This window comes from Acinetobacter sp. YH01005, from assembly GCF_013420465.1.
In the GTDB taxonomy this organism is placed as follows: domain Bacteria; phylum Pseudomonadota; class Gammaproteobacteria; order Pseudomonadales; family Moraxellaceae; genus Acinetobacter; species Acinetobacter amyesii.
Genome location: NZ_VOYA01000007.1, coordinates 173,014 through 215,650, shown reverse-complemented (window position 1 = coordinate 215,650; position 42,637 = coordinate 173,014). Strand labels below are relative to the sequence as shown.

General features: G+C 41.0%; 42 protein-coding genes and 1 pseudogene (1 of these 43 cut by a window edge). 25 read left to right on the top strand and 18 right to left on the bottom strand.

Going from position 1 to position 42,637, the window contains the following annotated elements; genetic code table 11:
- Positions 1 to 163: 163 nt before the first annotated feature.
- Positions 164 to 1,537 carry an oxygen-independent coproporphyrinogen III oxidase gene (gene hemN, locus FTT72_RS07200; protein ID WP_180062851.1) on the bottom strand — a complete coding sequence of 458 codons (1,374 nt, stop codon included), beginning with the start codon at positions 1,535 to 1,537 and terminating at the stop codon, positions 164 to 166.
- Between the two features lie 277 nt (positions 1,538 to 1,814).
- Between hemN and hemF the strand changes: the two genes are divergently transcribed.
- The 3 genes from hemF to aroE all read left to right on the top strand — a co-directional run bounded on the left by hemF (position 1,815) and on the right by aroE (position 4,098).
- Complete coding sequence (gene hemF / locus FTT72_RS07195; RefSeq protein WP_180026069.1) at positions 1,815 to 2,756, top strand: oxygen-dependent coproporphyrinogen oxidase; 942 nt, start codon at positions 1,815 to 1,817, stop codon at positions 2,754 to 2,756.
- Positions 2,757 to 2,985: 229 nt separating this feature from the next.
- Complete coding sequence (locus FTT72_RS07190; RefSeq protein WP_078189308.1) at positions 2,986 to 3,207, top strand: hypothetical protein; 222 nt, start codon at positions 2,986 to 2,988, stop codon at positions 3,205 to 3,207.
- A gap of 102 nt (positions 3,208 to 3,309) precedes the next feature.
- Positions 3,310 to 4,098: a shikimate dehydrogenase gene (gene aroE, locus FTT72_RS07185; RefSeq protein WP_180178101.1), complete on the top strand. Its 789-nt coding sequence runs from the start codon at positions 3,310 to 3,312 to the stop codon at positions 4,096 to 4,098.
- An 86-nt stretch (positions 4,099 to 4,184) separates the two neighbouring features.
- On the opposite strand, the gene FTT72_RS07180 is transcribed toward aroE, so the two are convergent.
- Positions 4,185 to 6,695 carry a hypothetical protein gene (locus tag FTT72_RS07180; RefSeq protein ID WP_180178100.1) on the bottom strand — a complete coding sequence of 837 codons (2,511 nt, stop codon included), beginning with the start codon at positions 6,693 to 6,695 and terminating at the stop codon, positions 4,185 to 4,187.
- A 230-nt stretch (positions 6,696 to 6,925) separates the two neighbouring features.
- Here FTT72_RS07180 and FTT72_RS07175 point away from each other — a divergent pair, with 230 nt between their 5' ends.
- Together FTT72_RS07175 and FTT72_RS07170 are read left to right on the top strand one after the other, a co-directional pair.
- On the top strand, positions 6,926 to 8,749 hold the full coding sequence (locus tag FTT72_RS07175) for an acyl-CoA dehydrogenase C-terminal domain-containing protein (protein ID WP_180178099.1): 1,824 nt from the start codon (positions 6,926 to 6,928) through the stop codon (positions 8,747 to 8,749).
- Between the two features lie 342 nt (positions 8,750 to 9,091).
- Positions 9,092 to 9,394: a hypothetical protein gene (locus FTT72_RS07170; RefSeq protein WP_180105610.1), complete on the top strand. Its 303-nt coding sequence runs from the start codon at positions 9,092 to 9,094 to the stop codon at positions 9,392 to 9,394.
- A 42-nt stretch (positions 9,395 to 9,436) separates the two neighbouring features.
- On the opposite strand, the gene FTT72_RS07165 is transcribed toward FTT72_RS07170, so the two are convergent.
- Together FTT72_RS07165 and hemW are read right to left on the bottom strand one after the other, a co-directional pair.
- Positions 9,437 to 9,844, bottom strand: coding sequence for a hypothetical protein (locus FTT72_RS07165; protein ID WP_180026073.1), 408 nt, complete (start codon positions 9,842 to 9,844; stop codon positions 9,437 to 9,439).
- A 133-nt stretch (positions 9,845 to 9,977) separates the two neighbouring features.
- Entirely contained in the window at positions 9,978 to 11,132 is a 1,155-nt protein-coding gene (hemW, locus tag FTT72_RS07160; RefSeq protein ID WP_180178098.1) for a radical SAM family heme chaperone HemW, read from the bottom strand.
- Positions 11,133 to 11,257: 125 nt separating this feature from the next.
- On the opposite strand from hemW, the gene FTT72_RS07155 reads away from it, so the two are divergent.
- From FTT72_RS07155 to FTT72_RS07145, 3 genes are all read left to right on the top strand, one after another.
- Positions 11,258 to 11,716, top strand: coding sequence for a DMT family transporter (locus FTT72_RS07155; RefSeq protein WP_111884189.1), 459 nt, complete (start codon positions 11,258 to 11,260; stop codon positions 11,714 to 11,716).
- A gap of 41 nt (positions 11,717 to 11,757) precedes the next feature.
- Positions 11,758 to 13,116 carry an MATE family efflux transporter gene (locus tag FTT72_RS07150; RefSeq protein WP_373685866.1) on the top strand — a complete coding sequence of 453 codons (1,359 nt, stop codon included), beginning with the start codon at positions 11,758 to 11,760 and terminating at the stop codon, positions 13,114 to 13,116.
- A 124-nt stretch (positions 13,117 to 13,240) separates the two neighbouring features.
- Positions 13,241 to 13,666, top strand: a complete 426-nt coding sequence (locus FTT72_RS07145; protein WP_180059161.1) for a hypothetical protein — start codon at positions 13,241 to 13,243, stop codon at positions 13,664 to 13,666.
- A 359-nt stretch (positions 13,667 to 14,025) separates the two neighbouring features.
- Here the strand turns inward: FTT72_RS07145 and FTT72_RS07140 are convergent, their stop codons facing one another.
- The gene (locus FTT72_RS07140) at positions 14,026 to 14,238 is read right to left on the bottom strand and encodes a DUF1737 domain-containing protein (RefSeq protein ID WP_078189319.1); all 213 of its coding nucleotides are present in this window, start codon (positions 14,236 to 14,238) and stop codon (positions 14,026 to 14,028) included.
- Between the two features lie 201 nt (positions 14,239 to 14,439).
- Between FTT72_RS07140 and FTT72_RS07135 the strand changes: the two genes are divergently transcribed.
- Together FTT72_RS07135 and FTT72_RS07130 are read left to right on the top strand one after the other, a co-directional pair.
- Positions 14,440 to 15,738, top strand: coding sequence for an AarF/ABC1/UbiB kinase family protein (locus FTT72_RS07135; RefSeq protein WP_180178097.1), 1,299 nt, complete (start codon positions 14,440 to 14,442; stop codon positions 15,736 to 15,738).
- A gap of 104 nt (positions 15,739 to 15,842) precedes the next feature.
- Positions 15,843 to 16,097, top strand: coding sequence for a type B 50S ribosomal protein L31 (locus FTT72_RS07130; protein WP_078189321.1), 255 nt, complete (start codon positions 15,843 to 15,845; stop codon positions 16,095 to 16,097).
- A 121-nt stretch (positions 16,098 to 16,218) separates the two neighbouring features.
- Here FTT72_RS07130 and crcB read toward each other — a convergent pair whose 3' ends face one another.
- The gene (crcB, locus tag FTT72_RS07125) at positions 16,219 to 16,602 is read right to left on the bottom strand and encodes a fluoride efflux transporter CrcB (RefSeq protein WP_078189322.1); all 384 of its coding nucleotides are present in this window, start codon (positions 16,600 to 16,602) and stop codon (positions 16,219 to 16,221) included.
- Positions 16,603 to 16,770: 168 nt separating this feature from the next.
- On the opposite strand from crcB, the gene FTT72_RS07120 reads away from it, so the two are divergent.
- Positions 16,771 to 17,103: a HopJ type III effector protein gene (locus FTT72_RS07120; RefSeq protein ID WP_078189323.1), complete on the top strand. Its 333-nt coding sequence runs from the start codon at positions 16,771 to 16,773 to the stop codon at positions 17,101 to 17,103.
- Positions 17,104 to 17,192: 89 nt separating this feature from the next.
- On the opposite strand, the gene FTT72_RS07115 is transcribed toward FTT72_RS07120, so the two are convergent.
- Complete coding sequence (locus tag FTT72_RS07115) at positions 17,193 to 17,618, bottom strand: protease inhibitor I42 family protein (protein ID WP_257223022.1); 426 nt, start codon at positions 17,616 to 17,618, stop codon at positions 17,193 to 17,195.
- A 73-nt stretch (positions 17,619 to 17,691) separates the two neighbouring features.
- Positions 17,692 to 18,252 (bottom strand): hypothetical protein, encoded by a 561-nt coding sequence (locus FTT72_RS07110; protein WP_078189325.1) that lies wholly within the window; start codon positions 18,250 to 18,252, stop codon positions 17,692 to 17,694.
- Positions 18,253 to 18,535: 283 nt separating this feature from the next.
- Here FTT72_RS07110 and FTT72_RS07105 point away from each other — a divergent pair, with 283 nt between their 5' ends.
- Positions 18,536 to 19,162, top strand: coding sequence for a class I SAM-dependent methyltransferase (locus FTT72_RS07105; protein WP_168378146.1), 627 nt, complete (start codon positions 18,536 to 18,538; stop codon positions 19,160 to 19,162).
- A gap of 47 nt (positions 19,163 to 19,209) precedes the next feature.
- On the opposite strand, the gene FTT72_RS07100 is transcribed toward FTT72_RS07105, so the two are convergent.
- Together FTT72_RS07100 and FTT72_RS07095 are read right to left on the bottom strand one after the other, a co-directional pair.
- Entirely contained in the window at positions 19,210 to 19,803 is a 594-nt protein-coding gene (locus FTT72_RS07100) for a hypothetical protein (protein WP_168378147.1), read from the bottom strand.
- 55 nt (positions 19,804 to 19,858) lie between these two features.
- Complete coding sequence (locus tag FTT72_RS07095) at positions 19,859 to 20,329, bottom strand: Holliday junction resolvase-like protein (RefSeq protein WP_078192492.1); 471 nt, start codon at positions 20,327 to 20,329, stop codon at positions 19,859 to 19,861.
- Positions 20,330 to 20,461: 132 nt separating this feature from the next.
- Here FTT72_RS07095 and FTT72_RS07090 point away from each other — a divergent pair, with 132 nt between their 5' ends.
- From FTT72_RS07090 to FTT72_RS07065, 6 genes are all read left to right on the top strand, one after another.
- Entirely contained in the window at positions 20,462 to 21,106 is a 645-nt protein-coding gene (locus FTT72_RS07090; RefSeq protein WP_078192493.1) for a ParA family protein, read from the top strand.
- 150 nt (positions 21,107 to 21,256) lie between these two features.
- On the top strand, positions 21,257 to 22,378 hold the full coding sequence (locus FTT72_RS07085) for an AI-2E family transporter (protein WP_180178107.1): 1,122 nt from the start codon (positions 21,257 to 21,259) through the stop codon (positions 22,376 to 22,378).
- 116 nt (positions 22,379 to 22,494) lie between these two features.
- Positions 22,495 to 23,043: a superoxide dismutase family protein gene (gene sodC, locus FTT72_RS07080; RefSeq protein ID WP_180178096.1), complete on the top strand. Its 549-nt coding sequence runs from the start codon at positions 22,495 to 22,497 to the stop codon at positions 23,041 to 23,043.
- Between the two features lie 124 nt (positions 23,044 to 23,167).
- Positions 23,168 to 25,318 (top strand): YccS family putative transporter, encoded by a 2,151-nt coding sequence (gene yccS / locus FTT72_RS07075; protein ID WP_373686901.1) that lies wholly within the window; start codon positions 23,168 to 23,170, stop codon positions 25,316 to 25,318.
- Between the two features lie 18 nt (positions 25,319 to 25,336).
- Complete coding sequence (locus FTT72_RS07070; RefSeq protein ID WP_180178095.1) at positions 25,337 to 25,903, top strand: hypothetical protein; 567 nt, start codon at positions 25,337 to 25,339, stop codon at positions 25,901 to 25,903.
- A 142-nt stretch (positions 25,904 to 26,045) separates the two neighbouring features.
- Positions 26,046 to 26,345, top strand: coding sequence for a DUF3817 domain-containing protein (locus FTT72_RS07065; RefSeq protein WP_180092516.1), 300 nt, complete (start codon positions 26,046 to 26,048; stop codon positions 26,343 to 26,345).
- A gap of 79 nt (positions 26,346 to 26,424) precedes the next feature.
- On the opposite strand, the gene FTT72_RS07060 is transcribed toward FTT72_RS07065, so the two are convergent.
- The 5 genes and pseudogenes from FTT72_RS07060 to FTT72_RS07040 all read right to left on the bottom strand — a co-directional run bounded on the left by FTT72_RS07060 (position 26,425) and on the right by FTT72_RS07040 (position 32,676).
- Positions 26,425 to 27,654, bottom strand: coding sequence for an MFS transporter (locus FTT72_RS07060; RefSeq protein ID WP_180077089.1), 1,230 nt, complete (start codon positions 27,652 to 27,654; stop codon positions 26,425 to 26,427).
- A gap of 250 nt (positions 27,655 to 27,904) precedes the next feature.
- A pseudogene (locus FTT72_RS07055) lies at positions 27,905 to 28,786 on the bottom strand (pirin family protein).
- A 2-nt stretch (positions 28,787 to 28,788) separates the two neighbouring features.
- The gene (locus tag FTT72_RS07050) at positions 28,789 to 30,609 is read right to left on the bottom strand and encodes an NACHT domain-containing NTPase (protein WP_257233409.1); all 1,821 of its coding nucleotides are present in this window, start codon (positions 30,607 to 30,609) and stop codon (positions 28,789 to 28,791) included.
- 93 nt (positions 30,610 to 30,702) lie between these two features.
- Positions 30,703 to 31,074 carry a hypothetical protein gene (locus FTT72_RS07045; RefSeq protein ID WP_180004761.1) on the bottom strand — a complete coding sequence of 124 codons (372 nt, stop codon included), beginning with the start codon at positions 31,072 to 31,074 and terminating at the stop codon, positions 30,703 to 30,705.
- Positions 31,075 to 31,266: 192 nt separating this feature from the next.
- Complete coding sequence (locus FTT72_RS07040) at positions 31,267 to 32,676, bottom strand: FAD-binding oxidoreductase (protein WP_180026080.1); 1,410 nt, start codon at positions 32,674 to 32,676, stop codon at positions 31,267 to 31,269.
- 372 nt (positions 32,677 to 33,048) lie between these two features.
- On the opposite strand from FTT72_RS07040, the gene serA reads away from it, so the two are divergent.
- The 3 genes from serA to FTT72_RS07025 all read left to right on the top strand — a co-directional run bounded on the left by serA (position 33,049) and on the right by FTT72_RS07025 (position 36,368).
- Positions 33,049 to 34,281, top strand: a complete 1,233-nt coding sequence (gene serA / locus FTT72_RS07035) for a phosphoglycerate dehydrogenase (protein WP_180178094.1) — start codon at positions 33,049 to 33,051, stop codon at positions 34,279 to 34,281.
- Positions 34,282 to 34,398: 117 nt separating this feature from the next.
- The gene (locus tag FTT72_RS07030) at positions 34,399 to 35,268 is read left to right on the top strand and encodes an EamA family transporter (RefSeq protein WP_180178093.1); all 870 of its coding nucleotides are present in this window, start codon (positions 34,399 to 34,401) and stop codon (positions 35,266 to 35,268) included.
- Between the two features lie 221 nt (positions 35,269 to 35,489).
- Positions 35,490 to 36,368 carry a DMT family transporter gene (locus tag FTT72_RS07025; RefSeq protein ID WP_180093053.1) on the top strand — a complete coding sequence of 293 codons (879 nt, stop codon included), beginning with the start codon at positions 35,490 to 35,492 and terminating at the stop codon, positions 36,366 to 36,368.
- An 83-nt stretch (positions 36,369 to 36,451) separates the two neighbouring features.
- On the opposite strand, the gene FTT72_RS07020 is transcribed toward FTT72_RS07025, so the two are convergent.
- The 3 genes from FTT72_RS07020 to truB form a co-directional block, all read right to left on the bottom strand.
- Positions 36,452 to 36,913, bottom strand: coding sequence for a hemerythrin domain-containing protein (locus FTT72_RS07020; protein ID WP_078192502.1), 462 nt, complete (start codon positions 36,911 to 36,913; stop codon positions 36,452 to 36,454).
- Between the two features lie 135 nt (positions 36,914 to 37,048).
- Complete coding sequence (locus tag FTT72_RS07015) at positions 37,049 to 37,822, bottom strand: TSUP family transporter (protein ID WP_180111790.1); 774 nt, start codon at positions 37,820 to 37,822, stop codon at positions 37,049 to 37,051.
- Positions 37,823 to 37,848: 26 nt separating this feature from the next.
- Positions 37,849 to 38,757: a tRNA pseudouridine(55) synthase TruB gene (truB, locus tag FTT72_RS07010; RefSeq protein WP_180021670.1), complete on the bottom strand. Its 909-nt coding sequence runs from the start codon at positions 38,755 to 38,757 to the stop codon at positions 37,849 to 37,851.
- A 153-nt stretch (positions 38,758 to 38,910) separates the two neighbouring features.
- Between truB and FTT72_RS07005 the strand changes: the two genes are divergently transcribed.
- From FTT72_RS07005 to FTT72_RS06990, 4 genes are all read left to right on the top strand, one after another.
- The gene (locus tag FTT72_RS07005) at positions 38,911 to 39,939 is read left to right on the top strand and encodes a lipase secretion chaperone (protein WP_180178092.1); all 1,029 of its coding nucleotides are present in this window, start codon (positions 38,911 to 38,913) and stop codon (positions 39,937 to 39,939) included.
- Between the two features lie 42 nt (positions 39,940 to 39,981).
- The gene (locus FTT72_RS07000) at positions 39,982 to 40,962 is read left to right on the top strand and encodes a lipase family alpha/beta hydrolase (RefSeq protein WP_373686899.1); all 981 of its coding nucleotides are present in this window, start codon (positions 39,982 to 39,984) and stop codon (positions 40,960 to 40,962) included.
- 367 nt (positions 40,963 to 41,329) lie between these two features.
- The gene (locus tag FTT72_RS06995; protein WP_180178090.1) at positions 41,330 to 42,340 is read left to right on the top strand and encodes a triacylglycerol lipase; all 1,011 of its coding nucleotides are present in this window, start codon (positions 41,330 to 41,332) and stop codon (positions 42,338 to 42,340) included.
- Between the two features lie 202 nt (positions 42,341 to 42,542).
- On the top strand, positions 42,543 to 42,637 hold the 5' end (the start) of the coding sequence (locus FTT72_RS06990) for a triacylglycerol lipase (protein WP_078189349.1). 871 nt of this gene lie beyond the right edge of the window; the window shows 95 of its 966 coding nt (coding positions 1-95); it begins with the start codon at positions 42,543 to 42,545; the stop codon falls past the right edge of the window.

Below are 42,637 nucleotides of genomic sequence, written 5' to 3'. Positions count from 1 at the left end.
ATAATTCAAGTGAATTTGTTTGAAAGAAGAACTTTAAAAGCTTTATTTTCACCCGATAAAATACCCATAAAACAAGAGGAAGCTCAAATGAGCTTCCTCTTGTGAAAAATTGTGGGACAGCAGTGGGCTTCCCCCTCTTTATTAAAGAGGGGTTAGGGGAGATTCAAATCGTCATCGAAAAAATACGATTTTCCGGCACACGGCGTTTTAACCTTAAGTCAAAAGCCATACAGATATTACGTACAAAAGGCTTGCCTGCATCACTCACCTGAATGTACTGATCAAAAATTTCGAGCAAGCCATCTTCTTGCATTTCAGCCAATTGCGCTAATACTTCATCAAGCTCAGGAAATTGCATTTCTGGACCTGCCCAAGAGGTTTGGAAACTACACATCAAATTGAGAATATGCTTACGGATGATTAAGTCCTCATTTGTCAGCACATGCCCCCGATAGACTGGAATTTCATTCGCTTCTAAACGTGCATAATAGTCTTCAATTTTCTTTTCATTTTGCGCAAAGCTGTACCAACTATCACTGATCGAGGATAAGCCGAGTCCAATCATTACTTGGGTTTTCGATGCGGTATAGCCCATAAAATTACGGTGCAAACTGCCCTGCTGAAAAGCTTGATACATCGGATCTTGGGTTAATGCAAAATGATCCATCCCAATTTCATGATAGCCCTGCGCTAGTAGCTGTTTTTTACCTTCCTCATAGCATTGACGCTTTAAATCATCTTTCGGGACATCAACATCTTTAAAACCACGCTGACCATTGCCCTTAATCCACGGCACATGTGCATAGCTATAAAAGGCTAAACGATCTGGCATCAAACGATTGGTCTGTTCAATGGTATGCAACACGTCGTTTAAATCCTGAAATGGCAAACCAAAAACCAAGTCATGCGAAATAGAGGTATAGCCAATATCACGTGCCCACTGTGTCACTTGTTCAACATGTGCAAAGGGCTGAATACGGTGGATGGCTTTTTGCACCTTCTCATTATAATCCTGCACTCCATAACTTACGCGTCGAAAACCAACATCATACAAAGCTTGTAAATGCTCACGTGTGGTATTGTTCGGATGCCCTTCAAAGCTAAATTCATGTGTATCGGCAATATCAGCATGCACTAGAATGCCTTGAATCAACTGGGTGAGATGCTCAGGAGAAAAGAAAGTAGGCGTTCCCCCGCCCAAATGAATTTCTTTAATCATCGGTCGATCGACCAAGAGCTGACAATATAAGTCCCATTCTTTCAGCACCGCCTGAATATAAGGCAGCTCCATCTCATGTTTTTTTGTGACTTTTTTATGGCAACCACAAAACGTACATAAGCTTTCACAAAATGGCAGATGAATGTACAGACTGATGCCTTCGCTGTGATTGGTCTCATCAAATGAACGCTTTAATCCCTGTTTCCACTGTTGTAATGAAAACTCAGCTTCCTCCCAATACGGTACGGTTGGATAACTGGTATAGCGTGGACCCGGTACATTATATTTTTGAATTAAAGAACTCGCTTGCTGAGACATCGATGCACCATTTCAATCAATGAGATTCAATTTAAATCTACTTAATGATTATTGTGCTGGGCTTCAGAAGTGAATTCAACCTAGCAAATTTGTCGGAATAGTCCCAATTTCAGTCTGAGCAATTGCTGCTAACTTTGCATGATCTTTTGGTTTAATCACTAGATTTCCAGATTTAAAGCATAGATCCGATGCTGAGTATCGGGAAAAATGCCTTAAGTTTTTACCTAATTTATGCTTTGATGACACTTATCTTTAAATTATTTTAATAAAGGTCACCATGCAGAATCCAACTTCAGCCGATATTCAACGTGTAGATGAATTCCTTCGCGATTTACAGGCACGGATTTGTGCCGCATTGGAACAGCAAGAACGTGCTGGTGGCGGAAGTGCCGAATTTGCGATCGATGACTGGGAGCGCCCTGAAGGTGGTGGTGGTCGCTCACGTGTTCTACAAAATGGGACGGTGATTGAAAAAGGTGGTGTGATGTTCTCGCACATCAACATTTCAAAATTACCTGCCTCAGCGACTGAACGCCATCCCGCTATTGCAGGTGCAAAAGCGCAAGCCATGGGCGTGTCATTGGTAATTCACCCGAAAAACCCCAACGTCCCAACCTCACATGCCAATGTGCGTTTATTTGTTGCCGAAAAAGAAGGCCAAGATCCGATTTGGTGGTTTGGCGGTGGTTTTGACCTCACTCCATTTTATCCAAATGATGAAGATGTCTTGTCTTGGCATCAAACTGCCCATGATCTCTGTGCCCCATTTAGCGATACGCTCTATGATGAACATAAAAAATGGTGTGATGACTATTTCTATCTAAAACACCGTGATGAACAACGTGGTGTGGGTGGTTTATTCTTTGACGACCTCAACCAATGGGACTTTGAAACCTGTTTCAAATATATGCAGGCCGTGGGTAATGGTTATTTAGAGGCGATTTTACCGATCTTCCAAAGAAACCAAGACAAAGCCTATACCGAAGCACAACGAGACTTCCAACTTTACCGTCGTGGTCGTTACGTTGAATATAACCTTGTCTATGACCGCGGCACCTTATTTGGCTTGCAAACTGGTGGACGTATTGAGTCGATTTTAGTGAGTATGCCACCTTTGGCGGGCTGGTCGTATCGTCCTGAATGGGAAGAACATTCTGCCGAGAAAAAGCTCACCGACTTTTATTTAAAACCGCAAGATTGGCTTAATACGCTGAAATAAACTGATAAACATGTATTCACCCCCTGTCCGTCAGGGGCTTTTTATTGCCTGATGATTAGAGTATTCATTTGTATGTAATATCTTGATGCATAAATAATTTTTTTAAGCATTTACTTTGTAATCATATTGCTCAACAATGACACATCTTTTAAACAGCTTTACGCTATGTCATTGCACAATGTGTCAATAAACTCATGGCTGTAACTTTCTTGTACGGAGTACAACGCACATGACACATCAAACACTCAATAAAAAAGCAGTCAGTCTTACTGCCTTGGTGTTTTGGAGCTTTGCTGTTGTGCTGATCAGCGCTATCAGTACTAATATTTTTTCCGAAACGTCTTTGAATGATAATTTGGCCATTGGCTTCATGGTCGTGGCCCTCATTGGTTTAGTCATTAGTGCTGCCAGCATCTTGATTCAAAGCGTCTTAGATATTTGTAATCCTTAATTTTCCCCCTTTATTTCACGATTTTAAGACTGCCCGAACTTTAGCCATCATCAGATTTGGCGTATATTGTCTGCTCTTTCACATCTACATGGACGCTGTGCAATGAGCAAACAATTTGCCGTGATTGGCAACCCGATTGAACAATCACGCTCACCTGAACTTCATCATGCCTTCGCTGAAAAAACAGGCCTCGACATTCAGTACAGCAAACGACTTGCGCCACTCGATGGTTTTCAGCACAGCGTCGAATCCTTCTTTGCCGAAGGTGGCATCGGTATGAATGTCACTGTTCCGTTTAAAGAACAAGCCTATGCACAATGTGCCGTCCTTACTGAACGTGCCAAAATTGCAGGTGCGGTCAATACATTATGGATGCAAGATGGCACACTCCATGGCGATAATACCGATGGACAAGGCCTAGTCGATGCCATCCGTGCCTTAGATTGGAATCTAGAACAAAGCGATATATTGATCATTGGTGCAGGCGGTGCGACACGTGGCGTGATTTACCCACTGGTACAAGCTGGGGCCAAAAAAATCGTGATTGCCAACCGGACTTTAGCGCGTGCTGAACAATTGGTCGCTGACTTAAAAACTGCTGTCCCCAATGCCGAACTTGTAGCCATTGCCCTCACTGACTTAGCAGGTCAATTTGATCTGGTGATTAATGCCACATCGGCAAGCTTAACGGGTGATGCACTGATTTTGCCTGAAGCATTACAATTCACGCACGCCTATGAAATGGCCTATGGCAAGCCGTCGACATTTTTGGATCAAGCCAAAGCACGCCATGTTCCAACCTCAGAAGGTTTTGGCATGTTGGTTGGTCAAGCAATCGAATCTTTTTCCATTTGGAATGGCATTAAACCTGATCTAAAAGACTTTCTATAATTCAAAATGATTTGCTCAATTCACTTTCTGAGCAGGCTAAACACCTAAAAAAAGAACCTCAATTGAGGTTCTTTTTTTGATCCAACTTAGTTCTTGTGTTTTTGAATGGCCTTATAGGTTTCATAATAAGCCGATTGGCTGAACAACTCTTCGTGTTCTGCTGTTAGGCCTTGTAATGACGCTTCTGATAATTTTCCTTTGATATCATCAGCAAAGGCTTGCGCATAGATTTTTGATGCTTTCACCAAATGTGCTTTTTCAGTTCCTTCCAGTTCATAACTGGCTAAAAAGTTTTGTTGATATAAATGTGCAAAAATCGCCTGATCAGTCTTATAGGTTTTTTGCAATTGTTTCCACTCAACCTGAGCTTTGTACTCACCAATCCCCGACTGTACATAATGATTGACCGAAGAACCTAAGTCATCAAAGTCTTGATAGCGATGTAAAGCATGCTTATCACGTAATTGATTTAAACGTTTCAGCGCATTGCCTGTTGGTTCTTTTAACCCATCAACAAATCGATATGCATAAACTTCAGCAATTTCATTCAAATCATTGACTGAGTAATAACGCACATACTGAGCGCGATAGTTAGCAAATGCCACGACAAATGCCGCTTGATAGGCTTTCACTTCAGATTGATGGCGCTTATAACTTTGCAAAGCTACAATACTTAGATATTCAGGAAGTTCGATTTCTTCATTTGCAGCACGGACATCATCGACCGATGCAGTTTCTGCTTCAACAAGCAGAGGATCATTTCCCGTGATTGGTGCAAGCAGACCTTTCAACATATTTTCAAAGAGTGAATCTTTACTGACTTCCTCAATGGATTTTGCCTGTTTCATGGCTTGACGATCAATTTTAGTCGCATTGCCATAATTCAAGATTTGGTTGCTACTTTTCAGCTTTAATTGACCTAAACGTGGCTCATTAAAGGCCAATTGATAGTCCATTACTTGGACGCGGCCTTTGTGATCTAAGCCTACATCCATCACAACATTCGAAGATGATTTATCCTGTGCATTCAGCACCTGCGCAATTTCAGCTTGATGCTTTTGCCATAATTGCTGAAATTGTTTTACATCGATAAGTTGTTCACTTTGATATTGCTGGAATACTGGTTTTAACTGCTCAACAGCATCCGAAATCTCTGAATCTGTATTGGATGCGTCCGCAGCAGAAGCCGATGGTACAGAATCTGTTTGCAGCGGTATCACCCGAACATCTTGATAATCCTGACACAGTGTGACTTTACCAATCGGCACCTGTTTGGTGTTCATCAAGGCCTGACAGACTTCCTCAGATAAGTTCGCTGTTTCATCATCTTCTTCGGAAGCCGCATAAACTTCGGTTACTTCAGTATCCGAACTATAGGCTTCTTCGTCATCACCCGCGGTTGCCTCCGCATATGCACTTGCAGTATCAATCGCCTCTTCAGCAGATTCAGCGGCAGAAGACGTTTGTTCGTCTTCCGTTTCGTGTTGGTGATACATCAGGCCATGCATTTTCGCATTGAGCAGCTCATTCACACGTTCTACAGATGCATAAGCCGCATCATAGTCTTCATCCTCAGCTGCTGCCGCTACTGCAGTCCCTCCCGCCGCTTCAGCCGCAGCCATCGCCTCTTCGGAAGCACTGAGATGCGCAGCAGCGTCCACAGATTCATCTTGCTCAGCGTCACTATTGCGCTGACCTTTGATTTGCGTGGTGTAATAGTTGGCGTTCACAAAATCAAAAAGTTCAAGCTGGGTGTAAAGCGCATCGAGATCACCCACATAGCGGATTTTTTTAGTCAGCCCTGCATTTTTTTCATCACGTGTTAAAGCAATATTTTGCACTTGATTCGGCTCTGCCAAGACATAGGGCAAAGCATTCATCTGTTTTAAATAGTCAGCAAATTTTTTCAAATCGTACTGAGCAATCGTCTCTTTATGTTTTGAAAAATCCACATAAGCCAAGCTGCTTTGGCTTTCGCGATTCACCATAAACGGCATGAACGCAAAGTAGTTGGTATAAAATTTATGTTGATTAAAATCAATGATCATCGGCAACTGTGCATTCACCTGCAAGGTCGGTTTTTGATAACTCAATTGCAAGGTTAAGGCAGCAAGTTTTTCTCTAAAATGTACTGAACCGCTATAGCTAAACTGTAAATCATTCAACACATTCAGTAGTGATTGTGCAATTTTGGATTGCGGAGAAACGCCATCATCTTCATCGCTATAGCGCGCTGATGGTGGGATCGATTCATTGGCAATCGCTTGATAGAGCTGTTTCTTTTCTTTTTGGCTAAATGGAATATTTTGGGTTTTAATCAACTGATCCAGTTGTTTTGTAAGTTTAGGATCCAGCTCTGGCTGTGTGCTTATCGCAGGTTTTGACTTGGTTTCAGGCTTTTTTTCATCGAACTGAATATCTGTCTGAATTGAAAATTGCCCTTTCATGTCATAACTGGCATTTTCAAACATTGCGTTTAAGCCTTGAGTGGCTTGTTGCCCGAGAGACTGATCCGTTGAATTGGTTTTTATGACATGTTGAGCACACCCAGTAATACTCAAACCCAGTAAACAAAGTGTTATATATTTTAATCGCATAATTGTACGAAAGACCTAAGTTCTTTATGATTTATTAAAAGAAAAAAATGATCAAAAGATCAACATCAAGTCTATCAGAAGTTTATTTTTCACATGTTGGTTAAATATTACAATTCGCCTTTCTGACATTTTTTAAGGGCGTATTCATCAATGTTTTTTAGATGAAATTATGAATAATCAAATCATCAATACAGATAATCCAAAAAAATTTAGATATTAGGATTAAGACTATGCCTGCATATAAAGCGCCTTTACACGATATTCGTTTCTTAATGAATGAAGTACTCGATTACCCAGCACATTACAAAACTTTGTCTAATGGTGAAGCTGCTGATGCAGACACTGTCGACATGATTTTAGAAGGTGCAGCGGATTTTTGTGAAAACATCCTTTCGCCTTTGAACCAAACGGGTGATGAAGAAGGCTGTCATTTTGAAAATGGTGATGTGAAAACACCAAAAGGGTTTAAAGAAGCCTATGACCAATTTGTACAGGGTGGCTGGCAAGGTCTGTCTTTCCCTGAAGAATTTGGCGGTCAAAACTTGCCACAGTCGTTGAATCTCATCAAATCTGAAATGATGGGTACAGCAAACTGGTCATTCCAAATGTATCCGGGTCTCAGCGTAGGTTGTATCAACACCATTCTACAATTTGGTTCAGAAGAACAGAAAAACCAATATTTACCGAACCTTGTTGCTGGAACTTGGTCAGGCACCATGTGCTTAACTGAACCTCAATGCGGTACCGACTTAGGTCAGGTAAAAACCAAAGCGGAACCTCAAGCTGACGGTAGCTATGCAATTTCTGGTACAAAAATCTTCATCTCTGCGGGTGAGCATGATTTAACAGATAACATCGTGCATATCGTACTTGCTCGTCTTCCAGATGCTCCTGCAGGTACTAAAGGGATTTCATTGTTCATCGTTCCAAAATTCCTTGTGAATGCAGATGGTACTGTGGGCGAACGCAATCCTGTAACGTGTGGTTCGATTGAACACAAAATGGGGATCCGTGCTTCGGCAACAGCTGTGCTGAACTTTGATAATGCCATTGGCTACTTGATCGGTGAAAAACACAAAGGCCTACACGCAATGTTCACCTTTATGAACACTGCACGTATTGGTACAGCGATCCAAGGCATTGCACATGCTGAATTGGCATTCCAAGGCGCTCTTCCATATGCCAAAGAACGTATGTCTATGCGCGCACTTTCAGGTAAAAAAGATCCTGAAAAGGTAGCCGATGCGATTATTCACCATGCAGACGTACGTCGTATGCTTTTAACTCAAAAAGCGATCGCTGAAGGCGGCCGTTCAATGATTTACTATGCAGCTCAAATTGCGGACAAAATGACTGATGCTTTAACCCGCGGTGATACAGCAGCGTTTGAAGCACATGATGACCACTTAGGCTTCTACACACCGATTCTCAAAGGTTTCCTAACCGAAATGGGTTATGAAGCTGCAAACCATGGTATGCAAGTATACGGCGGTCATGGTTATATTAAAGAATGGGGCATGGAACAAATTGTTCGTGACTCACGTATCTCTACTCTCTACGAAGGCACAACAGGCGTTCAAGCACTAGACTTGATTGGTCGTAAAGTTCTGTTGACCTCTAAAGGTAAAGTGATTCGTGACTACACAGCTGAAATCTTGAAGTTCTGTGGTCAACATGCACGTAACAAATACATGCGTCGTTTTGCGTGGGACTTAACGAAGCTTTGCGCACAGTGGAATGCATTAACGGTTCGTATCATGCTTGCAGCACGTAAAGACCGTGACATCGTATCTTCTGCTTCTGTCGATTTCTTGATGTTCTCTGGCTACGTGATGATGGCTTATTTCTGGGCACAACAAGCTGCCGTAGCTTCTGAAAAATTAGCAGAAGGCAATGGTGCAGAAGTTCCTGAGTTCTATAAAGCAAAAATCAAAGTGGCTGACTTCTACTTTGAACGTCTATTACCACGCTCACAAGGTCACGCTGAAGCAATGGTTAACCCATCGAAGACCATGACTTCTTTGGCTCCTGAACACTTTAGCTTTGACTACTAAGCTTTAAACCGAGTTAAATGACTCTATAAAAAGACCGCTTCGGCGGTCTTTTTTGTCTTCTCTTTTAATTTTGATCTATAGGAATTACGAGTAGTATTCTTAATTTCTTCATGAGGTAATAACAATGTATAAAGATGAACTTTATATGGAGAAATTTTGTTGTATTTTTCAACAAAAATAGAACACCTTATCGCTAAAAAATAATTTTATTTAATAAATATTAAATACTTAAAGTAAATTTAACTCCATAATTTTAGCTTTACATTTGTATCTCATACAACTTCATATCTTCTGCATAGCCTCCCCCTATGATGACTTCATTGATTCATAGAGAGCGTAACCATGAAAAAATTGATGTCTTCATTGATGATTGGTCTGATTGCAACAACTGCGACAATGTCTGCAATGGCAGCGCCTGCATTCGATCATAAAAATCCGCTACCTGCTGCACACTTCGATAAAAAACCTGTACCGCCTAAAGCAACACATCACAAACCTGCTGGGCCGCAAATGGTGAAAAAAGAGCATCAACAAGCTCATGCAAAATTTGCCAAACAAAATCATAAGGCAGTAGCTTTTAAAGGCAATCAACACAAACCTGTTTCGCAGCATAAATTACCGCCAATGCCACCGAAACATCGTTAAGCTAAATTAAAAAAAGACCGCTCATGCGGTCTTTTTTAATCTTTACTTTGCTTTATCAGCAATAAATTCTTTGATCTCTATGGGTTTATCTTTCACCAACTCAACTGTCCCTTCATTCACACCATTAAAGTTCTTAAAGTGAATTGAAACACCTTGGTCGTTGGCAAGTCGTACACCACTTCCTGAAACTGCTCGTTTCAATTCATACACACGATCAGAATTATCAGTCAATTGTGCGGTTTCAAAATTATCTTTGGTTTTTAACTCAAGGCTTAGATCTTGTGGCCCTGTAAAGTGAATCACTTGCTCATCTTGAGCTACTGCAACATCGTTTGTTTGTGTAGTTGCGATCGTTGCCTCTGTTGCAACATTTTGTTCTGATGGTGCTTTTTTATCGGTGCAACCCACCAAAGCTATAGTTAATAACGTCGTAGTTAAAATATATTTCATTTTCTGAAGTTCCTTTATGCCATGTAAATTCAATTATCAACTGAATAATTTCATACACATTCTGCAAATTACATTCGAAATATGAAAAATTACTTGTCGCTCAAATTTTAAAACAAGTTTGACATAGCTTTCATTACAGGAATTCTTCCAACACTGAGTTTAAAAAGATATGTCCCTGCTCGGTACAAAACAAACGTGTTGGATCACTGACCATCAATTTACGTTCACGTAATGAGTTCAATAACTCGGCAATCGGCTCTAAACTTTCCCCTGTACGCTCACTATATAGCTTGGCTTCCACCCCATGATTTAAACGAAGTGCATTCATCATAAATTCAAAAGGCATATCGGCTGCTTCGATGCGCTTAAACTGAAGATGTTCAGCAGGTACTTTGGCTAAATAGTCTTTCGGCAATCGGGTTTTTTGGAAACGATACACCCCGTCTGGCATGGTCACTTTACCATGTGCGCCTGCGCCAATCGCCAAATAATCGCCAAACTGCCAATAATTTAAATTATGTGCCGACGGCTTTTCTTTACGCCATGCCGATACTTCATAATTGATAAAGCCTTGCGCTGTTAAATAGGCTTCGCCCTGTTCTTGAATATCCTCAAGCACATCATCGACAGGTAAAATCGGTTTTGTGCGGAAGAAAACCGTATTGGGTTCAATGGTCAACTGATACCACGACACATGCGTTGCGCCATTTTCCACAGCCAATTTCAAATCCAAAAGCGCTTGCTCAAGCGTTTGTTCAGGCAGGCCATGCATCAAGTCGACATTTACCCGTTCAAAACCTGCTTCCCGTGCATGCTGAATGGCAGAAATCGCATCATCATTCGAATGAATCCGCCCCAGCTTTTTCAGCTGGTCGGTATTAAAACTTTGCACACCAATTGAAAGTCGGTTAATGCCTGCGTCTAAATAACCCGCAAAAGGATCGTGCTCAACCGTGCCCGGATTGGCTTCCAAGGTAATTTCACAGTCCGCTTCAAATGGCACTAACGCTTTGAGTTGAGCAAATAACCATTGATAGCCTTTGGATGAAATGAGCGATGGTGTACCCCCACCAATAAATACACTATGAATCAGGCGACCCTGAGCAAAATCGACTTGGGTTTTAAAGTCTTCAACCAACGCCTGTAAATATTCTTGTTCTAAGTCTACAGACAATTCACCATTCGGCACCGCATGCGAATTAAAATCACAGTATGGACATTTGCGCACACACCACGGCATGTGAATGTATAAAGATAACGGAACAACTGCAGGATTTAATTCAGCCAAGGAAAATGCTCAAAAGGAACAAAAGAAGTAAGCGCATTTTAACATGACTGCATCAGAGCGCTTATGAAAACTCATCCACAATACAGTAGACTAATAAAAGTAAAGAAGAATTAGATGATTAGAAGATGAAAATAAGCAGCCATTTATTGTACTTACTGCCGCTCGCGATGGGTGTTGGTATCGCTATGACCATTCAAACAGCGATCAACAGCCAATTGCGTGAATATTTATATTCACCGCTGCAAGCTGCCCTTTTTTCTTTTTTGGTTGGTACAATAGTCCTCGCCTTTATGGTGTTTTTTCAATCGGCCGAAAAACCGGACTTTGCAAGTTTTGCTCAAATCCCTTGGTATTTATGGTTGGGGGGATTTTTGGGTGTTTATGCCATCAGTATCAGTATTTATACCGCACCGAAACTGGGTTTTTTATCCCTCTCCGGTCTGATTATTTTTGGACAGATCTTAATGTCGATGGTATTTGACCATTTTGGCTTGCTCGGCACTGAAAAAACCCCGATTAACTGGCAACGCTTATTGGGTGGCGTGGTGATTTTTATTGGTGTGCTTCTCACTTTCCAACGCTAAGACCTCATTCCTAAGCACCTCACAAGAAATGAGTACATTCTGTGTCTACTGTCACGGCTGTAACAAGCAGCAAGTATGAATTAAAACAACTGTTTCATTTAATGATCCCGATATTGATCACGCAGTTTGCGCAAGCGGGATTTGGTCTCATTGATACCATCATGGCTGGACACATGTCCGCCAATGACCTTGCAGCCATTGCGGTCGGGGTCGGTTTATGGATACCGGTCATGCTGCTGTTCAGCGGCATTATGATTGCAACCACCCCATTAGTGGCAGAAGCCAATGGTGCTCGCACGCCTGAAAAAATTGCCACCATCGCCCGTCAGTCTTTGTGGGTCGCATTATTTTTAGGGATCATTGCCGCATTAGTCTTACAAGCTATGCCGCTGCTTTTACCGTTATTGGGTGTCCCTGAAGTATTACTTCCGAAGGCGAGCTTATTCTTACACGCCATTAGTTTAGGTATGCCTGCTGTCACCATGTACGCAGCTTTACGTGGTTACTCAGAAGCATTGGGGCATCCACGTCCAGTCACTGTGCTGAGTCTGCTGGCCTTATTGGTGTTAATTCCACTGAACTTTATTTTTATGTATGGTTTAGGCCCAGTCCCTGAACTGGGTTCAGCAGGATGTGGTTTTGCCACCGCGATTTTGCAATGGTTAATGTTCTTTGCTTTGGCGATGTACGTTTTCAAAGGATCGGCCTATCAAAAAACCCAACCTTTCGCTGCTTTTGAAAAAATGAACAGTGAATGGATCAAACGTATTTTAAAACTCGGCTTTCCTATTGGCTTAGCCATTTTCTTTGAAGTCAGTATTTTTAGTACAGCCGCTATTGTGTTGAGTCCCTTGGGCGAAGTCACCATTGCAGCGCATCAAGTCGCCATTTCGATTACCTCGCAATTGTTTATGATTCCAATGTCACTAGCGATTGCGCTGACCATTCGGGTCGGTACCTATTATGGGGAAAAAAACTGGCTAGCTATGCGAAAAGTCCAGAAAGTCGGTATGTTGACAGGGACGGTATTTGCCCTAATTACCATGCTGCTGCTTTGGCTTTTACGTAATGAAATTGTGTCACTCTATACCAATGACTATGATGTGACTCAGCTTGCCGTGTACTTGGTCTTGTTCGCTATTGCCTATCAGTTGATGGATGCATGGCAAGTCAGTGCCGCAGGGTGCTTACGCGGTATGCAAGACACCAAAGGACCGATGTGGATCACTATGATCGCGTATTGGATCATTGCCTTCCCTGTCGGGATCTATCTTGCACGCTTCACTACGACTGGTGCTGCAGGCGTTTGGATTGGCCTGATTGTGGGTCTGACTGTCGCATGTATACTGCTACTTACACGTTTATTTATGATGAATAAACGTTTAGCACATGCGGGATAAGCCCTAAAAAATCATCTAAAAAGTTACTTAAAAATACGGCTACGCTATGCAGAAGATTAATGCAAATTAACACCCTGTATAGCAACGCCATAAATAAAAAAGCACGAAGAAGAGGAAAATAAACATGTCCCATGTATTTCGCTCGATCAGTCTCTGTCTGAGCTTGAGCTTTTCCATGTCACTACAAGCTGAACAAACGATCAACCGACATGAATTTCCTTTGTATCACGCACCCATCAAAGTCCAATCACAACCCGAATTTGATTACATCAATCAAGCACTTTGGACAGCCTTTCGCTTTTATCATGAACAACAAGCGGACTCATATACCACACGTTTAAAATTAAGTTGTCAGCAGACTGGTATGGCATACACCTATCAGGACTTCATCAAGGCCAATCAAAAGTTTGTCTCTGCGGATGATCAGGATTTTATCGTGACGCAAAACCTTATCACCTTGAATGAAAATTTACACCATAACCAATGCAGTAAATATCTCAGTCCACATTTAGAACTCGAAAAAACTGAAGCAACTGATATTACGGAATAACATCAGTTGCTCAATTTGATTCAAAAAAAGAACGATACACGAAAATGTCATCTGCAATTGTTTGAGACAGGACTAGTTCTAATCAAAAATGTTTTTGCGATACTTAAATAATTAGACGCTAGTGAACGAGTTTTGTCGGTGAGGTGATTGCACCGCAAGATGGTTTCCTTGCGAGGCACGCTTCTCATTTTGCCGAATGAGAAACAACGTTTCGTAAGAATACCTCCAGCTGAAGGCTAATCCCTTTATTCAATCCCTAGATGAAAGACTCTAAAGAATAGAATTGAAAATCTTTTTTTTAATGCGTAAATACTTTTACATGCATAACATCAGTGAAGCAAGCAAAGCACCAAAACCAACTAATTAAGCGCCTCGATGGCATTTTTTAAACCTTGTGGCACTTGGCTGTCGTCTTCTACGTCTTTCACGATCGCCTGCCCGACAATCACATCTGTCCCATTAAAACTCATGGTTGGTGAGCCATACAATTCATAGCCTTCATTTAAAGCTTTGGTCACACGGGCACAGAAATTGACATCATCTTTACCGGTTAAATAGCGATACACTTTCATCGTTCAGTTCTCTTCTAGCGACGCGATATTTTAAACCATTCAGCACGTGGCTTAAATTTGCCTGAATTATTTTCAGTATTTACATTTTTGCCCATCATTTTATCAATAGAAATAAAGTCTTAACAATTTAAAGTAGGCAGTTTGTGTTTTGTCGCCTATGATCGGTAATAGATAATAAATGATGATCTTGAGGAACATCACATGGCAAAAACGGCTAGCACACCGGGTCGTCGCTTTATGAAACTTGCCAGTATGACGGCAAGCATTGCTACTAAAACCGTTTCCAATTCCATCCGCAATATCACTGCCGATGAAGAACAGAAAAATGCATCTCGCAGTAAACTTTTTCAGGACATCGGTCTGCAAATTGCAGACACTTTGGGTGAAATGAAAGGTGCGGTGATGAAAGTCGGACAAATTGCCTCGCAGTACAAAGACATTTTTCCACCTGAAGTCGCAAAGGCCATCAGTAAATTACAACGCCAAGCGCCAGCCATGCCCTTTGCTGAAATTAAGGCCCAAGTAGAACAAGAACTCGGCAAGCCCCTCGCGCAGATTTTTAAAAGTTTTGAAGAACAACCTTTTGCCGCTGCATCCATTGGGCAGGTGCATAAAGCCGTGTTACCTAATGGTCAGCAAGTGGTGGTGAAAGTGCAATATCCGGGTGTGGAAGAAGCCTGTGACAGTGACTTAAAACAAGTTCGGCTTGCACTTCGTCTGATGGGCGTATTGAAAATTGATCGGAAGTTACAAGACAAGCTATTTCGTGAAATTCAGGACAGTTTGGACAACGAACTGAACTATGAAATCGAAGCGCAAAACTTAGATGTGGCCCGTGCTTTTCATAGTGCGTTGGATGATAAAATCATCATTCCACAGGTCTATAAAGATTATTCTTCACGTCATATTTTGACTTTAAGTCTAGAGCTTGGCGACAGTATAGAAACTGCCAGCACATGGTCACAAGAAACACGAAATGCCTTGGGAAGGCGCTTATTCCGTGCCATTGGCCGTGAAATTTTCTTCCTTAAACGTTTCCACTGTGACCCGCATCCGGGTAACTTCGCCTTTCGTGAAGATGGTTCAGTCATCGTATATGACTACGGTGGTGTGAAAACCCTGTCTCCTGAAATCGTGTCGCACTTTAAGCAATTGATTAATGCTGCACGCAAGCACGATATTCCACTGATGGAACAGCAACTCGATGCCCTACATTCCCTCAATGAACTCGGTAAATTCCCTGCGGACTTGTATGAACAATGGCTTGAAGTACTGATGCGTCCACTGACCACACAATACGACTTTGCTGAAAACTCAGCGCACCATGACGGGGTAGAATTAATTAAGCCTTCTCTTAAATACTGGGATGTGTTTAAACCGTCACCGGATACCTTGATGGTGAACCGGACTGTTTCAGGACATTATTGGAATTTGATTCATTTGAAAGTGCATGACAATCTCAATGATCTTTTTGATGAGTTGGTCCCACCTAGCGCTTAAGTGAATATGACGCGCTGATTGCCTGATGAATTTCGGGCAATATTTGCATTTTATATTGTTATGTTATAACATTTCTTTAATCAATAAATTTAAGGAACAGAAGAATGCGTGCCAACATCCATCCCGAATACCGTGAAGTGCTCTTTCATGACACCAATGCCAATGCCTTTTTTGTGATTGGCAGTACTTTAAGCACCAATCAAACCAAAGAGTTTGAAGGCAAAACTTATCCATATGTGACGCTCGATATCTCAAGTGCATCACATCCTTTTTATACAGGTGAACAACGCCAAGTGAATAACGAAGGACGTATTGCGAACTTTAATAAACGCTTTGCGCGTTTCAAACGCTCACAATAAGTTCAGTTTCGATTAAGTTTTTTCTTTTAAAATTAAAACATTAAAGAAGTTCAGGGTTACCCTCCTCCAGCCTGAGCTTCTTTTTTTTATGTCTGAAATTTTGTGGATTTCAAGCGTTGTTTTAAACATCTATTTTTAAAATCGACTGAAATAAGTAATATCCCAGTCCCAATACGATGACGCCAATCACCACACTGGAAATGGCATAACTAAATGCCAGCCCACTTTGCCCTTGTCTAAGCAGTTGGAAGGTTTCTAAGCCGAAACTTGAAAATGTGGTAAAGCCACCTAAGATCCCGACCATAAGCAATAAGCGTGCTTCATTTTGTAGAACGGGATATTTTTGGCTAAATGCAAAAAACACACCTGCACAAAAGCAACCTAAAATATTCACCCACCATGTTGCCCACGGAAAGAGCACGGTTGGCTTGGCCAATAACAGTCCTGCTGCATAGCGAAGTGTTGCCCCAATTGCGCCGCCACATGCGACCAAAAGCCAGTTCATAGTTGTCCTACTTCAACATCATTGGTATCTACAATTTAGGCAACAGACTGCCTAAGGTCTCCCTTCAATATACACGCATTTAATTTACGCAAATAGTGTTAAATGTTTGGGCCAAAGCTTGCTATAGTCTGCAACACTTTGCGGTATTTTTTATTGAAAGAGGACATTATGGCTCAGGAATTATTAGATCAACTTCAAGCAGGGACTGCGAAATTTTCAGATGTGATTGCATTTATTGAAGCGCGTTATAACCACACAGCAACCGCTTTTACCAATGGCAAACAAGCCAATGCAGCAACTGAAAACCAAGGCAGTGCCAAAGTATTTTCTTTTGCCCAATTGAATGGTCTAAACCAAGCTGAAACCTTAAGTCTTTTTGCTGAACATTATGCTGCTGTATTGGCAACACCAGACGCAACTGACCACCAAAACATTCGCCAATTTATGCAAAATGGTTGGGAAGGTATTCAATTTGACGGTCAAGCGCTCAGCGCGAAATAATGCCTAGGTAGACGTTCTAAATCAGTTCGTCTGCAATAAAAAAGCCAGTACAAATACTGGCTTTTTTTATCGTTCATCATCTGTTCACATCAGGACACTCGAACTCTGCAAGTCCATTCAGCCATCGCGGTTTTTTCCCAAGCTCGTGCATGCTTCAAATGTAGTAATTCTTCACCCGCAGTCGTTGCGGTAAAACGATAAGTTTTTTGACCGCCTCCGCCTAGTACTGGTGTCGTATCCGCAGCATCTTGTTGTTGAGCTGACTGAAACACTTCTTCAACTTTAAAAAGTTTCGGTTGCTCAGCCAAAGACCATACATATCCGGTACTTGGATTTTCGTTTAACAGTACTTCTAAAGTTTGTCCACGATCCATCTCAAGCAAAGTCGGACAACTTTGCTGTTCAGTAAATACATGGGTTTTCCCATCTACAGTTGAACTCATACTGGTACATCCACCAAGTGCCAAACCACTCGCCATCATTAGACTCAAAATAAACTTTTTCTTTATCGTCATTTTCATCATCAAATTATTTTACCTTGAATCTAATGCACACCGATTTCAAATACGATCTCGATGCAATCGAAGTTTAGCCTTTAACTTTTTCAATCCACTGAATCGAACTGACACGAAAAACTTCACAAGCCCCATCACCCGTGTCTGTTGGGGTCAAAGATGAAGTCCAAACCAAATCTTTGTCTTTCACCTCAACCAAATCCCCTTTTAAACGCACAAGATCGCCACGTTTTACTTGAGTAATTTGTTTCGCAATTTGCGGGTTTGCAGGAATGATGTGCATATTCGACACCATCATCATCGCTTGCTTTTGCGGTACAGGAACACGATCCATTTTCCAGTTTAAGAAACGGTCATATTGATTGACTGAAATCGTACGAGCAATTTCTGGCTCTGCAAATAAGCCCCAACTGACTGCATAATCGATCGGAGAAAATTTTGCTTGTTCATCTGTTTGATAGGTTTTTGAACCTAAAATTCGGAAATCACCTTTAAATTCTTTCAAGGTAGAAATCGACTGGCCTTTGGCAGCAGGTGCTAAGCCTTTGGCAATATTATAATCTGAAGACGCTTGGACACCGACATTCAATAAAAAGCCTGCAAGCACAGTACTTAATGCAATTCGCTTGATCATCGCGTTATCCTCTTACCCTGTAATACTTCACATTACTCAATTTTAATTCTGCAATTGAGCCGACTTCATCTATTCATAATGCCCCAACCTGAACATGAGCTTAAAATCGCGTAGGTTGAGCCTGATGAATGTCGTTTTCACTAGTTGTAACTCTATATTACGCACACAGTCTGCATAAACCTTATGAACTTGGTAACAAAATGCTGTTATTCAGTCAATTGGCCCATATTCATGCTCCACGACATGATTTACACTTTAAAAAAAGCCAACAATAATGCCCGCTATGATTTATAAATTTTATCAACAACACATTTTTCCGCATCTTTTAAATCAAGTCATGCAAGTACCAAGCTTGATGGATAAACGACGCGAACTCCTGTTAGCCGTATCTGGTGAGGTGCTCGAAATTGGCTTTGGTACAGGTTTGAATTTAGCGTTTTATCAAAATGTCGATACGGTTTTTGCCCTTGAGCCCAATCCCGATATTTTTCATTTAGCTGCTGAACGTGTACATGCAGCACCTTTTGAGGTACAGCATATTTTAGCTGGTGCTGAAAAATTACCCTTTGCAGATGAAAGTCTAGATCATGTCGTGAGTACATGGACCTTATGCAGCATTGCCGATATTGAAACTGCGCTTGAAGAAATCTACCGTGTCCTTAAACCAACAGGGACATTTCATTTGGTTGAGCATGTACAACACAATGAAAATCGAAAAATTAAGCAGTTACAGCATTTACTCACGCCCATTCAAAAGAAAGTCGCGGATGGCTGTCATTTGGATCGTCATATGCAAAAGTTGCTTGAAGATGCCCAGTTTGAATGTTTTGAAACGCAGTATTTTGATGCTGAAGGCATTCCAAAAATTGGACAGCGCATGTTGCTCGCCCGCGCACGGAAGTTGAGTTAAAGCGTCCAAGGCCATGTTTAAGCAAAATCAAATCTAGATAAAAGTACCTAGTCTTTGATTAGTCGAATGGCATTAATTTTTAGGATATGACAGGGCTTTTTATTCAACACATTATAGGTGTTATACGACTTCCCTGTTTTGATGGAATGCACATCCACCCATTCACCCAAAATCTCCACGCGATCACCTGATTTTAAACGCCGAATACGATTTGCGACATCTTCGGATTGAGCAATCACACTAACATTTTGCAATTCGGACTTGAGCTGTTCAATTTGTGTCGAGGGCGCGTCTTTCGCTTGCACACTAAAACAGCGGTTCTGCTGAGACCATTCAAGATGGTATTTTAAAGATTGGATATCATTTGCGCCTGAACTCAGTAGCAGATCAATATTGCTGACATAGGCCAAGTCTTGAAAGCCACCCACCACGGTCGGTGCTGCCGGATGTAATGTACGACTACTCGCACTGTAGTAGCGTTTATCCAACAGCAAATATTCACCGGAAAATGCCTGAGTCGCTGTGACCTGAAAATTTTTCAGCACACCTGTCTGCTCTAAATGTGGAATGGCACGAAAATATTCAGACCATATCCACAGCATGAGCGCAAAAACGGCTGCAGTCGCTAAGAGTTTTTCCATGTGAATATTCTGTCCTTATTACTTTTCGACGGTTCTGAGCCTGAATCACGCGAGCTTAAATATGCTCAAAATCAATTCGGATGGTTTCAAAACGCACTCGCCCTTCGGCAATGGCTTGAGCAATCGCTTGTTGCCCTTTGGTCAAACGTGCGCCACCACTTTTAATATCAATCAGCACCACTTCGATGTCTTCAGCGAGGCCATCGCCATCACGAAAGTCGGTATAGCCATCAAAAACCACATAATCGATCGGGTCACCGAGAAACTTTGCATCGCTAGGTAAATACTGAAATTCAGGCATGATCGGCGCCATTTGTTCGGCCATTTTGCCTTTTAAAACAGCACGACTGGTATTTACACTGCGTTTTTGTGCATGGGCCAAGGCCTGCTGATGTTCCAATTCTAGTTCTGCAATATATTGCTCGTATTCTGCCTTAATCCTTCCATTGCGACTGCCACTTAAAATTAAGGTGGTCAGTACAATCCCAATACACGCGCCAATGAGCATGGCCATCCAGACAGACATTTAAAATTCCTAATCTTTTTAAGATATTACAGCGAAACGTATAGAAAAAACTTAGACTTTGGTTCTTTGTCATATTCCCCGCATTAAACAATGATATGCTAGGGATGAGCAGAATAAAATCTATTTAGGTCGATGAAAACGATATTAATTGCCAATCAAAAAGGTGGTTGTGGCAAAACCATCACAGCAATCAGTTTAGCCTCTGCACTTGCGCAAAAAGGTTATAAAGTGGCCTTGGCAGATGCTGACAATCAAAAGTCTGCACGTCAATGGCTCAAACAGCGCCCAGAGACTGCCGCCCCAATTCAGAGCCTAGATTGGCGTCATGAAAAGTCGATTGGTGATGTACCGAAAGGGATTGAATATCTAATTATCGATGCACCGGGTGCGTTATCGGGTGAACATGCAGATCAGTTGGTCAGTGAAGCCCATGCCATCATTACCCCGCTACAACCATCTTTCTTTGACATCGACTCGACCCGTCGTTTTTTAAAGCATTTGCAAGAAATTAAACGGATTCGTAAAGGTAAAGTCCAAATCTTATTACTGGCCAATCGTGTTAAACCCAATTCTGCTCATTCCAAAGAAATTCAAGATTTTTTCAATAAAGTTGAACAACAGCCCGTTGCTTGGATTTCTGAACGTACCGCTTATGGTCAACTTGCCATGCAAGGTCTTTCAGTTTTTGACAAAACGCAAAAATTGTACCTCGGTATGCAACAACAATGGCAACCTGTGCTCAATGCCATTATTGAAGACGAAGCCGAGTGGTTTTAACCCATCATTCCACATTTCGCTGATATAAAGGCCAATCTTGCAAGGATCTAGCCTGAAAGATATTCACCATAAGTTAACAAGCTCTCGTTTTCGGGAGCTTTTTTTTCGGTTAAGATTGAACACAACATGATGAAAAAATCAGAGCACGCATTGCCAACGTTCGCACCTACATTACAAAAAGTCTTATTGTTCGGATTATTTTTTATCCTGATTTTTTTGAGCTTTAGCGTACTCAAATACTTTATTGTGCCCGTCGTTTGGGCTGCGATTATTGCTTATATGACATGGCCGCTGTATCAATCAGTACATCGTTTTTGTGGCAATCGTGCAAATCTAAGTGCGGCGCTGATGATCTTATTGGTGGTACTCGTGGTGGGTCTGCCGGTGATTTTTGCAATCTTCTTGTTACAACATGAAGGTCGTAACTTGTATTTTGAATTACAAAAGCAAGTTTTCTCTGGTCATGTCAATGTGCCTGATTTTATTCGCCAACTGCCGTTTATTGGTAAAGAAGTCAGTCGTACCCTGCATGAACTGAACAATGATCCAAACAGTATTATTCAATCGGTACAAATTTGGATTCAGGGGCATTTGAACTACGGTAAAGTTCTGGTCGGCGAAGTCAGTAAAAATATCTTTAAGCTGTGTTTTGCCGTGATGTCTTTATTTTTCTTCTATCGTGATGGTCAAACCATTTTAAGTCAGGTCAGTAAAGCCCTCGAAATGGTCATTGGGCCACGTATTCATCATTATCTTGCCACTATTTCGGATACTACACGTGCCGTCGTGTATGGCATCGGTCTCACCGCCATTGCCCAAGCTTTACTTGCCGGTGTTAGCTATTTTGTCGCCGATGTGCCTAACCCAATGTTATTAACCATCATTACCTTCATGTTGGCACTGATTCCGTTTGGTCCACCGATTTCATATACCGCTGTGTCGTTGTGGTTATTTTCACAAGGTCAAACCATCGAAGCCATTGGCGTCATGGCTTGGGGTGTTTGTGTGGTGAGTACGGCCGATAACGTGATTCGCCCTTTAGTGATTTCAGGGGCAACGCAGATTCCATTCTTATTAATCATGTTTGGTGTTTTGGGTGGGATCGCCAGTTTCGGTCTTGTCGGTTTATTTATCGGGCCAGTGATCTTGGCGGTACTCTTGGCGATTTGGCGTGAATGGTTACATGAAACCCAAATTGAAGCCGTCATGATGCCCAAAGCAACATTGGCACATAACTTAGACAATATGGATGATAAGCCTGAACAACCTTAATTCAGGCTTGAATTCATTAAACAAATATTACAATCAAATACTTAAATTATCTGTCATCCTGTATCCGCATCTGTTTCAATGGTTGAAATTCCATAAAAACAGACAGGATGCCAAACATGTATTCACTATTTAAATTCGGCGCGCTTGCTGCGGTCAGTGCCCTGATGTTTACAGGCTGTGCGAGTACCTCGACTTCAACAGGTCTGAATGCAAAAACCGTGACGGTCAATGCCGTGACTGCTCAAGGTATTGGTCAAAGCATCGGTCAAATTAACTTGGTTGATAGCCCTGCTGGCTTGGTTATTCATACCAATTTAACCCAGCTTCCTCCGGGTCCACACGGTTTCCATATTCATGAAAAAGGTTCTTGTGCCCCAGCTGAAAAAGATGGAAAAGTGGGTGCTGCACTCGCTGCGGGTGGTCACTTTAACCCTAAAGCGGCACCTCACCACGGTACACCGTTAACCGGTCACATGGGTGACTTACCGATCCTTCAAGTTCAAACGGATGGCACAGCAAAAGTGAATTTAATTGCACCGCGTTTGAAATTAGCGGATGTACAAGGCTTAGCCATCATGGTCCATGCCGGTGGTGATAATTACTCTGACGACCCTAAACCTCTAGGCGGTGGCGGTGACCGTATTGCCTGTGGTGTGATTCAATAATCGACCTTGCATATAGATTTGAACAAGCGGACTTTAAGTCCGCTTTTCTATTGAATAAAAATTGACAGTTCACAGAAAAAAGCTCAGTCTAATTTACAAAATCATTCGAATACTTCATAACTCTGTGAACACGCGACTCTCTTGGTTTCAACAGTTTCAATCCAGTGCAATCATTATGTATTGCCTGCAAATTTGTATTGTTTTGAGTGGCACCACGCTCGGATTATATTTTCTCGGTTTTCATAGTTTTATTGTGCCCGTCACCTTAGGTGCGATTGCTACCGCGCTCACGGACTTTGATGACCGACTCAGCATCCGACTGCGTAATTTGTTCTATGTCTGCGTACTCTTCTTTAGTGTCAGTAGTATTTTAGATTTTCTCTATCCCTATAAGCTGCTGTTTATCTTATATCTTTCACTGTCCAGTGCAGGATTTATTTTATTAGGAGCTTTGGGGCAACGCTATGCCACGATTTCTTTTGGCACGATTTTACTATCGATTTATACCATGTTCGGCTTGGGCGAATATGACACCTGGTATTTTCAACCCAGTTGCTTTGTTCTAGGGGCAATATGGTATGGCTTCACCTCAATTCTTTTTTACCTGATTAAACCCACCCTACCCGTACAGGACAATCTCTCGCGTTGTTTTTTACAAATCGCCGAAGTACTGAATGCAAAAGCACGCTTATTTGACCCAGATAATGTCAACAATGTGGAACATTTACTGTATGAATTATCACTCAAAAACAGTGATGTCATCCCGAGTTTAAACACCACCAAAGCTTCTTTACTCACCCGTTTAAAAGCCTCAAGAGCCAATAAAAACACCATCTACTGGCTGAATTTATATTTCTTGGCACAAGATATTCACGAACAGGCCAATGCGAATTATTTACACTATGAACAAATTCATCAAAATTTTAGCCGTACCGATTTAATTTTCCGTTTTCAAAAAAATATTCGATTACAAGCGCAGGCTTGCCAACAGTTGGCCTACTGTATTTTGCATCGACAGCCCTATCAGCCTGATCCCATTACCGCACAAGCACTGGCACATTTGCATGCTTCTTTGCAGGAGTGGATGGCCAATAATCCGCAAAACATAGAAGTGAAAAACCTACAGCTGATCTTGAGTAATTTGGACAGTGTGCAAGAACGTTTTTCGCATGTGCAGGATTTAGATCATTCACAGCAACAAGCTTATCAGCAGCATATTGATAACCTCAATTTACTCGATGAGGACATTCACGGCTGGCATGATTTATGGCTCAAACTGAAACAGCATTTAAGTCCCGAGTCTGCCTTGTTTCGCCATGCCGTTCGCATCGCCTTTGTCTTTGCTATGGGCTATGCCATTTCGCTACTGCCCTTTGCCAAAAATGGCTACTGGATTTTATTGACCAGTTTATTTGTCTGTCAGATGCGTTATTTTGCGACCAAAAGTCGTTTAAAAATGCGGACTTTGGGCACCATATTAGGGGTCTTACTTGGCATTCCTATTTTGTATTTTGTGCCGAGTGTCGAAGGTCAATTGCTACTGACGATTATTTTTGGCGTGTGCTTTTTCTATCTGAGTGCCAAAAAATATGCCATGGCGACCCTCATGGCAACCTTAATGGTCTTGCTGATTTTTAATTTAAAAGGCGCAGGTTATGCGGTCATTTTACCGCGTATTGTTGATACCCTACTCGGCTGTTTTATTGCATGGTTCGCGGTCAATGTCATCTGGCCAGATTGGGACTTTCGCAATATTTCCAAGACCATTCAAAAAAGCTCTGCTGCGACCTTGCATTATTTTGATGCCGTAGTTGAGCAATATCTCCATGGGAAAACCAATAGCATTGCTTATCGGCGTGCTCGTCGTTCAGCCCATAATGCTCAAACTGAATTGTCGAGCATGATTTCAAGTTTAAGTACCGAGCCTGAACCCGACCAAACTTTGATTCAACATGCTTTTCGCTATTTGGTCTATAGCCATAGTCAGCTCAGTTATATTTCTGCACTGGGGAGCCACCGTGAACAGGTACAAGACCAACAAGTCGTTGAACTGCTGCAATGGTGTCAAAGCACCTTAGACGAGGTCTTAATTCAGCAAAAACCGCTCAACCCTGAGAAAATTCAGCAAAAACTTTTCGAAATTCAAACACTCAGCACTGAAGAAATGCGGTCTAATCACCTACAACTGGTGCTCAAGCAGATCAGTTTATTATTAGAAACATTAGCCGAACTGATTCAGCTCAGAACACAGCTAATTCAGGCGGAAATTAAATAAAATCATTTGAGACTTATAATGAAAATGCTTAGTTTAGATTTTAGACGCCTCATATTACCTATGATTGTGGCGACCTCATGTTTAGCTGCGTCTTCTGTTTTTGCAGCACCGACAGCACAAGATTTAAAGCGTATTCTGGAATGTCAGGCCGATTACGACACCTACCATGACACTTTACTCGACTATGAAAAGGTTCTAGGGCAATTGGGTTGGAAACGCCATGATGACCCACATCAACCGTTTATTTATATCTATAAAAATAAGCAGGCTGTAGAGTTTTTTGGCATGCCGACCCAAGAAATTGGCCTGTCTTCCAATGCAGTATTCGCAATCTATCGCCAAGCCGATGTGAAAAAACTTGCCCAAAAGTATGGCATTGAGCAGCATCCAATGTTTGCCAATATGCCGTTTTTCCGTGGTGAAAAAATCCTACGCACGGAAGCTGAAACGGATGATCTGCATGCGATCAATCACAAACTAAGCCTGTCTGAAATGACCGGAAAAAGCCCAATGATTTTACTCGGCTGTAACTATGAATTTGATCAGGGTTCGATTGAAGACGCCTTAGCGGATCTTGAGGATTAATCCGAGTAGATGACTCAGAATTAACTTTAAAAACATTTACTTAGATTCAATATGCGGATCAATTATTTCAACAGGAACGCTTCGTTCCTGCTGTGCTTTCAGGTACACTCAAGGCTGAAATCACTTTGAATTTAGACTTCGCATGAATATCAAGACCTTACGCTTTGTGGGCCTACTCGAAGGCATCTCCTTTTTATTATTGTTGTTCATTGCTATGCCAATGAAGTACCTGATGGATAATCCAATATTGGTCAAATACGTCGGTATGGGACATGGCGTCTTGTTTATCGCCTTTTTGGTGGTGCTATTTGTGGTCTGTGAAAAACAAAAATGGTCGCTCAGCGTATTTCTAATGGGCTTGATTGCATCGATTTTGCCTTTTGGCCCGTTCATTTTCGATCGCAAATTAAAAAATGCAGAACAACCCGCAGCATCAAATTAAGACGGTATACAGCAAATAAAAAAGCCCAATGTTGTTCTACACAGCATTGGGCTTTTTCTATGATGGCATGAACTCGAATTTAAAATTCACCCGTCAATTTACGTTGTCGCATAATATCTCGCACCACCAAGCGTGGTAGGCTGAACCACAAGATAATGAGGGTAAATCCTGCCAAACTATAGGCCCAAAGGCCAAAGTTTTCATACAGCACGCGCACGATTTCGATCACGGCAAAGAACGTCAGCATCATAATCACAGACACTGCCGCAGCCACAGTGCCCTTCGACATTTCAGACGACATTAAGGCAAATCGATAGAGCACAGAAAAGCTAATCCCTTCACCAAAACTGACCAAACTCATGCCAAGAATGAGCAATGTCAGAAAATAACTTTCAGTCATCGTCCCAATCACCACGAGGCTCGTTCCGAGTAACATCAGCGGTAGCCCGATCATCACAGACTGACCTAGAGGCAATTTGTCGATGATTTTAATCAGGACAATATTACCGATGATCAGCCCGCCCAAAACAGGAAACTGTGCCATGCCATATTGCATGCTACTCAGTCCTAGCTGCTCCACCAATATGACTGGAGATAGCGCTATCCAGAGCATCAGTGGCATTGCCACCATCGGTAGACCCAGTGTCAACGCCAAAAAGCGTTTGTTTTTTAACACCTGTTTGAAGTCATCGATAATATAACCCACCGGTTGCTTTGGGATGCTGATGTGCTGAGTCGGCATCTTGGCTTTTAAACCAAACCAACTCAGAAAAGATAGAAATGCGATTCCTATAAAACCCCAATGCCATGACACGTGATCAATCATAAAGGCACCTAGGACGGGTCCGATCAGTGGCGCCAGTAGTGAAATATTCGCCATGATCGCCATGACTTTGATGGCATCTCGCTCTTCAAAGGTCTCCTGAACAGCAGCATAGCCCACGGCAGAAATGACCGATAAACCAAAACCTTGTAAAAAACGCAACGTTAAAAAGCTTTCGATATTATGCGTGAGCAATATCGCTAAACAGCATAAGCTAAAGAATGCCACACCACCTAACAGGACTTTTTTACGGCCTAATCGATCTGACAAAGGCCCTAATATCGCAGCGACACAAGCACCTCCCAATAAGTAAAATGACATCGACGAGGGTGCCCATGCACTACTCACGCCAAACTCTTGGGTAATCGCAAGCATGGCGGGTTGGACTAAGTCGTTTCCGATATAGACAGAAAATTCAAATAAAACCAGTGCCAAGGGAAACATTAAGGTGGCACGACTTAATTTTGTGGTTTGTACGTTTTGCATTGTTATCTACATATCAAATGTGTGCTGTCGAGCTTGAAATGACAAATAGGGAGAGACACTTCAGCCCAATGACGAGCACTGTAATATTAATTTTAAAAATGAATTTGCGGCGTATCCGCCATATGTGCGTCGTATTCACAAGACGCTAGATAGAGATAAAATGAACTTCAACGAACCGATCTGTCGGTTTGAGTCCGACTATTTTAACAGTGTTTACTGGCGTTGTATTGGTCTTTTTAAACTACCGCTTTTATGATTTTTCATTGTCTGCTTTTTGGATAAAGCGACCTTGTTTTAGGTCCTCATAGGCTTGCATGACTTCTGCAAAATGATTCATCACAAAATAGCCTCGCCCATAGATGGGTTCATTTAAAGGCTGCGCTGATAAATACAACATGTGGCTATCTTCAACTGCCGTTAATTCGACATTTTCACCTCGGCTCGACATGACTGCCATATGCTGTGCATTTAACGGTTCATCTGTTTCAGTAAATTTTAGTTTGCCCGAACGTAAATACACAAGTGTGGTATCCCCTTCCTGTGCAGGTAGTATGATGCTTTGATTGGCTCTGACAAAGACATCAAATACTTGCATAGGTGTATGTGTTTCTGCGGGGCCGTGGGCTGTTAAATATTGGCCCGCAATCACCCGTACATAACCTGCATCTTGGGCTAAATCGACCTTTGGAATATTGGCTTTGGCCAAGCTCTGATAGCGTGCTGGATTCATTTTATCTTTGGCAGGCAGATTGACCCAAAGTTGCAAAATTTCAAATGCTCCGCCCCGCTGTGCAAAGGCTTGGCTAAAGACTTCTTCGTGTTGTATGCCTGAAGCAGCAGTCATCCACTGCACATCGCCCTCACCAATGACGCCACCGCCGCCAGTCGTATCATGATGTTCAAGTTCACCCTTAAACACCAAGGTGACGGTTTCAAACCCTCGATGTGGGTGTTCCAACACGCCTTTTTTCAGTTTGGTTGGTTGCAGTACTCCAGGCCCTAAATGGTCGAGCAATAAAACGGCGAAACGGTATTACCCCAATTCATAATGGAAAAAAACTGAAGTCACTGGAGCAAAGTCACCGACAGGAGAGCCTGAGTCATTGACGTGGATAAAAGCGAGGGTTTTCATAACTAGAAACTATAATCATCAACAGAGTGAATTTTAATGATTTTTTGTATTTGTACATTTTGCTTTTCTAATTCAGCAACATAACTATTTAAGAATCTTAAAGTATTTGAAAACTTATTAGACATAATGACAGATTGAACTTTTTTAAATGAATATTTTTCAAGCTCTTCCTTTATTGAGTCCTCATCAATTTTTTCCTTAACAGATGTATCACTAAAACTTGAAAAGTAATCATTATATACTCCATCTTGATTAACTGCTTCATAATCTTCATCTTTTTTAGATTTAGATATAACTGAAACACTAAACCTTCTAATTGAAGGATAATTTTTTTGTATATCTTTAACTAGGTAATCTGAAGTCTTACTTCTTAAATAATTACAAAAATAATCATGAACGTAATCCATAAAAATTATTCTTAAATTTGGTGCTTCTGTATTAAAACTAAAATAAGTAGTTGATATAAAATTCTTAGTTCTAATAACATCTAAACTTTCATCAAATATTTTTTTTAACAAATTATTATTATAATTAAATTCATCTATGATTTTTAAAAAATTAGCCACTTTTTCGAATTTATCATATTTATCATATATTTCTTTATATAAATCAACTGAATTTCCACTATCTCTAATAAATTCTGCAGCAAAATATTCGGGTATGCTTTTATGAATAAAAGCATATAAATAACCTTCTTTGACTATAAAACAAAGTACACCTGTAAGATCATAGATTAGATCCTCGATAGTGCAACTTAAACTATTAATCTTTATAGCTTTATCTACAAGCCTTCTTAATACAGATTCATCAAATGCAAAGACTTCCTGCTTGCAACACATAAAAGAAATTAATTGCAAAACCTTTCTTAGCTGCTCATTATTTAATCCCGTTGCTCTTTCTCTCCTAAAATCAATCTTAGTGTTGTCGTGCTTTCTAAGTACTAAATCAAATAACCTGTCATAAAAATCTCTAACATGTTCAGGAATTACCTGTTCATGCTTATATATAAACACAAATAAATTAACCATTAATGGTGTTATTAAGGCATCTCTTACTTCTACTTTAGAATTAGAAATTCCTGCAATAACAGCTTTTTGCATTTTTTCATCTTTAATTAATGCATTAATTATATTTTTCTGAGCATTAATATCTAATTTCTGAATTTGATAATTTTGAAAAACAGTTGATGACTCAATAATATTTTCAGGTCGGCTTGATACAATAAAATTCAATTTAGGGTATTTTTTAACTAATTTATCAAAGCCTAATACTATTTTAGGCATATCATCAATATGTAACTCATCAAAACCATCTAAAAATATTGTTACCTCACCATTTGAAAGAATTTTCTCAATGACCTTTGTACTTTTTATTTCTAGCCAGTCATTAAATATATTTTTAATTAAATGATCTAAATTTTGACCCTTTTGTAAATATCTCAATTCGTAAAACAATGGTAATCTGTTGTGATTAATTACTTCTGAAATTGCCAAGTGCCTCATCAGAACAGATTTTCCTTGGCCAACAATACCAGATATTAAAATTTTTCGATAAGCCTTAATGTCATCTAATGTATTAACTTGAAATATCTTCTTATCTTTAATATTCGCTAGATGAGGAGGTACATAGAAATCATACAAACTTACGGATTCCTCAAACTCATTTAAGGTTCTTACATATTTTAAATGAGAAATTTTTTCTAAATAATTTTTCTTTGCTGCACTAAATTTATAAGTATCACCCAAATAAAGTGAAACATTAATAATGCCATTCAATAATTTATCTATAACACTATCTGAAAGAGTAGGTAAATTTTCTAACATGATCTTAAAGCCCCCAAAAATATAAAAGCGCATCAATCGATACGCTTTTATGAGGTATTTTTGTCTAAATTTCAACCATAAATCAAAGATTTATTAAGGACATTTCGCCGATTGGAAAGTCTTAGTATTTTTACCACGTTGGCACTGATATTCCTTTTGCGTATTTACACGCTGCCAGTCACCATCCACCAATCTAAAACTATAAATAGTACGAACCGATTTCACCGAATCATCCATCAAACCCGTTTCAGTCACTTTCACCTGCCCCGCATTTGGCGACTCAACACGGTTAAAGTACTGACGAATTTCCACAGTCGACAGCTCTTTACGCAAATCAGGACGTTCTTTTAATACCTGATCGAGTGGCGTAGCAGAAGAACCGACTTTAGACACAATTTTCTGCGTTGTCGCACAGCCCGCCAACATCCCCACACACAATGCAGACACAGCAATTAAACGATACATAGAAGCAACTCAAATTTATTATTCAGTCCTATCATGCCGAACATTTGTCCAAAACACTATTTAAGCAATGTAAAAGAAGTAGTCTAGTCCACAAAATCACCGTGCTGTTTCTTATCCATGCACGGCAAAAAAGGCGTTTTATAGCCATAAAAAAACGCATCCGAAGATGCGTTCTAGTACGTCTTTAAAAAATTAAAGATCGAACAATTTACCTGGGTTCATAATCGCATTTGGATCGAATACTTTTTTCAATGCTTTCATATATTCGATTTCTTCTGCTGAACGTGTGTAATCGAGGTAAGGCTTTTTGGTCATACCCACGCCATGTTCTGCTGAAATTGAACCGTCATATTTTTTCACAGTTTCAAATACGTATTTGTTTACCACTTGGCATTTTGCAAAGAATTCATCTTTACTTAAATCCGCAGGTTTCAAAATATTTAAGTGCAAGTTACCGTCACCAATATGACCGAACCAGCAAATTTCAAAGTCTGGGTAATTCGCTTCCACAATTGCATCAATTTCTTTAATAAATGCAGGCACATGTGTAATCAGAACAGAGATGTCATTTTTGTATGGTGTGAACGGTGCGATTGACTCTGAAATGTCTTCACGTAAACGCCATAAGCTGTGTACTTGGTCTAAGCTTTGGCTCATCACGCCATCCAGTACCCAACCTTGTTCCATGCAATGTTCAAAGATTTCCATTGCCGCATCCATGATCGGTTCAAATGGTGCTTCAAACTCAAGTAATACATAGAACGGACATGGTGTTTCAAACGGACGTTGCACATGACCATTGTCCAATACTTTTTGCATCGCAAGCTCACCAAAGAACTCAAATGCAGTCAGGTCGATTTTCTTTTGGAAGGCATGTAGAACAGGCATAATCGCATCAAAATCAGGCACACCGAGAACCAACACTTGTAAGTCATGGGGTTGACGTTCAAGTTTGATTTCAGCTTCAGTCACTAAACCTAGTGTACCTTCACCACCAATAAATAAGTGTTGAAGTGCATAACCAGTCGCGTTTTTGATCATGCCTTTGTTCAAGCGCAGAACGTCACCTTTACCTGTGACCACAGTCATGCCCAACACCCAGTTACGTGTCATACCGTATTTGATGACTTTAATACCACCGGCATTGGTACCAATGTTACCGCCAATTTGAGATGAACCTGAAGATGCAAAATCAACTGGGTAGTACATGCCTTGTTCTTCAGCATAGTTCTGAAGTTGTTCAGTCACCACGCCTGCTTGTACGCGTACCATCCGGTCAGCTGGGAAGAATTCCAAGATTTGGTTCATCTTGTCCATGCTCACCACGATTTCACCGTTGGCAGCCACAGCACCCGCAGATAAACCTGTACGACCGCCACTTGGTGTGATCGCTACATTAAATTGGTTGGCAAGTTTTACAATCTGTTGAACTTGTTCTGTGCTTGAAGGGAAAACGACGACCGACGGGTTTGGATCGAAGTGCTTAGTATGGTCACGACCCCAATTTTGGAGACTATCCGCATCGGTTTTAATTCGGCTTTCGCCAACAATAGCGGTCAATTGGGTCAATAACTCTGGGGTTAAAGCGACTGGAGCATTCATCGTTTTCAGACCTTGCAAGAAGTAAACAAGTTTTTTAAAGGTCCAGACTTCATTCAGTCAAAACTGCGGTAACGCATATTTCAAGGGAAAAAGCCTGAAACAGAGCGCATCAAAATGTCAGGGAATTGGTCATGATGATTTTGAGCGGCACCATTATAAGCTATAACTGGGCTTTTTTTGACAAAACCCAAAGAAAAACGTGGTTTCAAAATGTCACGAGGAATATGACCAAGTTAATTAGACCAAATCTAAAAAATATTGACTCATCATTCGCCAAAATAGCCATGACGTCGGTCATAAAGGAAATGTATATCGGGCGACTTCCTATGCTATTATATGCGCACTAAATTTGGCCTTTGTAGCGGAGCCGTAATGAGCCAACATCTTTCTTTACCTAAAGATAAAATTCGTTTCTTGTTGTTAGAAGGCGTTCACCAAAACGCAATCGACACTCTAAATGCTGCTGGATACACCAACATTGACTACCGTAAAACTGCGCTTGAGGGTGAAGCGTTGAAAGAAGCGGTTAAAGATGCTCACTTCATTGGTATTCGTTCACGTACTCAATTAACTGAAGAAGTTTTTGAAGCGGCGAACAAACTGATTGCTGTGGGTTGTTTCTGTATCGGTACAAACCAAGTGAACTTAAATGCTGCAATGATTCGCGGTATTCCAGTATTTAACGCACCATACTCAAATACTCGTTCAGTTGCTGAACTAGTACTTGCAGAAGCGATTTTATTGCTTCGTGGTGTTCCTGCAAAATCTGCTTCAACTCACCGTGGTGGTTGGAACAAGTCTGCAGTCGGTTCATTTGAAACTCGTGGTAAAACTTTAGGTATTGTTGGTTACGGTTCGATTGGCTCGCAACTTTCTGTACTTGCTGAAGGTTTAGGTATGCACGTAATTTATTACGATGCTGTAACTAAACTTCCAATGGGTAATGCACGTCAAGTCAGTTCTATGGGTGAACTTCTTGCCAATGCAGACGTCGTATCTCTACACGTTCCAGACGTTCCATCAACTCGCAACTTCTTCGGTAAAGAGCAATTTGCTCAAATGAAAGAAGGTGCAATCTTCCTCAATGCTGCACGTGGTACATGTGTCATCATTGAAGATCTTGCTGATGCAATCAAATCTGGTCATATTGCTGGTGCAGCTGTAGACGTATTCCCGAAAGAACCTAAAGCAAACGGTGAAGAATTTGTTTCTCCACTTCGTGGCTTAGACAACGTGATTTTGACTCCTCACGTGGGTGGTTCAACGATGGAAGCGCAAGCGAACATCGGTCTAGAAGTAGCTGAAAAATTCGTTGCTTACTCTGATAAAGGTATGACTTTATCTGCAGTGAACTTCCCAGAAATCGCGTTACCGTTGACTGAAGGTAAACACCGTTTACTTCACATCCACAAAAACGTGCCGGGCGTTCTTTCAAAAATCAACAACTTGTTTGCTGAACACGGTATTAACATCTCTGGTCAGTCTTTAATGACTAAAGGTGATGTGGGTTACTTAGTGATGGACGTTGACGCAACTGCTTCTAAAGAAGCATTGGATACACTTCACGAAGTTGAAGGTACAATCCGAGTTCGCGTATTGTTCTAATCGCATTAGACACTGAAGCCACAGCCTTCGGGCTGTGGTTTTTTTATTGTTATAAACTTTTAAAATCTGGCTAGTGCCACTCTCCCGCTCTTCGAGTCATCGAAACAAATTTAGTTTATGCCAAATTTTAAAGTTGCACCGGCTGTCCAAGCACCGCTGATCTTGCTTATTGCCATGATCAGCATGCAAAGCAGCGGTTCCTTTGCCAAATATCTTTTCAGTCAATTTCCCATACTGACCGTTTCGGCCATGCGATTAATGCTAGGCGCTTTGATTTTGGCGATTATTTTTAAAGTTTGGCAGATCAATTTTAAACAAGTGAAATGGTCGTCGATCCTCAGCTATGGCTGTGCCTTAGCAGGGATGAATGTATTATTTTACTTGTCGATTGATCGTCTCCCGCTTGGCATTGCCGTCTCTTTTGAATTTATTGGTCCGCTCAGTGTCGCACTATTTGCTGCACGCCGAAAATTTGATTTTATTTGGGTCGGACTGGCTATTTTAGGCCTAATTTTGCTGTTTCCATTTGATCAAGCAGCACAACGTCTTGACCCAATTGGGATCTTGCTTGCCCTCGGTGCAGGTGCGTGTTGGGCACTCTATATCGTGGCAGGTCAAAAACCATCAGGGGTCTCAGGCAATCATACCGTTTGCTTAGGCATGTTCGTCGGCATGTGTGTTTTGATGCCCATCGCAATCTTTGCAGGTATGCCGGCACAGGCGTTTGAGCCAAGTAGTCTGCTGTATTTTATTGCACTTGCGACCTTAGCCAGTGCTTTACCTTTTACTCTAGAAATGATTGCGCTACGTAACATGACTGCGCTGAGTTTCGGTACACTCATGAGTTTGGAACCCGCTGTTGCCGCTCTCTCGGGTTTTATCTTTTTGCATGAACAATTGTTATGGACACAATGGTTGGCATTGGCAGTGATTATCAGTGCTTCGATTGGCTGTACTTATACCACGCAAAAGGCCAAATCAATTTAAATTCAAACCGCCTTAATCTTTTGAAAATATCTCCATTTTTTATTTTGAATTTAAAAATGGTGGCGATTTAAAGACGATTTTTTATATTCAATTTTTTTAAATTCAAAACCTGCAAATTGCATTTCTGCCTCTGAAAAGTCATCAATAATTCAATATTAACCGCTATACTGAGCAGAATTAAAAATTGGGGTACTTTGTTCCCCCCCACCACAGCGTGCCGCATGCCAAACTCACAATTATTAGCAGTCGTTTTCATGGTACTTTCCATGATTTCCTATCAGATCAGTGCATCATTCGCCAAACAATTATTTTTGGTGCTTGATCCACTCAGTGTGACCATTTTACGACTCTGTTTTGCCTCGATTATTATTTGTTTGATGTTCCGCTCATGGCACATTTTAAAACGGCTGTCTTTTTTAAAATGGCGGGATCTGCTCTGCTATAGCGCGGCACTCTGTTTGATGAATGTGTTGTTCTATATGTCACTGGGTAAATTGCCACAAGGCATTGCCGTGGGTTTAGAGTTTATTGGCCCTTTGGGTCTGGCATTGTTATCCATTAAAAACAGCAGTGATTATATTTGGGTCTTTTTAGCAATCTTAGGCATTACCTTGATGGTGCCTTGGGGACAAGCTCATGATGGTAATTTCTCAATACTTGGGGCAGCCTGTGCCTTAGCAGCGGGACTCTGTTGGGCATTCTATATTTTCTTTGGACAAAAAGTGGTACATCAAAATATTGGTATGCATGCGCTAACGATTGCCATCACACTGTCCGCACTGACCTTGCTCCCGATTGGACTATATAACAATGCACCCGCCCTACTCGATACCCAATATTGGCCGAAAGCCTTATTGATTGCGATTTTAGCCACGGCCATACCTTATGCACTGGATTTAAAAGCGTTAAAAATCCTCAGTAAACTTAGTTATGGGACTTTATCGAGTTTGTCGCCTGCATTAGCTGCCATTACAGGTATGGTTCTGCTTGGCGAAAATATTGGGACGTGGCAATGGGTGGCCTTAGTCTGCATTATGTTGGCGTCCGTCGGGGTGACTTTACGTTCCTCTCGCAATACTCCGAGCAGCGTATCAGACTAAATTTTTATATTTATAGTTGAAACAAAAAGACGGTCTCTGCCGTCTTTTTTAATTTGGAATTTGTCCTCAAAACTCACTAATATTTATCCCGTCAAACTGTCTTTATCTGCTTTCTTGTATTTCTTATATTCCGCCAAATATTGTTTGGCTAAACTTTCCTTTTGTTTTTCATCTAAGATTTTACCCGCTTGCTGAAAAAAGCCATGTTCTTCTTCCTGCAAATGATGATGTACCGTTTCAGATAACTTTTTCGCAATTGCCAACCAACCTGGATTACTAAATTCAGTTTCCGTCAGTTGCTCTAATAATTCATCCATCTCATGATGTTCCGCCAATGCATGACGGGTGATGTTTAGGCCTGAATCAGTCATCATTAACGGGATGTAAAAATAACGATCTTCGCCAACAGCATGAGCAAATAACTCATTTTTGAGCAGCTCAAATAAATCTCGACGCTCAGGTGTATCCCCTGATGTTTGAATGAGTTTTTCAGCAAGTTCACGTTGCTTTTCATGACTTTGGCGTAAAGCTTCAAATATATTCATTGTAGTGATGACCTCTGATGCTTAGCTAATTGTGTATTATGAAATTTAATTATTATCCACAACTCAAACGAGTCGCTTATTTTCATACTAATCATTTCATCGACAGAATTCAGCAACGCTCTGTTAAGATTTGTTTTAAGCTTGTCCCGTAAAGGTTTGATAACCCAACCGTACAATCAAAATACTCACCAAAATCAAAAATAGAATTCGAATAAAGCCACTACCGTATTTAATTGCCGCACGTACACCAACGATCGAGCCTAAAATATTTGCTACAGCCATCATTAAGCCTATCGCAAATAACACATGGCCAGTGGGCGCAAAAAAACTCAGTGCTGCAAGGTTGGTGGTTAAGTTGGCGACTTTTGACAAAGCAGAGGCATGCAAAAAGTCTGCTTGTAGATAACGAATAAAAAAGAAGATAAAGAAACTGCCCGTGCCAGGCCCAAAGATACCGTCATAAAAACCAATTACCAGACTACCAAGAGCGGCAAGACCGAGAATTTTAGGGGTCAGTTCTTGGCGTACATGCATCTGACCAAATTGTTTTTTGGCAAAGGTATAGATCGCAATCACGATCAACATGACCAAAACAAAAGGACGTAAGACTTCTTTAGGAATCATTGATACACAGGCTGCTCCCACAAAAGAAGCAACAAATGCACAGCTTGCAATGACCGCAAGTAATTTCCAACGGAGTTTGACTTGGCGTAAAAAAGAATAGGACGCTGAAGCCGTACCAAAGATCGAAGACAACTTATTGGTGCCAAACACCGTCGCCGGAGATAAGTGCGGCATGGCATTCATAATGGCTGGAATTTGAATTAATCCTCCGCCCCCCACTGCTGCATCAATTGCACCGGCAAAAAATGCAAAAAATAAGAGGCTTAAAATAATTTCAATTTCCATAATTTGGCTTCAGTGGCTGTTGATGACTATTCAAGATTTAATACACGTTTTGGTACTAAGCGCTTACGATCGGTAATTTCCGCTAGACCTAAGCAACGTTCCCCATCAAATACCAAAACCTGCGCTTCCGCAGCATGCTCAATATTACTTTCCATTCCACGACTAAAATATTCAGCTCGACCTTCCGGCGCTTGCACTTTGCAGAAATGATCGACGGGTGAATACACCGGCAGCAATAATGCTTCACGCTCCGCTTCGGTCAAGCTTTCCAAATATTCAATGGTGTAAGTTGGATTGAGGTCAAAATGCCCTGTTTGCGTACGGTGTAGATAGGTCAAATGTCCAAAAGTACCCAATGCTTTGGCAATATCTTCGCCTAAAACACGAATATATGTGCCTTTGGAACAGGTGATGTCGAGTGTAATACTATTCTCATTAAATGATAATAACTCGATGGCATAAATCGAAATTGGACGTGCTTCACGCTCTATTTCTATGCCTTTACGCGCCAACTCGTACAGCGGGCGACCTTCTTTTTTCAGCGCAGAATACATCGGTGGAATTTGTTGAATATCCCCTACAAATTGCGCCAAGACATTTTGAATATTTTCTTCAGTCAATGTTGGAACAGCTTGCTCTAATAGTATTTCACCTTCCACATCACCCGTCGTGGTACTGTGTCCTAAAAAGACGGTGGTTTTATAACGTTTAGTCGAATCCAATAAAAAATGCGAAAACTTTGTTGCTTCACCTAAGCAAATTGGTAATAAACCTGAGGCTAATGGATCTAGCGCACCTGTATGTCCTGCTTTTTGTGCTCGATACAACCAACGCACTTTTTGTAATGCAGCATTCGAGCTAATGCCCAAAGGCTTATTTAATAAAAATACACCATGTACTGGACGACGCTGAATCTTAGGAGAAGCTTTTTTCATGACTAAAATAGGGCAAAAAGAGAACTGCGCCATGGTATCAATCCATGCTAAGCGTTTACAACTTTTCTATGTTTTTATCATTCTTTTATGTCATATTGAGTTCGCATTTAGAACTCTAAAACAATTAAAAACGGAATAAAGGTGCATTGGGATATGCAAAAAAATAAACTTTGGCTCATCATTGCCTTGGTCGTTATCGCAGTTGCTGTATTTATATTTTGGCTGGCGCCAAAAGCATCACAAAATGATCCTTCAGATCAATCGATTCAACAACAAAATACGCCTTTAGCTCAGGGCGAAACCGCTACGGCTCAAGCAACAAGCGGTTCTTCGCTGCTCAGTCCAAGTCAACAAGACACGGAAGTTAACTGTCAAATCAGTATGGATGGTTCAAACCGTTTGATCGTGAATGAACAAACACGGAATTGCTTTGAATATTTCATTACTCAGTATGGTGAAAAGTCGATAGATCAAATTAAAAAGGATTTTAAAGCCTACATTGCACAAGGTCATAAAGAACCTGCGCTGTCCCAAATTTATGATTTGTGGGATCGTTATATGAAATATCGTGAACAGTTAGGTCATTTACAGCCACCAAGCGACGACAAAGAATCACCACAATATTATCGCTCGATCTACAGCAGCACACAAAATTTAAGAAAACAGTTCTTTTCTGATTATGAAATTGAAGGTTTATTTGGCAAGGAAAATACTTATCACGAATACACGCTGAAACGGATGGAAGTAGTAAATGACAAAAAACTGTCTGAATCAGAAAAAGCCAAAAAACTAAAAGCCCTGTTTGATGAACTCCCAGAAGATTGGAAAGAAAATCTGGAACAAATCAATAAACTTGAAGATTTACGCAAGCTCACAGCAGACATTAAAGCCCGTGGTGGTTCAAGCGAAGAAATCCATCAAATGCGGTTAAATTTAGTGGGTCCAGAAGCTACTCAGCGCCTTGAAAATCTAGACAGCCAGCGCAGCTCTTGGAAATCTAGCGTAAATCAATACCTCACAGAGCGTGACAGCATTGTGAAAAGCAATATGAGTGACAGTGCGAAACAACAAGCGGTGCAGCAACTCCGTAATCAACATTTTAAATCGAAGGAAGATCAGCTCCGCGTCAGTACCTTTGAATCTGTACATGATCAAGGTGGAAAATTACCTTTCGCAGAATAACTGCAAACAACAATTTAAAAACAACTTCAATTTCAGGATGAAATGATGAAAAAACCACAAGCTCTTTTATGCGCAATCATCGCTGCATCAGCAGTGATCGCCAGCACACAATCCCAAGCGGCGGCAGGACTCCAACATGTCACCGCCAACAGCTCGGCAAACTATGCCAAGACCAAATATCCGATTGTGTTTACCCATGGTATGTTCGGGTTTACTCGCATTGGTTTTGACAGCTTTGGCATGGATTATTTTTATCAAATTTTGCCAGATTTAGCTCGTAATGGGGCCAATACCTTTGCTGCCCAAGTTTCTCCGCTAGAGTCGACAGAAGTCCGTGGTGAGCAATTGCTCTCTCAAGTCGAAGAAGTTCTTGCTCTGACCGGCCAACCCAAAGTGAACCTCATTGGTCATTCACATGGTGGACCGACAACTCGCTATATTGCAGCGATCAAACCTGAATATGTAGCTTCGGTGACTGGGGTTGCAGGCACTTATCGTGGCTCTCTAGTCGCAGATAAAATCCAAGCAAATAAAACCATTAATTCAGTCTTTGGGGTACTTGGTGATCAACTCTTAGCACCGATTATTACTTGGGCTGAAGGCAACTCGAGTCTACCCAACAGTGTTGATGCATCACTTACCGCGATCAGTGAAAAAGGTTCTGCTGAATTTAATGCAAAATTTCCAACCGCAGCACTGGCTGCGAACTGCAATCAGTCGGGTGCCAAAGTCGACAATGGCGTGTATTACTACTCATGGACAGGTACAGCGCAAACCACAAATGTATTAGATGTACTAGATACAGTGATTAGTCAACTTGCCCCTTTGGCCTATGGAAATCGTGACAATGACGGTTTGGTTGGACGCTGTAGCACCCACATCGGACAAGTAATCCGTGATGACTACAATCACAACCACTTAGATGAAGTGAATATGGTCTTTGGCCTACGCAGCCTATTTTCACCTGACCCAGTTGCGCTCTACCGTCAACATGCCAATCGTTTAAAATTAAAGGGTCTGTAACCTCAAAAGTTGGTTCCCTTTCAGCACTGAACAGGACGTCTTTGGACGTCCTTTTTTGTTTACAATGTTTTTATTTGTAAGCATTTAACAAATTAATTCAATAAGTTATTCAATAATAACAACTAAAATAAACGATAAATATAAAAGACAGATGTATATAAATAAACATGTCATGTGAATGCAGCCCATGTCCCAAAATGACATGGAATTTCAAACCGAGCATGAAAAAATGACAAGGCATGTTTGTCTATTCAAACTCTCTAAAATCAAAGATATGGCCTAGCCAATCACAAAGATGTTGCTTAAAAACAGAGAGTATTTTCATTATTAAAAAGTAATAAAAACAACATCAGATCAAGGAACATTTATGCGATCTTTAGTAAACACGGCCAAGATGGCCTCTGTAGCTGCAGTTGCAGGCTTAGCGATGAGTATATCGGCAAGCACTCAAGCTGCGCCTAGCGTCCTCCAGGTGAAGGAAACGGTAAAATCTGACTACGCAAAAACCAAATATCCAATTTTAATGGTGCATGGTTGGCTCGGTTGGTCACGTATCGGTACCGACACCATTGGACTGGATTATTGGTACCAAATCTTGCCCGATATGGCACGAAATGGCTCAACCGTATTCGCAGCGCAATTATCTCCTGCAAATACTACAGCACATCGTGGTGAGCAGTTAATTGCACAAGTTGAAGATGTTTTGGCTATTACAGGGAAACTAAAACTTAACTTAATTGGTCACTCTCATGGTGGTCCAACTGTATTGTATGTTGCTCAAACAAAACCACAGTACATTGCGTCTATTACAGGTGTTGCAGGGACCTATCACGGCTCTAAAGTAGCGGATGATATTCAAGGCAACTCACTTTCTCGTACTGCCTTCAATATTTTAGGTGATTATATTGTCGGCCCACTGATTGCTTTAGGTCAGGCAAAACCTGAGCTTGAAATTGATTTCGATGCTTCTATGAAATCATTATCACAAACAGGTTCTGCTGCATTTAACAGTACGGTTGCAAAATCTGCTGTAGTTGACGGTGTTTTGGCATCTTCAGAAAATTGCAGCAAAAACTTAAAGCAAGTCGACAGCAAAGGCATTCAGTACTATTCATGGACTGGTGTTGCGCAAACCACGAATCTACTTGATATCGATACGATCCTGATGCAACTCGGACCATTGTCTTATGGCAATAAAGACAATGACGGTATGGTTGCACGTTGTAGTGCTTATATCGGTAAAGTCATTAATGACAACTACAAACTTAACCATACCGATTTAGCCAATATGATGTTCGGCTTAACAGGGCTATTTGCACAAGATCCTGTGGCGCTGTACCGTCAACATGCAAACCGTTTAAAACTGCAAGGACTTTAATTCTTATCGTTGAAATTTAAATGCAATAAGGGGGCTTCGGCCCTCTTATTTACTTTAATCGATCTGAAAATTCATGATCGTTTATTTTGTTACATTTAGCGTCACAGTTAATCTTTTTCAATTTGCAACAGGTGATCTTTATTGCTTTATTAGAAGTGACAATAAATATTGTCATAAAACAATAATACATTGAGGATCGCTCATGAAATACGGACCATTTTTAGCAGGTTTAATTGCAGCTACGTTCATCGGTAATGTATCTGCCTCGCAAGCAACCCAAGTCACCGCCAAAGCTAG

Bases quoted from the DNA above. Each gene is read 5' to 3' on its own strand.
- FTT72_RS07045 (WP_180004761.1), bottom strand. From the start codon at position 31,074: ATGTATCGTTTAATTGCTGTGTCTGCATTGTGTGTGGGGATGTTGGCG.
- FTT72_RS07180 (WP_180178100.1), bottom strand. From the start codon at position 6,695: ATGCGATTAAAATATATAACACTTTGTTTACTGGGTTTGAGTATTACT.
- FTT72_RS07095 (WP_078192492.1), bottom strand. From the start codon at position 20,329: ATGTCTGTCTGGATGGCCATGCTCATTGGCGCGTGTATTGGGATTGTA.
- FTT72_RS07165 (WP_180026073.1), bottom strand. From the start codon at position 9,844: ATGAAATATATTTTAACTACGACGTTATTAACTATAGCTTTGGTGGGT.
- FTT72_RS07155 (WP_111884189.1), top strand. From the start codon at position 11,258: ATGAAAATAAGCAGCCATTTATTGTACTTACTGCCGCTCGCGATGGGT.
- FTT72_RS07140 (WP_078189319.1), bottom strand. From the start codon at position 14,238: ATGAAAGTGTATCGCTATTTAACCGGTAAAGATGATGTCAATTTCTGT.
- truB (WP_180021670.1), bottom strand. From the start codon at position 38,757: ATGAAAAAAGCTTCTCCTAAGATTCAGCGTCGTCCAGTACATGGTGTA.
- FTT72_RS07020 (WP_078192502.1), bottom strand. From the start codon at position 36,913: ATGAATATATTTGAAGCTTTACGCCAAAGTCATGAAAAGCAACGTGAA.
- FTT72_RS07145 (WP_180059161.1), top strand. From the start codon at position 13,241: ATGTCCCATGTATTTCGCTCGATCAGTCTCTGTCTGAGCTTGAGCTTT.
- FTT72_RS07025 (WP_180093053.1), top strand. From the start codon at position 35,490: ATGCCAAACTCACAATTATTAGCAGTCGTTTTCATGGTACTTTCCATG.
- FTT72_RS07100 (WP_168378147.1), bottom strand. From the start codon at position 19,803: ATGGAAAAACTCTTAGCGACTGCAGCCGTTTTTGCGCTCATGCTGTGG.
- FTT72_RS07115 (WP_257223022.1), bottom strand. From the start codon at position 17,618: ATGACGATAAAGAAAAAGTTTATTTTGAGTCTAATGATGGCGAGTGGT.
- hemN (WP_180062851.1), bottom strand. From the start codon at position 1,537: ATGTCTCAGCAAGCGAGTTCTTTAATTCAAAAATATAATGTACCGGGT.
- FTT72_RS07050 (WP_257233409.1), bottom strand. From the start codon at position 30,609: ATGTTAGAAAATTTACCTACTCTTTCAGATAGTGTTATAGATAAATTA.
- FTT72_RS07065 (WP_180092516.1), top strand. From the start codon at position 26,046: ATGAATATCAAGACCTTACGCTTTGTGGGCCTACTCGAAGGCATCTCC.
- FTT72_RS07070 (WP_180178095.1), top strand. From the start codon at position 25,337: ATGAAAATGCTTAGTTTAGATTTTAGACGCCTCATATTACCTATGATT.
- FTT72_RS07170 (WP_180105610.1), top strand. From the start codon at position 9,092: ATGAAAAAATTGATGTCTTCATTGATGATTGGTCTGATTGCAACAACT.
- FTT72_RS07005 (WP_180178092.1), top strand. From the start codon at position 38,911: ATGCAAAAAAATAAACTTTGGCTCATCATTGCCTTGGTCGTTATCGCA.
- crcB (WP_078189322.1), bottom strand. From the start codon at position 16,602: ATGAACTGGCTTTTGGTCGCATGTGGCGGCGCAATTGGGGCAACACTT.
- FTT72_RS07190 (WP_078189308.1), top strand. From the start codon at position 2,986: ATGACACATCAAACACTCAATAAAAAAGCAGTCAGTCTTACTGCCTTG.
- FTT72_RS07110 (WP_078189325.1), bottom strand. From the start codon at position 18,252: ATGATCAAGCGAATTGCATTAAGTACTGTGCTTGCAGGCTTTTTATTG.
- FTT72_RS07120 (WP_078189323.1), top strand. From the start codon at position 16,771: ATGGCTCAGGAATTATTAGATCAACTTCAAGCAGGGACTGCGAAATTT.
- FTT72_RS07000 (WP_373686899.1), top strand. From the start codon at position 39,982: ATGATGAAAAAACCACAAGCTCTTTTATGCGCAATCATCGCTGCATCA.
- sodC (WP_180178096.1), top strand. From the start codon at position 22,495: ATGTATTCACTATTTAAATTCGGCGCGCTTGCTGCGGTCAGTGCCCTG.
- FTT72_RS07090 (WP_078192493.1), top strand. From the start codon at position 20,462: ATGAAAACGATATTAATTGCCAATCAAAAAGGTGGTTGTGGCAAAACC.
- hemF (WP_180026069.1), top strand. From the start codon at position 1,815: ATGCAGAATCCAACTTCAGCCGATATTCAACGTGTAGATGAATTCCTT.
- FTT72_RS07030 (WP_180178093.1), top strand. From the start codon at position 34,399: ATGCCAAATTTTAAAGTTGCACCGGCTGTCCAAGCACCGCTGATCTTG.
- FTT72_RS07105 (WP_168378146.1), top strand. From the start codon at position 18,536: ATGATTTATAAATTTTATCAACAACACATTTTTCCGCATCTTTTAAAT.
- FTT72_RS07015 (WP_180111790.1), bottom strand. From the start codon at position 37,822: ATGGAAATTGAAATTATTTTAAGCCTCTTATTTTTTGCATTTTTTGCC.
- FTT72_RS07130 (WP_078189321.1), top strand. From the start codon at position 15,843: ATGCGTGCCAACATCCATCCCGAATACCGTGAAGTGCTCTTTCATGAC.
- FTT72_RS07135 (WP_180178097.1), top strand. From the start codon at position 14,440: ATGGCAAAAACGGCTAGCACACCGGGTCGTCGCTTTATGAAACTTGCC.
- FTT72_RS07060 (WP_180077089.1), bottom strand. From the start codon at position 27,654: ATGCAAAACGTACAAACCACAAAATTAAGTCGTGCCACCTTAATGTTT.
- FTT72_RS07175 (WP_180178099.1), top strand. From the start codon at position 6,926: ATGCCTGCATATAAAGCGCCTTTACACGATATTCGTTTCTTAATGAAT.
- aroE (WP_180178101.1), top strand. From the start codon at position 3,310: ATGAGCAAACAATTTGCCGTGATTGGCAACCCGATTGAACAATCACGC.
- FTT72_RS06995 (WP_180178090.1), top strand. From the start codon at position 41,330: ATGCGATCTTTAGTAAACACGGCCAAGATGGCCTCTGTAGCTGCAGTT.
- serA (WP_180178094.1), top strand. From the start codon at position 33,049: ATGAGCCAACATCTTTCTTTACCTAAAGATAAAATTCGTTTCTTGTTG.
- FTT72_RS07040 (WP_180026080.1), bottom strand. From the start codon at position 32,676: ATGAATGCTCCAGTCGCTTTAACCCCAGAGTTATTGACCCAATTGACC.